Genomic DNA, 42,125 nt, shown 5'->3' on the forward strand with positions numbered 1-42,125 from the left:
GGTGAACTCCACGACCCCCAGCCACCACCCGTGATCATCAACCCACAGCCGCGACCGCCCACGCTGGGCCAGGCCGAGCGGCTTCAGGGACTCCCGCGCCGCCGAGGTGATGATCCGGGGAACCGGACTGCGATCTGCCATGACCGGCATTATCGACCGCCCTACCGACACCCCCGCCGGTACTGAGCGTCACCGGTCCACAGAAGTCGGACCAGAACCGAATCTCGTGAACAAAGCCAACCAGGCTTGACCGCCTGCACGATCAGCGGTCCGTCCACGCCTGCGCAGGCCCTTCCGCGCGGGCCGAACCTCCAGTGTGCCGCATCGGCGGGGGAGCCGAGGTCGCGTCCTGGCACCGCCGCACCCGCTGCGCGGGTGGGCTCCGGGCGGTGGATTCCTCGTGAGCCACCGGTTAGCAGACCTCAAGCCTCCGCGCACACCCGCGGCCGCCCGGCTGACGCGCAGCCTGCCGGGCGGCACGTCAACTCCCGGGGCGCGAGGGTGATGCCGCCGACTGCGGCCGTCGCCGGCCTGTCGGGCCCCGGTGCTGCGCCGCGAGCGGGCGGGCGGGAGGCGGAGGCCCGCCGAGACGATGGCGGGGCCCGGTCGCCGCGCCCGGCGCCGCGGACCAGGCCCGAACGCACTTCGCCCCGGCGGCTGGGACGGCCGTCGGGGCGGGGGAGGCTGATGTCGTACCGGTCAGTCGCGGGTACCTGCGGCGCGGCGGCGGGCGAATACCACGGCGCCGGCGCCGAGCAGCACCAGCGCGGTGCCGCCGACGAGCATCGGGGTGGTGGAGGAGCCGCCGCCGGTGGACGCCAGGTTCGCCGTGGTGGGCGTCGCGGACGGGCTCGTGGCGGCGGGGCTCACCGCAGTGGCCGGAACCGCGGTCTGAGCGGTCGGGGCGCTCGAAGTGGCCGGGGCCTTGGTGGTGGGCGCGGGTGCCGGGGTGGTCGGTGCCTTGGTGCTGGGCGCGGGTGCCGGGGTGGTGGGGGCGGCCGGGTGCACGATCGGCAGGACCAGGTGCGAATCGTAGTCGGGCTTGACGCCGCCGGAGATGCTCTTCATGCCGACGCGGATGTCGACCTGGGACTGCGAGGCGTCGGAGTGCTTGGTGACGGTCAGCCGGAACAGGAACCGGGTGGCGCGGCCGGCCTCGATGTCCTTGGCCAGGAAGGCGGGGTCGGCGCGCAGCACCGGGTCGCATCCGGGCTTCAGCGGGAGGGTCTTCCACTGGCCTCCGTCGGCCACCTCGAGGACCAGGTCCTGCGGCTTCAGGGCTCCGTGGATGCCGTCGCGGCTGGCCTCGTTGTAGAAGGTGGGGAAGGGGATGACTCCCTTGGCCGTCCCGGGGCCCGTGTTGAGGATCTCCACGCCGAACTCGACCGGGGCCCCGCCCGCGGTGATCTCCTTCTCCGGCACCGGGAGCATGCCGACCGTCACGTTCCGCAGCTCGTCGGCGGGCACCGTGGCGCGAGCGCTCACGGTCGGAGTGCTCGCCGCGGCCGCGGCGGCCGGTTCGTCGCCGCACGCCCAGGCACTGGAGGCGCCGGTCAGGACGGGGACGGTGGCGCCGAGGACGACGGCGGCGGCGATGGAGGCGAGGCGGGCGCGGCGGGTGCGGACGGACATCGGGATGATCCCTCGATAGCGGGTGGGCGAGCGGCTGGGTTCGCGTCCTTTCGGTCCGGGCCGGCGGGCCCGTCGGACGCTGTAGGAGGATCATGTCGAGCGGATATCCCCCGCCCGTGCTCGATCCGTCACCGCCGCGTAACAGCCGACAGCACACCAACCACCCGGTACTGGCAGGGCGTTTGACGTACCGTTCGAACACCCTCAAAGCCTCCAGGATCCGCCTCGACCGGACACGGCGACGTGCCGCGCGTGGAGGAGGGCGGAGCGGATCGGGGAACGGCGGCGGCGAAACAGGCCACTGCCGCCCGAGCAGGCGGTGGCCGCGCCGGCCGCATCCCCGACACCGGCTCCTGGCCGAGGGCGGCTACGCCAGGAAAACGCCAAGTGCGCGATCTGCTCCGTTGCGGACCTGCTCGCAGCAGCTGGCCGAGCCGAAGAGGCCCTCGCGTTCCTCGGACCGCCCCCTGGCTACCGACAGACGCGCCGAGTACCTCATCGAGCTCGGCCGCGTCGGGGAAGCCGTGGGCTTGGTCCTTCGCGTCATGGACGCCCTTTCGCGTCGGAGGATCGGAGAACGGCGGAGGGCCGCCGTGACGCGAGGAAGCGCGAGGAAGGCGGTGGCGGGCCGGGCCCACCGGTGGGCGCTACGCCCGGGCGGGCTCGTGCTGTCCGGGGGCGGGGTCGAAGCCGTGGGTGGAGTAGGCGGGGCCGCCGTCCAGGTACGCCCGCACCGCGGTCTTGGACGTCGGGAACATCGGCGAGGGCAGCGCGTCGGCGACGGGGTGCCAGCGCACGTCCAGGTGCTTGTCCGGCTCGACGTTGGCCAGCTCGCCCGTGAACTCGGTGGCGGCGAAGACGAACAGCACGAACCCTCCGCGTCCGTCCCAGCCCTCCTTCGCGTGGAGGGTGTGCACCAGGCGCAGGTCGGACGGCCGGGCGACGAGACCCGCCTCCTCGTACAGTTCGCGGGCGGCGGCGTGGGAGATCTCCTCGTCGGGGTCGACCTTCCCGCCCGGGACGGTCCAGGCGGGGCCCGGACTCCAGTTGCGCTTGGCGTAGTGAACGAGGGCGATCCGGTCGGTGGCCACGTCGTGGGCGATGACACCGGCCGACAGCCTGCTGGTGGCGTGCACTGGGGCTCCTTGGAAAGGGGGGCGGGACGGGGGAGGGGTCGGTTCTAGACGTCGAGGGCGGGAAGGCCGGCCAGCCCGGTGTCGCGCATGATCAGCTCGATGGTGTCCGGCAGCGGGCTGTCGGCGCCGACGACGCTCTCGACCCCGCCGGGCAGGAGGTCGCGCTCGCGGTACCAGCCGCGCAGGGTGTCGGCGGTGACGGCCGCCTGCAGTTCGGGGTCGGGCTTCGAAGCGTGCCGCCGCAGGGTCTCCTCGAAGGGGACGTCCAGGTAGTAGCAGCGGGTGGTGCCGCGGTGGTCGTCGGCCAGGCGCTGGAGCACGGGGCCGTAGCGCTCGGCGGACAGGATGCCTTCGACGACGACGTGGTAGCCGGCGTCCAGCGCGTAGCGGGCCACGGTGTCGATGAGACCGATGTTCGCGCCGCCGTGCCGGTCGTGCTCGCGCAGCACGACGCGGCGCAGGTTGTCCTGCCCGACGATCGCCAGGCCCCGCCCGAACGCCGCCCGCAGGGCCGTCGCGACGGAGGACTTGCCCGACGCGGAGTTGCCCCGGAGGATCACTAGCCGGGTGCCGGCGCTCCCTACGGCCGTCCGGCGGGCAACCGGTGCCGTGCGGCCGGTGGTGCCGCCTGGGCCCGGCCGGCCGGTGACGGACAGCGGGCGGTCGGCGGCGATGTGGGCGAGGGCGTCGGCCGTGTAGGCGACGATCGGCTCCGGCAGGGCGTCCAGCGGCCACCACTTCAACCGGGAGCACTTGTCCGGTTCCCGGTTGGTGATCCGCCCGGTGTACGCGCGGACGGTGAAGAACAACTGCAGCCTCCCGAGGCCGTCGTCGGCGTCCAAGTGGTGCAGGCTGTGGACGAGGACGAGGTCCTCCTCGCGGATGCGGATGCCGAGTTCCTCCTCGGCCTCCCGGGCCATGCCGCGCAGCACCGACTCGCCCGCCTCCAAGTGGCCCGCCGGGGCGTGCCAGTGGCCTTCGCCGAACGAGGTTCCGGCACGGCGGCCCAGCAGCACCCGGCCGTCCTCGATCAGCACCAGGTGAACCCCCACCACCAGTGTGTGCGGCAACGGACTTCTCCTTCCTCGGGGAGCGGAACGCGAACACCGGCAGCAGCCGGACCGGTTCAGGGCACGGCGCAGCAGCGGTCGGCTGAATGATCGATCGCCGTACGCGAGTGCGCTTGCAGGTCTCTCACCGTAGGCGGCGCTCTGGGGTCGTGTCGGCGTGTCCCGGTCGAAGCACCCGATCCGGTGGATCCGCTCAACTGGTCATATTCGCAACGGTGTTGTCGGTCGGCGCGGCCACTGTGGCACGGGGCGCCGACAGCTGGGCCGGAGCGGGTGCGGACCCCGTTCCTGGCGGCCGGCTGTGCGGCGGGCGTGCGACTCCCACGACGTGGGCGGGCTCCCGTTCCCAGGAGGGAAGGGCGGTGTTCCAGGAGGGTGTCCGGGTAGCGCCTGAGGATCTGGGAACCGGTCTGCGGCGGGGTGAGGCGGTGGGCACGGCCGCCAGGCCGTCCCGCATTGCGCCCCGTCCGCCCCGCGGGGACGCTGGACCCGGCGGGCGGGTGCCCGCCCGCGCGAGCGGAGGAGGCCAGCGGTGAGGTTCATCCAGATCATCGAGTACCGGACCGGGCGGATCGACGAGTTCAACGAGCTGCTGGACGAGTGGGTCGCCGAGAACGAGGGCCACCGCCTCGCCGTGCGCGCCCTGCAGACCCGGGACCGCGACGGCACCGACACCTACCTGAACATCGTGGAGTTCCCCTCGTACGAGGTGGCGATGGAGAACTCGCAGCGCCCCGAGACCGCCGAGTTCGCGGCCCGGGTCGCCGGGCTGTGCGACGGCCCGCCGACCTTCCGCAACCTGGACGTGATCGGCGACCGCACCCTGTCCGACTGAAGGACCCGGAAGAGGGCTGGTCAGGGCGGCCCGGACTGCGCAGCATGGGTACCCGCCGGTACCGCCGCTCCCAGGAGGCCCTCCTTGTCCCGTGACCAGCTCAGCTACTCCTCCGGCCCGTCCGGCACGCCCCTGCTTGGCGACACGATCGGGGACAACCTCGACCGGGCGGTGCGCGCCTTCCCGGACCGGGAGGCGCTGGTGGAGTGCGCCACCGGCCGCCGTTGGACGTACGCCGAGTTCGCCGCCGACGTGGACGCGGTGGCGCTCGGGCTGCGCGCGCGGGGCGTCGGCAGGGGCGACCGGGTCGGCATCTGGGCCCCCAACCGGGCCGAGTGGACGCTCACCCAGTACGCCACCGCCCGGCTCGGCGCGATCCTGGTGACGATCAACCCGGCTTACCGGGCGCACGAGTTGGAGTACGTGCTCGGTCAGGCGGGCGTGCGGCTGCTGGTGGCCGCCGAGCGCTTCAAGACCTCCGACTACGCGGCGATGATCGCCGAAGTGCGCCCGCGCTGCCCCGAACTGGCGGACACGGTACTGCTGGACGGCCCGGACTGGCCGGCGCTGCTGGCCGCCGGGCGGGCCGGTGACCCGGCGGAACTCGCGTCGATCGCACGGGAGTTGAGCGCCGACGACCCGATCAACATCCAGTACACCTCGGGCACCACCGGCTTCCCCAAGGGCGCCACCCTCTCGCACCACAACATCCTGAACAACGGCTACTTCGTGGGCGAGCTGTGCGGCTACACCGAGCGGGACCGGATCTGCCTGCCGGTGCCGTTCTACCACTGCTTCGGCATGGTGATGGGCAACCTCGCGGCCACCTCGCACGGCGCCTGCACGGTGATCCCCGCCCCGGCGTTCGACGCCGCCGCCACCCTGGCCGCGGTGGCCGCCGAGCGCTGCACCTCGCTGTACGGGGTGCCGACCATGTTCATCGCCGAACTGGCCGACCCGGGCTTCGACGGGTACGACCTGTCCAGCCTGCGCACCGGCATCATGGCGGGCGCCCCGTGCCCGACCGAGGTGATGAAGGGCGTGATGGAGCGGATGGGCATGGCGGAGGTGTCGATCTGCTACGGCATGACGGAGACCTCCCCGGTGTCCACCCAGACCCGGGTGGACGACTCGGCGGAGCGCCGGGTCTCCACCGTCGGCCGGGTCGGACCGCACCTGGAGGTCAAGGTGGTCGACCCGGACACCGGCCGCACCGTGCCGCGCGGCGAGCCCGGCGAACTGTGCACCCGCGGCTACTCGGTGATGCTCGGTTACTGGGCCGAGCCGGCCAAGACCGCCGAGGCGATCGACGCCGCCCGCTGGATGCACACCGGCGACCTGGCGGTGATGGACCGGGACGGCTACCTGTCGATCACCGGCCGGATCAAGGACATGGTGATCCGCGGCGGCGAGAACGTCTACCCGCGCGAGATCGAGGAGTTCCTGTACACCCACCCCGACGTGCTCGACGTCCAGGTGATCGGGGTGCCCGACGCCAGGTACGGCGAGGAGCTGATGGCCTGGGTGCGGATGCGCGAGGGCGCGCGGCCGCTGACGGCCGGGGCGGTGCGCGCGTTCTGTGCCGGACGGCTCGCCCACTTCAAGATCCCGCGCTACGTGCACGTGGTCGAGGAGTTCCCGATGACCGTCACCGGCAAGGTCTGCAAGGTCGAGATGCGCGAGCTGGCGGTCGCCCTCCTGGCCGGAGGGGCGGGAGAGGCGGGAGGGACGGGAGAGGCGTGGGAGGCGGGGGAGACCGACGAGGGGGGAGAGACCGACGAGGGGGGCGAGGCCGGGAGGGCCGGGGAGCCGAGCACCCCGCGCTGACGCGCGTCGACCTGTACTGACCAGGCAGTTCACGGAGGCCGGACCCCGCCCGGGGCCCGGCCTCCGTGCGGGCGGCCGTGCACCGAAGCTGTCACAGGTCTTGACGCCCACTTTTCTCATACGTTAAATCTCGGCGTGAAGTAAGCGGTCGGGGTCTGCGGCTGACGTGCGGTCAGCACGGCTCCCCGGGCCCGGCCGCCGTCCCCCGGATCCCACCAGACGGGTGTGCACCCCCATGAACCGAGCTCCCCGGTCCCGCCGCTACGGCCTCGCGGCGGCCGCCGCCACCGCCCTGGTCGCGGCCCTCGTCGCCCCCACCACCCAGGCCGCCGCGGCCCCCGTCCCGCCCGGCGGCGGCAGCCTCGGCGAGAACGTGATCGTCCTCGACCCGGGCATGCCCAAGGCCGAGGTCCAGGACCGCCTGAACGCGCTCGCCCGGGCCCAGGCCGGCAACGAGTTCGGCCCCCAGCGCTACGCGGTCCTGTTCAAGCCCGGCACCTACGGCACCGCCGCCGACCCCCTGGTCTTCCCGGTCGGCTTCTACGAGAGCGTCGCCGGCCTCGGCCGCAACCCCGGCGACGTGGTCGTCAACGGCTCCGTCAACGTGTACAACCAGTGCGTCGGCGGCGACCAGTCGCAGTGCTACGCCACCACCAACTTCTGGCGCTCGCTGAGCAACCTGACGGTCAACGTCGCGGGCCAGAGCGGCTGTTACGGCAACACCGACTTCTGGGCGGTCTCCCAGGCCGCGCCGCTGCGCCGGGTCCAGCTGAACGGCAACGTGACGCTGATGGACTACTGCACCGGTTCGCCCGCCTGGGCCAGCGGCGGCTTCATCGCCGACTCCAAGTTCACCGGCGCCACCGTCGTCAACGGCTCCCAGCAGCAGTTCTTCACCCGCAACAGCAACCTGGACGGCTGGAGCAACGGCGTCTGGAACCAGGTCTTCTGCGGCACCGAGGGCGCCCCCGCCCAGTCCTTCTCCACCGAGCAGGGCGCCGCCCCTTACACCACCCTCGACACCTGCCCGGTCACCCGCGAGGCCCCCTACCTGTACCTGGACGACAAGGGCGGCTACCGGGTCTTCGTGCCCGCCGCCCAGCGCGACTCCCGCGGCACCAGCTGGGAGCACGGCGCCACCCCGGGCCGCTCGATCGCCCTGGACGACTTCTACCTGGTCCGCCCCGGCAGCACCGTCCAGCAGATCAACGCCGCCCTCCGGGCCGGCCGCAACCTGCTGCTCACCCCCGGCGTGTACGAGCTGCCCGAGGCGATCAAGGTCACCCGCCCCGGCACCCAGGTCGTCGGCCTCGGCTTCGCCACCCTCGTCCCGACCGGGGGCAACGCCGCGATCAAGGTCGACGACGTGGACGGCGTCAACGTCTCCGGCCTGATCATCGACGCCGGGCAGGAGAAGTCGCAGGTGCTGATGCAGGTCGGCAACCGCGGCAGCAAGGACTCGCACCGGGCGGACCCGATCGCGCTGTCCGACGTGTTCTTCCGGGTCGGCGGCGCGCTGAACGGCTCCGCCACCACCGCGCTGGAGGTCAACAGCGACGACACCCTGATCGACGACGCCTGGATCTGGCGCGCCGACCACGGCACCGGCGGCGGCACCTGGACCAGCGCCCGCAGCGACACCGGACTGGTCGTCAACGGCGACCGGGTCACCGCCACCGGCCTCGCCGTCGAGCACTTCCAGAAGACCGAGGTGCAGTGGAACGGCGAGCAGGGCCGGGTGGTGTTCTTCCAGAACGAGAACCCCTACGACGTGCCGAACCAGGCCGCGTGGACGGCGAGCGAGCAGCAGAAGGGCTACCCGGCGTTCGCCGTCGGCCCGAAGGTGAAGACCTTCGAGGGCTGGGGCATGGGCAGCTACTCCTACTTCAACCAGGGCGTCGACATCCGCAACTCGATGGCCTTCCAGGCCCCCGTCGTCCCCGGCGTCAAGTTCCACGACCTGCTGACCGTCTTCCTCAACGGCTCCGGCGGCATCGACTCGGTGATCAACGGCACCGGCCGCGCCGTCGACCCCACCTTCGGAGGCCCCAGCAACGTCGTCTCCTACCCCGTGGCCACCCCCTGACGGGCCCCTGACCGTCCCTCCCGACCCGGCCCGCCGCGTACTCCGGCCCGAGAACGCGGCGGGCCGCACCACGTACGCCCCCCACCCACCCCCCATTGCAGCGGAGTCCCCCATGACCGAGCTCAGCCGTCGCAACGCCCTGCTGCTGGCCGCCCTCACGGCCGGCAGCACGGGCCTCACCCTGACCGGCCCCACCACCGCCCGGGCCGCCACCGCCCGGGCCGCCGCCCCCGGCGGTCTCGCCTGGGACGCCGACTGGGCGGCCGCCGCGTACGCCGCCGACCCGGCCGCCGCCACCGCCTCCGGCAGCGAGGGCGGGCCGTTCGGGCCCGGCGCGGCCTTCGACAACAACACCGGCTCCCGGTTCTCCAGCAACTTCGCCGACGACGCCTGGATCCGCGTCGACCTCGGCAGCGTCATCCGGATCACCCGGGTCGTGCTGGTCTGGGAGGCCGCCTACGGCCTCAAGTACGTCGTGGAGGTCTCCCGCGACGGCGCCGCCTGGCAGTCGGTCTACACCGAGAACGCCGGCACCGGCGGCACCACCACCATCCACACCCACCCGCAGCCCGCCCTCGGCCGGTACGTCCGGATGCGCGGCCTGCAGCGCGCCACCCCGTACGGCTACTCGCTGTACGCCTTCCAGGTCTACGGCGGCGCCCCCGCCCCCGCCGCCACCGGCACCGCGAACCTGGCGCTCAACCACCCCGGCTACGGCAACTACTACCAGGACGCCGGGCACACCCCGCTGCACGCCTTCGACGGCGGCGTCCCCGCGGGGCTGAGCGGCGACGCCACCCGCTGGGCCAGCGACTGGAACGACCACCGGTGGATCGCCGTCGACCTCGGCGCGAGCGCCCGGATCACCGCCGTCGACCTGCACTGGGAGTCCGCCTACGCGGTCGACTACCGGATCCAGGTCTCCGACGACAACCAGAACTGGCGCACCGTCTACCAGCCCACCGCCGCCCAGGTCGCCGCCCGCGACGCGGACATCGGCACCCCCGGCAGCTCGGCCGGCCTGCACGACGCCGTCACCCTGCCCACCCCCGCCACCGGCCGCTACGTCCGGATGCTCGGCGTGCGCCGCCGCCGCTTCTACAACCCCGCCCCCGCCACCGCCCAGTTCGGCTACTCGCTCTACGAGTTCCAGGTCTGGGGCACCGGCGGCAGCGCCGCCGCCGAGTACCCGGCGCCGCCGGCGGAGAGCACCGGCGCCTACCGCACCGTCTTCTTCGACGACTTCGCGGGCACCAGCCTCGACCGCGGCAAGTGGCGGGTCGTCGTCACCGGCTCCACCATGGGCTCCGTCAACGGCGAGTCCCAGGCGTACGTCGACGACCCCAGCACCCTGAAGGTCTCCGACAGCCAACTGCTCATCACCCCCCGCTACCTGCCCGGCGGCTACAACGCCCCCGGCGGCGGGAACTACAAGTTCACCTCCGCCCGGATCGACACCAGCACCGCCGTCAACTTCACCTACGGCCGGGTCAGCGCCCGGATCAAGATGCCCGCCGGGCTCGGCCTGTGGCCCGCGTTCTGGCTGCTCGGATCGAACGTCGACGACCCGGACGTGTCCTGGCCCAACTGCGGCGAGACCGACATCATGGAGAACATCGGCTACGCCGACTGGACCAGCAGCGCCCTGCACGGCCCCGGCTACTCCGCCGACGGCAACATCGGCGCCCTCCAGCACTTCCCCGCCGGGCAGGACGTCACCGGCTGGCACGTGTACGCCGTCGAGTGGACGCCCACCGCCATGCGCTTCAGCGTCGACGGCGCCCAGACCCTGGAAGTGCCCCGGCAGAAGACGCTCGCCACCCGCGGTGCCTGGGTGTTCGACCACGACCAGTACGTGATCCTCAACTTCGCCCTCGGCGGCGCCTACCCCGCCGGCTGGAACAAGGTCACCACCCCCTTCTGGGGCCTGCCGCAGTCCACCGTCGACCAGATCGCCGCCGGCGCGGCCACCCTCGCCGTGGACTGGGTCCGAATCGAACAGCGGGCCTGACGCCCCACCGGGCCGGACGGCGGAGATTCCCGGGAAATACTCAGGAATGCCGTCGTTCGGCCCAATACGCGTATCTAAGACCCGGCTGACGGTCAGATGGGAGGGCCCACCGATGAGGGCACTTGACCACCCGTCAGAGGAGTCCACGCCTTGTCCCGTCCCAGCCCCACCCGTCGCACCCTGGCCGTCACCGCGGCGTTCGTCGCCGCCGCCAGCGCACTGGCCGTGCCCGCCGCGTACTCCACCGACAGCGCGCCCGCCCACACCCGGGTCACGGCCGCGACCACCATCACCGAGAACCGGCTGCCCTTCACCACCCGCTTCGAGGGCGACTTCCGCGGTGGCATCACCCACATCAGCAACACCCTGATGACCTGCGACGAGACCCAGCCGCCCGTCGACCCCGCCCAGGCCCCCTGCGCGCAGGCCCGCAACGGCGACGGGTCGCGCCCGATCAACAACAACTTCCAGATGAAGTACGTCAACATCGACGGCCCCGGCCACGTCGGTCCGCTCGGCGACACCATCTACTCCTCCAGCTCCGCCGACCTGCAGCTGCCCGAGGACGCCACCGTCAAGTTCGCCCGCCTCTACTGGGGCGGCACCCGCGGCATCGGCGACACCGTCCTGCCCGAGAGCCAGATCGACGAGATCTACTTCAAGTTCCCCGGCGACGCCCAGTACACCAACATCGCCAACCAGCAGCCCTCCATCGGCTACATCACCACCGACCAGGAGAGCAGCTACCAGGCCTCCGCCGACATCACCGAGCAGGTCCGCCACCACGGCTCCGGCACCTACGAGGCCGCCGACATGGACTCCGTCGTCAAGTCGCACAGCTGGGGCGGCTGGACGGTCGTCGTCGCCTACGAGCGCGACTGCGAGCCGCTGCGCCACCTGCACGTCTGGGACGGCTTCCAGCCCGAACTGCCCAACAGCCCCGCCCTCACCGGCACCCTGAGCGGCATCAAGACCCCCGCCACCGGCCCCGTCACCGGCCACCTCGGCTGGGTCGTCTACGACGGCGACCACAAGTGGACCGGCGACACCATGGACATGAAGTCCACCAACGGCCCGCTCACCCGGTTCAGCGACGCCCTGCACCCCGCGAACGACGCCTTCACCTCCAACCTCGACAACGCCGACCCGGCCCAGCGCTTCCCGCGCAACCCGGCCTACCCCAACACCTTCGGCTACGACGCCAACCGCTGGAACGTCTCCCCGTACCTGCGCAACGGCGACACCGACCTCAGCATCACCGTCAACACCGAGGGCGACGGCTACGACCTCGGCGTCTTCTACGCCGACGTCGACATCGACCCGGCCAGCCTGCGCACCGCCAAGGCCCGGCCCCGCTCCGCCTGGACCGGCCAGCGCTGACCCGGCCCGCCCCGAACGGCCCGCCGCAGGCAACCCGCCCGCGGCGGGCCGTCGCCGTGCGCGCGGGTCCTTCCGCCCCGCAGGGGGTTTCGGCCGTTCGGGGGCGGGGGAACCGATGGCGGGTGGACGTGCTCGCTGTGGTGTTCGCCGTGTTCGGGGCCGCCTCCAACGCCGCCGGGACGGCCTTCCAGCGGAAGGCCGCGGCCCGGGTCGACCGGGGCGGGGGCCTGCGGTTCCTGCTGGTGCTGGCCCGGGACCCGGCGTGGGTGGCGGGCATCGCCGGAGTGGCGGGGGCCGCGCTGTTCCAGGCGCTGGCGCTCGCCTTCGGGCCGCTCGCGCTGGTCCAGCCGGTGTTCGTGCTGGAGCTGCCGTTCGCGCTGCTGATCGCCGCGCCGCTGCTGCACCGCCGGATGCCCGCCGCCGGGTGGGCGGGCGTCGCGGCGGTGGTCGGCGGCCTGGCGCTGTTCCTCGGCTGCGCCGCCCCGTCCGGCGCGGAGGACCAGGCGCCGATGAGCCGCTGGGTGCCCGTCCTGGCCGGCTGCCTGGGCGTGATGGCGCTGTGCGTGGCGGCCACCCGGGACCGCCGCCGGAGCCCGGTATTCCGGGCCGGGGCGCTCGGGACGGCCGCCGCCGTCGGCAACGCGCTGACCGCCGCCCTGCTGAAGTCCGCCACCGGCACCTTCTCCGACCACGGCCTGCCCGCGTTCCTGACCGCCTGGCAGACGTACGGCTTCGCGCTCACCGGCATCGCCGCCGTCCTGCTGCTGGAGAACGCCCTGCAGGCGGGCCCGCTGGTCGCCTCCCAGCCCGCGCTGACCATCGGCGACGCCGCCGTCAGCCTGCTGCTCGGCGTGGTGCTGTTCGACGAGACGGTCCGCACCGGCTGGCTGCTGATCCCCGAGGTGCTCGCCGTCGCCCTGGTGGTCGGCGGCGTGATCACCCTGGTCCGGGCCGTCCCGAACATCCGCGAGACGGCGCACTGACGGCCCGTCGGGCCGTACCCGCCCGCCGACGCCGCCCCCGGGCGGAACCGCGCGGGGCGGGGCGGGCGTCCGTCCTTCACGACGGCGGCCCGGTGATCATGGCCGTCGGCCGACGCCCTGGGAGGAGCGCCGTGACGGACGGTACACCGGAGAGCAAGCCGCCCGCGGGCGGGAGACGCTGGTGGCGGACCGCGGTACTGGTCGGCTGCGGGGTGCTGCTGGCGGGGCCGGCCGCGCTCGCCGCGGTGCGGCTGTTCGGGTGGGACGACGGGACGGTGTGGGCCATGCCGATGGCCGGGCTGCCGTACGCGGCGCTGCTCACCGCCGTGCTGCTGCCCGTCGTCGCGGCGCTGCGCGGGAAGTGGCTGACCGGGACCGCGGCCGCGCTGGTGGTGCTGCAGCTGTGCTGGCTGGTGCCCCGCCTCCTGCCGGACGGGGGAGACGTCCCGGCCGGCGCGCCCCGGCTGCGGGTGGCGACCAGCAACAACTTCATGGGTCAGGTCTCGCCGAAGGCCCTGGTCGACCTGGTGCGCACCCAGCGGATCGACGTGCTGGCCGTCGAGGAGCAGAGCGACTCCGCCGCCGACGCGCTGGACGCGGCCGGCATCCGCACCCTGCTCCCGCACCGCGAGCGCCCGGCCGGCACCGACAGCGCGCTCTACACCCGGCTGTCCGTCAGCTCCGCCGCCGACCCGGCCTGGCAGACCGCCAACCTGACCGTCGACCTCGGCGGCCACCCGGTGCACCTGGTCGCCGTGCACACCTACTACCCGCTCGGCGACGCCCGCCGCTGGGCCGAGGGGCTGCACCGGCTGACCGCCGCCGCCCCCGGACGCACCCGGGACGCCGTCCTGCTGGGCGACTTCAACGCCACCCTCGACCACGAGCCGATGCGCGACCTGATCGACACCGGCCTGACCGACACCCACGAGGAGCTCGGCGCCGGCCTGTTCCCGACCTGGCCCCAGGACCACCCGGACTTCCGGGGCGTGCCGCCCGTGATCCAGATCGACCACGTCCTGCACGGCTCCGCGCTGACCGCCGTCGAGGTCTCCGAGCACGCCCTGGCGCGCAGCGACCACCGCGCCGTGGTCGCCGAACTCGCCGTCACCGGATAGCCGGACAGCCGGACAGCCGGGAAGCGGGCGGGCGGGGAGTCGAAGACGCCGTCACCACGGACGCCGTCACCTCAGTCGGCCCGGTGGGCGCCGCGGCCCTCCGGCTCCCCGGGCCCCTCGGCGGCGGCGTGCCCCTCCTCGCTGTCGCGCCGCTCGCCGGAGCCGTCCTCGCGGCGGCCGCGGAAGCGGTGGACCAGGACGGCGAGGAGCACGACACCCACCACGACCAGGGCGAGGGTGCGGCCGACGGTGCCCTCCACCTTCGAGTAGGCCGCGCCCGCGAAGTAGCCGAGCAGCACGCAGCCCACGCCCCAGAGCAGGCCGCCGACCGCGTTGAACAGCAGGAACTTGCGGTAGGGCATCTTCGAGACGCCCGCCAGCGCGGGCATCAGGGCGCGGAAGAACGCCACGAACCGGCCCAGCAGGACCGCCGCCGGGCCACGACGGCGGATCAACTCCTGGGCGCGGCCGATCCGCTGCGCGTGGCGGCGCATCGACTTGGTCTCCAGCACGCGCGGGCCCAACCGCAGCCCCACCTCGTAGCCGATCGTGTCGCCCAGCACCGCCGCGCCCACCACCGCCACCAGCATCCAGCCCAGCGAGACGCTGCCCTGGTGGGCCAGCACGCCGCCGAGCACCGCCGCCGTCTCGCCGGGCAGCACGAAACCGAAGAACAGCGCGTCCTCGGCGAACACCAGCGCCGCCACCACCGCGTACACCACCGGTCCGGACAGACCGCCCAGCCAGTCGGTCACCGACTTCACCCGGACCACCTCGTTCCGTTCCGTCCCACCGTAACCCGCGTTCCCGGACCGGACGGGGCCCGGCGCGACCGCAGCGGGCAGACTGAGGGGGTGACAGCGACTCCACTCGCCAAGGGCGCGAACCTGCCGATCGACGCCGCCGCCGTCCGGGCCGACCTCACCTGGCGGGCCGGGCCGGACGGGCCCGTTCCGAGCGCCGCCGTGCTGCTGCTCGGCGCGGACGGCGGCCCGCGACTGCTCCGGGGCGCGGAACGGGCCCCGGGCGTCGGGCTCCGGCCGGACGGGGCCGACGTCGACCTGGCCGCGCTGCCGCCCGGCGTCCAGCGGGTGCTGCTGCTGGCCGTCACCGACGGGGGCGGCCTCGGCGCCGTCCCCGGCCTGTCGCTGCTGCTCGGCGACGCCCGCACCGGGGCCGGGCTGGTCCGCTTCGACCCCGCGGCGGGCGCGGAGCGCGCGCTGGTCTGCGGCGAGCTGTACCTGCGCGAGGGGCGCTGGAAGTTCCGCGCCGTCGGCCAGGGTTGGACGGACGGCCTGGCCGGCCTCGCCGTCGCGCACGGGTTCACCCTCCGGGAGCCCGAGCCCGAGCCGGTGGTGCCCGCAGCCGTGGTGCCCGAGCCGGTGGTGCCCGCAGCCGTGGCGCCGGAGCCGGTGGTGCCCGAGCCGGTGGAGTCGGCGGAGGAGCGGGCCCTGCCCGTCGACATGCGCAAGCGGCTCGGCCTGCGCAAGCAGCAGGTCGCGGTCAGCCTGCGCAAGCACGGCGCCCAGCAGCTCACCGCCCGGGTGATCCTGGTGTTGGACGCCTCCGGCTCGATGGCCACCCTCTACCACCGGGGCGTGGTCGCCGACGTGGTGGAGCGGATGGCCGCCGTCGCCGCCCAGTTGGACGACGACCGCACCATGCAGGCGTGGACGTTCGCCTCCCAGCCCGCCCGGCTGCCCGACCTGCGGCCGGCCGAACTCCCCGACTGGCTGCGCCTGCACGTCAGGGTCGGTGAGATGTCGCTGTTCGGCCGCCGCAAGCTCCGCCCGCCGCTGCCGGACGGGCGGGTGGACATGAAGGCCGTCGGCATCCAGAACGAGGAGCAGAAGGTGATCGCCCAGGTCCGCGAGTACGTGCGCGGGAACCCGACGTCCGACCCGACGCTGGTGCTGTTCTTCTCCGACGGCGGCGTCTACCGCAACAGCGAGATCGAACGCGAGCTGCGCGCCGCCGTGGAGGAGCCGGTCTTCTGGCAGTTCGTCGGCCTCGGCCGCGGCGACTACGGCGTCCTCGAACGCTTCGACGCCCTCCCCGGCCGCCGGGTCGACAACGTCGGCTTCTTCGCGGTCGACGACATCAGCACCCTCCCGGACCCCGAGCTGTACGACCGCCTGCTGTCCCAGTTCCCGCAGTGGGTGGCGGCCGCGCGGCGGGCGGGGATCCTGCGGTAGCCGGGGGCGGCGGGGCGGGCGGGAATCCTGCGGCGGACGGGGGCGGCGGAGCGAACGGAACGCAACGAATGGATCACGTTCCGTTCAGTTAAATAGAAGTGTTTGTCTGTTCACGGACAGGCTCTCGGTCGGCTACCCCTCAGCTACCCGACTGGAGTCCCGCGTGAGCCCCTCCTCCGCGCGCCGTCGCGCCCTCGGCACGGCCGCCCTCGCCGCCACCGCCGCCCTCCTCCTCACCGGCGTCACCACCGGCGCGGCCACCGCCGCGACCGGCCGGGACGCCGCCGTCGCCCGGGCCCGGGCCAACGTCGCCCAGCACGCCGACCTGTTCGGCTTCGGCCCCGGCCAGCAGCTCCTCCTCAAGGACGTGGTGATCGACCCGGACGGCACCCAGCACGTCCGCTTCGACCGCAGCTACGACGGACTGCCCGTGGTCGGCGGCGACCTGGTGGTCCACCAGGACGCGCGCGGCCGGCTCACCGACTCCTCCCGGGCCAAGGGGCACGACCCCGCGGTGCCCTCGACCCGCCCGGCCGTCCCGGCCCAGCGCAGCGCCGCCGAGGCGCTGGGGCAGGCGCCGGGCATATCCGGGGCCGCCTCCGCGCCCGAACTGGTGGTCTGGGCCGCAGACGGCACCGCCCGCCTCGCCTGGCGCACCACCGTCACCGGCACCGGCAAGCAGGGCCAGCCCACCGGGCGGGTGGTGGTCACCGACGCCACCACCGGCGCGGCCATCGACAGCTACGACGCCGAGCACTCCGCGACCGGCACCGGCCACTCCGAGTACACCGGTGACGTCACGCTCTCCACCACCCAGCAGGCGGGCGGCGGTTACGCGCTGATCGACCCCGTCCGCGGCCACACCACCAAGGACGCGCACAACCTCTCCGCCGGCAGCGTCAAGGCCACCTCCGGGACGCTCTACACCGACGCCGACAACGTGTGGGGCGACGGCCGGAAGTTCTCCACCGACCGGGCCACCGCCGCCGTCGACGCGCACGCCAACACCGCCTGGACGTACGACTACTACAAGAACACCTTCGGCCGCAGCGGCATCAAGAACGACGGCAAGGGCGCCACCGTCTTCGTCCACGTCGGCACCAACTGGGACAACGCCCAGTGGTCTGACGCCTGCTTCTGCATGATGACCGGCGACGGCAACGGCACCGTCGACCCCGAGCAGGTCGACCTCGACACCATGGGCCACGAGATGACCCACGGCGTCACCAGCGCCACCGCCAACCTCCGCTACAGCGGCGAGTCCGGCGGCCTGAACGAGTCCACCAGCGACATCTTCGGCACCATGGTCGAGTGGTACGCCAACAACGCGGTCGACAAGGGCGACTACCTGTTCAGCGACCAGTCGACCCCGCCGTGGCTGCGCCGCTTCGACAAGCCCTCGCTGGACGGCGGCTCGGCGGACTGCTGGAGCAAGTCGGTCGGCCGGCTGGACGTCCACTACTCCTCCGGCGTCGGCAACCACTGGTTCTACCTGGCCAGCGAGGGCAGCGGCGCCAGGACCGTCAACGGCGTCGCCTACAACTCGCCGACCTGCAACGGCTCGACCGTTACCGGCATCGGCAACCAGAAGGTCGCCGCGATCTGGTACCGGGCGCTGACCGTCTACATAACCTCCACCACCGACTACAAGGGCGCCCGCACCGCCTCGCTCAACGCCGCCCGCGACCTGTACGGCGCGGGCTCCGCCGAGTACGCGGCGGTGGGCGCCGCCTGGAGCGCGGTGTCCGTCTCCTGACCCGCCGCTGCCGCCGCGTCAGGCCCGGTACGCCAGGGCCTGGCGCAGGTGGTGGTCGGCGACGTCGAGCATCCACCGCCGGTCGGGGAAGTCGCCGGCGGCGATCCGCAGCGGGCCGCCGACCAGGTCCAGGTGCATGACGTACCGGTAGAAGGCCAGGCGGCGCGGGTCGAGGGCGGGGTCGCGCAGCGCCTCGTAGTGCGGGCCGAAGCGCATCCGCAGCCAGCAGTGCTCGATCTCGGCGTCGGCGTACAGCAGGCCCTCGACGTCGATCAGGACGGGTTCGCCGGCCGGCCCGACCAGGACGTGGTCGGGGCCCAGTTCGCCGTGCACCACGCCGAGTCCGGCGCGCGGCTCGACCTCGGCGTGCAGGGCGTGCAGCTTCTCGGCCAGTTCCGGTTCGGCCGCGGCGGCGCGCGGGTCGTGGGCGACGGCGGTGGCGAGGTTCACCAGCGCGCGGTCCAGGTGCGCCCGTTCGCAGCTGTCGCCGGTCGGGGCGCCGCCGGCGTCGAGCCAGGCCACCCGGCCGAAGGCGGGCGCGCGGTGGGCGTGCATCCGGCGCAGCACCGCGTCCAGTTCGGCGAGGACGCGCCGTCCGGCGGCCGGGTCGCGCTCCAGCAGGGACTCCAGGGCGCCGCCGCGGACGTCCTCGACGACGGCGAGCTCGGCCGGGTGGAGGTTGCGGCCGCGGTCGGTGAACAGCAGGCGCGGGGCGCGGGCGCCGACGGCCTCCAGGCGGCGGGTGGCGCCTTCGAGCAGGTCGAGCCCGGAGGCGTGCGAGAACGGGTCGGCCGGGTCGTCGTGGCCGTCCGGGAGCAGGCCGCTCCAGTAGTCCTCGTCGGCGCTCCACAGGTAGACGACCGCGCTGCCGGCGTCGTCCAGGGTGACCCGGTAGACGCCCTTCTTCGTGCCGCCGCGCAGCCGGTCGACGGCGGTGATCCGGCGGTCGGTGCCGAAGACCTCCCGGACGACGGGGGCCAGCGAGCGGGCGTCGGCGAACGTCCGGCCGGGGGAGCGGCCGTGGGCGGCGGCGTCGGTGGGCATGCGGGCAGTTCAGCAGCGGCCCGGCTCCCGCGTCAACGCGGTCGCCGGGCCGGGCCGTCGCGGGGCGCGGGTCAGCCGGTGAACGCCTCGATCAGCGTCCAGGTGGCCAGCACGGCCATGCAGAGGCCGCCGACGCGCTGCACGGTGCGCAGCGGGACGCGCTTGGCGATGAAGCGGCCGACCAGCAGGGCCAGCGCGGAGACCGACATCAGGGCGGCGGCGGAGCCGATCGCGGTGGGCAGCCAGCCGTTGGTGGCGGCGAGGTTGGCGGTGGTGATCTGGGTCAGGTCGCCCCACTCGCCGATGAACACCGTCATGAACGCGGTGCCCCACACCGGCCAGAAGCCGGTGACCGTCCGGGCGCCGCCCTCCGCGTCGTCGTCGTCACCGCCCGAGCGCAGCAGCACGAACGCGCCGAAGCCGAACAGCGCGGCGGAGACCAGTTTGACGGCCAGGCCGGGCAGCAGGCCCAGCAGGCTGCCCGCGCCGACCGCGATGGCGACGTGCACCACGAACGCCGCCGAGGTGCCGAACCACACGTACAGCGGGCGCATGCGGGTGCCCATGGCCAGCGAGGCGAACATCGTCTTGTCGGGGAGTTCGGCGAGGAAGATCAGCCCGAAGGCGGTGAGCATCGCCAGGGGGTCGAAGGACATCGGAGCGCTTTCTGCAGGGGCCGGGCCGCGGACTCGAACGGCACCGGGCGGGCGACGGGCGAACCTCTCGGCCCGGCACGACGAGACCTCCCGCGCGGTGGGCGCGGCAGGGTCATGCACGGGGCCGAAGGTCTCGTCCGTCGCGGCAGATGGCCTGCGCGACCCACGGGCCGGGACGGGCGAGCCGTCCAGTGTGTCGACCGGTGGTGTTTCGGGACTACTCCCCTTCGCTACGGCGAGTCTAGGGGATCGGCAAAGCCGAGGTAAAGCCGCCCCCGCCCCGGTGTGGGCCGCCCCGCCCCGGGCACGCGCGGGGCCGGAACGGAAGGGAGCGAGCAGATGGACGAGACACCGCAGGGCGGCGCGGGCGGCGTGCCCGCCGGGCCCGACTACGCGGGCGACGACTACCGCGCGGAGGGCCGCCCGCCGACCGTCCGCCACGACCGGCGCGGCGAGGGCTGGAGCTTCGAGCGCGACGCCGAACGCGCGGCCGGGGACGACCGGGACGCGGGGGAGGAGCGCGAGGTGGAGGAGGACGGCCCCGGCGAGGACCGGCCCGACCGCGAGGAGGGGGACGCCACCACCGCCGAACCGGGCCGGGCCCGCCGGCTCCACCCGGACGAGGAGGGGCGGCCCGAGGACTGACACCCGGGCCGGTGGCCCGTTCTCGCCCGTGCGGGCGGACCGGAACGGCCGACGGCGGCACGGACGCGCCTGGTGGCGGGCGGTGCGGCGGCCCGCCCGGCGGGCCCGGATCCGGACAGAATGCCGCCCGACGGCTCGGCGTCCTTCTCCTGGACACGGAAAGCGAGTTAGCGTGACGGTGAGTTAGTTGCCCGAGGCACTCAATTGCCGGGCCCGCCCCGCCGCGCCCCGACCCCGGGCCCGCGCGCCGACCGGGCCCCGGGAAGGGAACCCAGCATGGCCACTGCCACCACCACCCACCCCGCCCCGCGCGGCACCTGCCCGTTCGCCCCGCCGCCCGCCTACCGGCAGGCCGGGCCGGACGAGCCCGTCAGCAAGGTCGCCCTCTGGGACGGCACCCCCTGCTGGCTGGTCACCCGCCACCAGGAAGCCCGCGAGGTCCTCGCCGACCCCCGCTTCAGCGCCGACGCCACCCGCCCCGGCTTCCCCTTCCTCAGCGCCGCCGCCCGCCACCTCGGCGGCGGCAAGACCTCCTTCATCCGGATGGACGACCCCGAGCACGGCCGGCTGCGCCGGATGCTCACCGGCGACTTCACCATCCGCAAGACCGCCGCCCTGCGCCCCGCCGTCCAGCAGGTCGCCGACGAGCTGTTCGAGAAGATGACCACCGGCCGCACCGGTGCCGACCTGGTCGCCGACTTCGCCCTCCCGCTGCCCTCCCTGGTGATCTGCCTGCTGCTCGGCGTCCCCTACCAGGACCACGAGTTCTTCCAGCGCTGCAGCCGCACCCTGCTGCGCCGCGACAGCCCGATCGAGGAGGTGGTCGCCGCGCAGGACGAACTCACCGCCTACCTCGACGCGCTCACCGACCACAAGCGCACCCACCCCGACGACGGCATCCTCAGCCGCCTGGTCGCCCGCGGCGAACTCGCCACCGAGGACATCGGCGCCATGGGCCGCCTGCTGCTCATCGCCGGCCACGAGACCACCGCCAACATGACCGCGCTCTCCGTCCTCGCCCTGCTCCGCCACCCCGACCAGCTCGCCCACCTGCGCGCCCACCCCGAGGCCACGCCCGCCGCCGTCGAGGAACTGCTGCGCTGGCTCAGCATCGTGCAGAGCGGCGTCACCCGGGTCGCGACCGAGGACGCCGAGATCGGCGGCGTGCTCATCCGGGCCGGCGAGGGCGTGATCTGCCAGATCAACGCCGCCAACCGCGACGAACAGCGCTACCCCGACGGCGACGCGCTCGACCTCACCCGCGACACCCGCCGCCACCTCGCCTTCGGCTTCGGCGTCCACCAGTGCCTCGGCCAGCCGCTGGCCCGGCTGGAACTGGAGATCGCCCTCGACACCCTGCTGCGCCGACTGCCCGGACTGCGCCTGGCCGTGCCGTTCGAGGAGATCCGCTTCCGCCACGAGATGACCGTCTACGGCATCGAGTCGCTGCCCGTCGCCTGGTGACCGCCCGCCCCACGAAAGGAACGACCGTGATCGTCCACGTCGACGCGGACCGGTGCTGCGGCGCCGGGCAGTGCGTCCTCGCCGCCCCCGAGGTGTTCGACCAGCGCGACGAGGACGGCACCGTCGTCCTGCTCGACGCCAGCCCGCCCGCCGCCCTCGTCCGGGAGGTCGCCGACGCCGTCGCCGCCTGCCCGGGAGGGGCCATCCGGTTGGAGGAAGGGACACCCCGGTAGGCTGCGGGCCGGTTGGAGGAAGGGGCACCCCGGTAGGCTGCGGGCGAACCACCGGGAGGAGCGGCACGTGCAGGTCACCGGGTTCGTCCCGCGCGAGACGGCCGACCTGCGCGGCCGGGCCGGCGGGCCGCTGACCCTTCGCTACGGGCCGCGCGCGGTCGTCGTCGTCGGCGGACTGCCCGGCAGCGGCAAGTCCACCCTGCTGCGCCGCTGGGACGCCCCCGCCACGCTGATCGACCCCCGCACCACCCGGCTCGCCTGCCAGGCCAGGATGCCCGCCGCCCTCCCGTACCCTGCCTACCGTCCCGCCGTGCGCCTGCTGCACCTGCTGCGCACCCGCGCCGCGTTCCGCCGGCCCGGGCCGCTGCTGGTGCACGACTGCGGCAGCCGCTGGTGGATGCGCCGGGCGCTCGCCCACTGGGCCCGGCGGAGCGGACGCGAACTGCACGTGGTGCTGCTCGCCGTCCGCCCCGCCGAAGCCCTCGCCGGGCAGCGCGCCCGGGCCCGCACCGCCGCACCGCGCACCTTCCGGCTGCACGTGCGGCGGACCGCCCGGCTGCTGGCCGGGATCGAGCGGCGCGGACGGGCGGCGTTCCCCGGCGCCCGGTCGGTGCTGCTCGCCGACGCCGTCTCGCGCGGACGGCTGGCCGGCGTCCGGTTCGACGCCCCGCGGTGACGGGGGTCAGTGGCCGCGGGTGATCCACTCCTCCAGGTGCGGGGCCTCCGCGCCGATGGTGGTCGAATCGCCGTGCCCGGTGCGCACCACCGTCTCCGGCGGCAGCGTCAGCAGGCGCTCGCGGATCGAGGCGACGATGGTCGGGAAGTCCGAGAACGACCGCCCGGTGGCGCCCGGACCGCCCGCGAACAGGGTGTCCCCGGTGAAGACGGTGCCCAGCTCCGGGGCGTACAGGCTGACCGCGCCCGGGCTGTGGCCCGGCGTGTGCAGCACCGTCAGCACCGTGCCCGCCACGGACAGCCGCTGGCCGTCGGAGAGCGGGGCGTCCGGCTCGCGGTCCGGATGGGTCTGCCGCCACAGCACCTGGTCCGAGGGGTGCAGCAGCACCGGCGCGCCGTCGTTCAGCGCCGCCAGCGCGGGCGCCGCGTCCACGTGGTCGTTGTGGGCGTGGGTGGAGACCACCGCCAGCAGCCGACGCCCGCCCAGCGCCGCGTGGATCGCCGCCGCGTCGTGCGCCGCGTCGATCACGACCGCCTCGGAGTCGTCGCCGACGATCCACACGTTGTTGTCGACCTGCCAGGTGCCGCCGTCCAGGCTGAACTCGCCCGAGGTGACCAGCTGTTCGATCCGGGCCGCCATCAGAACACCACCACCGAGCGCAGCACCTCGCCGCGCTGCATCCGGGCGAACGCCTCCTCCACGCCGTCCAGCGGGACCGTCTCGCTGACGAACGCGTCCAGGTCCAGCCGGCCCTGCAGGTACAGGTCGATCAGCATCGGGAAGTCCCGCTCCGGCAGGCAGTCCCCGTACCAGGACGACTTCAGCGCGCCGCCGCGCCCGAACACGTCCAGCAGCGGCAGCTCCAGCTTCATCTCCGGCGTCGGCACGCCGACCAGCACCACCGTGCCCGCCAGGTCGCGGGCGTAGAACGCCTGCCGGTACGTCTCCGGGCGGCCCACCGCCTCGATCACCACGTCCGCGCCGTTGCCGCCGGTCAGCCCGCGGATCGCCTCCACCGCGTCCACCTCGCGGGAGTTGACGGTGTGGGTGGCGCCCAGGCGCTGCGCGGTGGCGAGTTTGCGGTCGTCCACGTCCACCGCGATGATCGTGCCCGCGCCGGCCAGCCGGGAGCCCACCACCGCCGCGTTGCCCACACCGCCGCAGCCGATCACCGCGACGCTGTCGCCCCGGCCCACCTGGCCGGTGTTGATCGCCGCGCCCAGACCCGCCATCACCCCGCAGCCCAGCAGGCCGGCCGCCGCCGGGGACGCCGCCGGGTCGACCTTGGTGCACTGGCCGGCCGCGACCAGCGTCTTCTCCGCGAAGGCGCCGATGCCCAGCGCCGGGGACAGCTCGGTGCCGTCCTCCAGCGTCATCTTCTGCTTCGCGTTGTGGGTGGCGAAGCAGTACCACGGCCGACCGCGCTTGCAGGCCCGACAACGTCCGCACACCGCGCGCCAGTTGAGGATCACGTAGTCGCCGGGGGAGAGGTCCTCGACGCCCTCGCCGACCGACTCCACCACGCCCGCCGCCTCGTGCCCCAGCAGGAACGGGAACTCGTCGTTGATCCCGCCCTCCCGGTAGTGCAGGTCCGTGTGGCACACCCCGCACGCCTGCACCCGCACCACGGCCTCACCCGGCCCCGGATCCGGCACCACGACGGGCACCACCTCCACCGGCGCCCCCTTCGCACGCGCGATCACACCCCGGACAACCTGAGCCATCTTCGGTACCCGTCCTCACTCGATCAACGGCGACACCCGGCACTGGGCGCCGCCCAGCAGCGAACTTACGCGCTTTCAGGGAGGAAGTCGCCCGGTCGGGCCTGCGGGGCGGGTGGTGCCTTCGGGGGGTCAGCTACGGGGGTGGGTCAGGAGGGTGCGGGCCCGGGCGGGGGTGATCAGTTCGCTGAGTGCCGGTTCGGCCAGCAGGGAGACCGGGGCCAGGTGGTCGGGGCTCACCGGTCGCCACAGTGGTAGCGCCGCGAGCAGTTCGGACCAGGCGCGTTCGGTGTCCGGGTGCGTGGTGAGCCGGTCGACGATCCGGTGCACGGCCGCGTCGAACTCCGGTGGTCCGAAGGAGAACCGGAAGCCGGGCCCGGTCATCGCCTCGTACCCGGCGAGCGCCTCCCGCAGCGGGCGGGGGCCGTTCCGGCGGAGCCTGGGCAGCGTGTACGGCTCGTGCCCCCGTGCCTCCCGGGCCAGCCGGACCAGCAGCGGCAGGAACCCCCCCGGTCAGCAGCGGTTCGGTCAGGAACACCTCCGCGTCCCGGTTCCACGGCAGGTTCAGCGCGAGGGACGGCCAGCCGTCCAGCACAGGAACTCGCGCAGCGAGGGCGGCAGCGGGCGGCCGAGGCGGGCCTCGGCGGCGGCGACCTCCGCCTCGGTGGCGGGGGAGAAGCCGAGCCAGCCGCTCCGGGCCACCTCCGGGTCGAGCGGGACGGCCGAGGGGTCGGCCCGCCGGGCCGTGATCCACTCGGTGCTCCACAGCTCCAGGAACTCCCGCCACCGCACCCGGTCCATGCCCGCTCCAGTTCTCTCCGCCATGATGGAGGCCCCACTCCAGCACGTCCCGCCGTCGGAGGGTTCGGCCGTTCGTGTGGTGGGCGCAGGGCAACCGTGAAAGTTCTGCGTCGATGTGCGCATCCCCGGGCCGGGCGGGTAGTCGGGGTCCTGCCGTCAGCTTTCGGCACCGCCCGCCGCCGTCCTCTGGAAGGAAGCCGCCCCGCATGGCCGTCGCCACCTGCTGGTCCACCACCGTCACGCTCCCGCTCAGCCCGCACCCCGACCTGGCGGTGGAGGCCGGGCTGCACTTCGACTCCTCGCTGCCGTACGCCGTGCGGCTGCTGTTCCCGCCGGTCGGCCGGATCGAGGCCGTGGAGTGGGTGTTCGGCCGCGACCTGCTGAACGAGGGCCGCCACGCCCCCGTCGGACACGGCGACGTCACCGTCTGTCCGGGGGCCGCCGACGACGTTCTGGTCACCCTGCACGGCGGCACCGGGGCGGCGGTGGTCAGCATCCCGGCCGAGGTCGTCACCGGTTTCCTGGTCGAGTGCTACGACCTCGTCCCGGCCGGCCACGAGCACGAGCACCTGGACGTGGACGGCCTGATCGCCCGCGTCCTGGAGGGCTGACGCCCGTCCGATCGGGACACCGGGAGGCGGGCACCGGGGCGGCGGGACGGGCGGGCGGTGGCGTCGGCGGTCCGCACGCCCCCGTGCCGCGCCTCGGTGCGAACCGGTCCGGTGCCGGGGCAATCCGGGCGGGCGGCCGCGACGAACACGGGTGGAGTCGTGTCGTCGAGTCGTCGCGGCCGGGAGTTCCGGCCGCCGCAAGGGAGGCCCCGGTGCCCGTGGCGCAGCGCAGCAACGTCCTTGGTGGGGTGGCCGGATGAGCCGCGTGGTGCCGCTGGCCGCGCCGCGCCGGCCCGGGCCGGACCTGCGGGAACTGCTGTCCAGGGTGGTGCGGGGCGACCAGGAGGCGTTCGCCGCGCTCTACGACGCCGTCTCCGGGCCGGTGTTCGGCCTGGTGCGGCGGGTGGTGCGGGACCCCGCCCAGTCCGAGGAGGTCACCCAGGAGGTCCTGCTGGAGGTGTGGCGCACCGCCGCCCGCTACCGGGCCGAGCGCGGCGAAGTGCTGCCCTGGGTGCTGACCATCGCGCACCGGCGGGCCGTCGACCGGGTCCGCTCCGCACAGGCCGCCGCCGACCGCGACCGGCGGGTCGCGGCCGCCACCCACGGCGGCACGCCCTACGACGAGGTCGCCGAACAGGTCGAAGGCCGCCTGGAACGCGAACAGGTGCGGCGCTGCCTCAAGACGCTCACCGAACTCCAGCGCGAGTCACTGACGCTCGCCTACTACCGCGGCTACAGCTACCCCGAGGTCGCCCAGGTGCTCGGCGCACCGCTCGGCACCGTCAAGACCCGCATGCGCGACGGCCTGATCCGGATGCGCGACTGCCTGGGAGTGAGCGCGTGAACACCCTCGACCCGCACACCCTGACCGGCGCGTACGCCACCCACGCGCTCGGCCCCGAAGAACGCGACGCCTTCGAACGGCACCTCGACCACTGCCCGTCCTGCGCCCAGGAGAGCGCCGAGTTCGCCGCCACCCTGGCCCGGCTCGGCGCGGCCGAGGCGCTCACCCCGCCCGAGGCGCTCAGGGCCCGCGTCCTGGCCGCCCTGCCCGGCATCCGGCAGGAAGCCCCGCCGGTCGCCCGGACCGCGCCGACCCGGGGCCGACTCGCCCGCCACGCACCGAAGTTCGCCCTCGCCGCCTGCCTCGCGCTGGCCCTCGGCGCGGGCGCGGTCGCCGTCCAGCAGCACCACGAGGCCGAGTCGGCCCGCGACCGCGCCGCCGCGCTCGCCCGCCGGCAGGAGGACGTCACCGCCCTGCTCACCGCACCCGACGCCCGCACCGCGACCGCCGCCACCGCGGGCGGCACCGGCACCGTCGTCTGGTCCGCCGCCCGCGACCGGGCCGGCTTCCTCGCCGCCGGTCTCCCCGCCCCGGGCCCGGGCCGCACCTACCAGCTCTGGTACGACGACGCCGGCACCATGCGCCCGGCGGGCCTGCTCCCCACCGGCACCGGCACCCTGCTGCTCACCGGCGCCCTCGACGGAGCGGCCGGCGTGGGCGTCACGCTCGAACCGGCCGGCGGCTCCGCGCACCCGAGCGGGGCGCCGGTGCTGCTGGTGCCGTTCGGCTGAGCAGGGGGAGGGCGGTGCCGGCACCGACCTGCGGGCCCCGGCCGGTGGCCGGTGCCCGCAGGTCGGTCAGCGGTGCCGGTGGCGGCGGGGCGGGAGGGGGAGGAACGGGCTGGTGCGGGCGGCGTACTCCGTCCAGCCCGGGCGGTCGGTGGTGGTGAGGTGGCGTTCCAGCATCGGTCGGCCGCTGCCGAAGGCGAGGAGCCAGGTCATCAGGAGGGGGCTGGGGAGGAGGGCCCAGCCGATCGGGTGGTCGGCGGCCAGGAGGAACAGGCCCCACCAGACGCAGGCGTCGCCGAAGTAGTTGGGGTGGCGGGTCCAGCGCCACAGGCCGCGGTCCATGACCTGGCCGCGGTGGGCCGGGTCGGCCTTGAAGCGGGCCAGTTGGGCGTCGCCGACGGCCTCGAAGAACAGGCCGGCCGCCCAGAGCGCGGTGCCCGCCCAGGCGGTGGGGCCGGGCGGGTCGGGGAGGTACTGGGCGGCCAGGACGGGGAGGGCGACGAACCAGACCAGGGCGGCCTGGAGGAGGTAGACGGTCCGCAGCGCGTACCGGGTGCGGGCCGGGCCGGCGGGGGCCTTGGCGAGCATCCGGGCGTAGCGGGCGTCCTCGGGGAGGCCGCGGGCCCGCCACCACAGGTGGGCGGCGAGCCGCAGCCCCCAGACCGTCACCAGGGTGGTGGCCAGCGCCCGGCGACCCCCGTCGCCGTACCCGGCGGAGAGCGCGCAGCCGGTCAGCGCGACGGCGGTGAACGCCAGGCCCCAGGCGACGTCCACGCCGCGGTGGCGGCCGGTGCGCACCCCGACCGCGAACGCGAGCAGCATGACGAGCAGGGCCGCGCCGGCGCCGCCGGCCGCGCCGAGGCCGAACGCGGCGGCGTTCACCGCGCACCGTCCCGGCCCAGCAGCACCTGGTGGACGTCCAGGTAGCCGGAGCGGAACCCGGCCTCCGAGTAGGCGAGGTACAGCTCCCACATCCGCCGGAACACCTCGTCGAAGCCCAGCGCCGCGACCTGCTCGGCGCGCTCGGTGAACCGCTCCCGCCACAGCCGCAGCGTCTCCGCGTAGTGCGGCCCGTACGCGTCCGCGCTCCGCACCCGCAGCCCGGTGTGCGCGGCGGCGGTGTCGGCGAGCGCCCGCAGCGAGGGGATCTGCCCGCCGGGGAAGACGTACTTCAGGATCCAGGTGTACGTGCCGCTGCTGGCGAGCATCCGCCGGTGCGGCATGGTGATGGCCTGCAGGGCGACCCGGCCGCCGGGAGCGAGCAGCCGGTCCAGGGCGGTGAAGTAGGCGGGCCAGAACGGGCGTCCGACGGCCTCGATCATCTCCACGCTGACGATCGCGTCGAACTCGCCGCGCACCTGCCGGTAGTCGCACAGCCGGACGTCGACCCGGGCGGACTGCCCGGCCTCGGCGATCCGGTGGCGGGCCAGGGCGAGCTGTTCGGCGGAGAGCGTCACGCTGACCACCTCGGCGCCGCGGGCGGCGGCGCGCAGGGCGAGTTCGCCCCAGCCGGTGCCGATCTCCAGCAGCCGGGTGCCGGGGCCGACCCGGGCCAGGTCGAGCAGCCGGTCGATCTTGCGGTGCTGGGCGGGCACCAGGTCGGCCCGGCGGACGGCGGGGGAGGGGTCGGAGAACACCGCCGAGGAGTACGACATGGTCGGGTCGAGGAAGAGCGCGAACAGCTCGTTCGACAGGTCGTAGTGCCGGTGCACGTTGCGCGGCGCGTTGGCGGTCGTGGACAGCTCGTCCGCCGGGGTCCGCCGCACGTACAGCCGCCGCAGCCAGGCCGTGCCGGGCGGCACCAGGGTCTCCGGGCGGGCGGCCAGCGCGGTCAGCAGGCGAGCCGGGTCCGGGCTGTCCCAGTCGCCCGCCTGGTACGACTCGCCGAAGCCGATCAGGCCGCCCGCGCCGACCCGGTGCGCGAACGCCTCCGGCCGGTGCAGCCGCAGCACCGGCGCCCCGGGCGGCGCGGGCAGCAGCACCCGCCCGCCGGGCAGTTCGACCCGCAGCCCGTGGCGGGCCGCCGCCCGGCGCAGCAGCCACCCGGCCGCCGCGGCCCGCAGCGGGGCGCGCGGCACCCGGGCGACGTCCGGCCAGCGCACCGGGTCGACGACGGCGGGCGGGAGCGGGGCGGTGGTGGTCATGACGGGCGGCCTCTCCGACGGGGTGCGGGTACGGGGGTGGGAGCGGGGCGGGGGTGGACCGGCAGGCCGCGCAGCCACAGGCGGACGCCCTGGGCGCGGATCCGCAGGCTGACGGCGAAGGTCGCGAACGGGTGCCGGACGGTGGTCCGCAGCAGGGCGGCCGGGGTGGCGGGGCGGCCGGTGCCGGTCACGGTGGCGGTGAACGCCCGTCCGGCGGGCAGTTCCAGCCGGACGGCCAGGTGCAGGCGGGCCGTGCCGTCCGGGCCCGGGTGCGGGTCCGGTTCCGGGAGCAGCAGGCGGTAGTGGCCGTCGAGCGGCAGGAACGGCGAGACGTAGAAGTCCTTGGCGGCCCCGGCGCACCCGGCGGCGTCCGGCCGCAGCAGGTAGCGGTGCCGCCCGCCGTAGGTGTTGTGCACCTCGGCGACGGTGCACAGCGCCGCACCCGCCGCGTCCCGGCACCAGTACACCGTCAGCGGGTTGAACACGTGCCCGAGCGAGCGGGCCTGGGCGAGCATCAGCACCCGGCCGCCGCCCAACTCCATGCCGTGCGCGGCGAGGTGGCGCTCCAGGTCGCGGCGGATGGTCGGGGCCGGGGCGCCGGAAGCGCCGAGGGCGTGGTCGCCCGGCAGGAAGCGGGCCAGCGGGCGCAGCGGCCACGGCAGTTCGGGCAGCGCGTCGAGGTCGACCAGCCAGAGCGGGAAGCGGTGGCGGAAGACCCGGCGCGGCTCGGCCCGGACGTGGGTGGTGCGGGCCTCGTACAGCACCGCGCCCCACGGGCCGGGCAGCGCGGGGCGCGGCCCGGGCGCGGGGCCGCCGCCGGGCCGGGCGGCGCTCGGCGCGCAGGAGGGGCCGGCCGGTGCGGACGAGGGGCCGTCCGGGCTCACGGGGCTACCGCCGCGAGCAGCCGGTGGGCGGCGGCCAGGCCGGAGCGGCAGCCGTCCTCGTGGAACCCCCAGCCGTGGTACGCCCCGGCGAACGCGGTGCGGCCGGTGGCCAGTTCGGGCAGCCGCCGCTGGGCGGCGACCGTGCCGGCGGTGTACACGGGGTGCTCGTAGACGGTGCGGGAGACCACCAGCGGTTCGGGGACGGGGGAGTGCCCGTCCTCGTTCAGGGTGACCAGGTAGTCCTCCGCGCCGCCCAGGCGCAGCAGCCGGTTCAGGTGGTAGCTGACCCGGACCCGGTCGGACGGCGCGTCGCAGTCCGGCATCCGGTAGTTCCAGGAGGCGCGCGCCCAGACCGCCCGGGGCAGCAGCGAGGCGTCCCGGTGCAGCACCGTCGGGTTGCGGGAGTAGGCGAAGGCGCCCAGCACCTCCCGCTCGGCCCGGGTCGGGTCGGCCAGCAGGCGCAGCGCCTGGTCGGCGTGGACGGCGACCACCACCGCGTCCGCCCTGGTCCACCGCCCGTCCGCGGTGGTCACGGTGACGCCGTCCGGGTGCCGGCGCACCGCGCGCACCGGCGCGTCGCGGTGCACGGTGCCGGAGCGCGCGGCCAGGTGCGCGGCGATCCGCTCCACGTACTCGGCGGAGCCGCCGACCACGGTGCGCCAGGTCGGCGAGCCGGTGACGCTCAGCAGGCCGTGGTTGGCCAGGAAGGAGAACAGGTAGCGGGCCGGGTAGTCGCCGGCCAGGTCGGGGGCGCAGGACCACACCGCGGACACCACCGGGGTCGCGAAGTGCTGCACGAAGTACGCGGAGAAGCCGTGCCCGGCCAGGAACTCGCGCAGGCTCGGATCGCCCCGCTCCGGGTCGGCCAGCAGGGCGCGGGCCAGCCGGTGGAAGCGCGGCACCTCGCCGAGCATCCGCAGGTACCGGCCGCGCGTCAGGTTGCCGGGCGCGGCCAGCAGCCCGGAGGGGCCGCGGGCGCCCGCGTACTCCAGGCCGCAGCCCGCGCAGGACACCGACATGCTCATGTCGCTGTCCTGCGTGCGCACCCCCAACTCGCCGAACAGGGCGACCAGTTCCGGGTAGGTGCGGGTGTTGTGCACCAGGAACCCGGTGTCCAGCGCCAGCTCCCGGCCGTCCGCCGCCGTGGTCCGCTGGGTGTGCGCGTGCCCGCCGAGCCGGCCGTCCGCCTCGAACAGCTCGACCACCACCCCGGCCCGCGCCAGCGCGTACGCCGCGCTCAGCCCGGCCACACCCGCCCCCACCACGGCCACCCGCCGCACCCCCGGCCGACGGCGCGGCGACGGCGGGACGGGGCCCCCGCCGGAAACGGTGCCGAGTGTCGTCACGTCCATCCTCCCGCTGCTCCCGGACCGCCCGCGGCGGCCTTCGTGCCCGCCATTCGGCACCGCCCGCGCACCGGATTGGTCCGAACGGGGGCCGAATCGGTCCGAACGGGGGAAGCGGGCCGACGCGCCGTCAGCCCCCGTCCAGCACCTCGGGCATCCGCCGCGCCGCCGCGTCCGCCAGCCGCTCGAACTCCCCCCGCACGAACGGCCCCGCCAGCCGCGCCAGTCCGTGGAAGCGCAGCCGCGCCCGGTAGCGGACCACCGTCCCGCCCGGGGCCGGACCGACGGTGATCTCGTCCCGGGCGGTGACCGTGCGGTTGCGCCCGACGAACACCAACCGGTCCGACTCCCGGGCCGCCAGCTCGTACACCAGCTCGGTGCGCCGCCCCCGGAACACCGAGACGTTGCGCCACCGCGCCCCCGGGACCACCCCGCCCGCACCGACCCGGACGCACTCCACCGTGCCCGGGTCCCACTCGACGGCGTGCGCGAAGTCCGCCAGGTACTCCAGCACCTCACCGGCCGGACGGCGGACCGGGATCTCCCGCACCACCTCGATCATCAGGTCCTCCTCGGGCGTAGGGAACGTCGCCGGGGATTCGAAGCCGGGCGGGCGACGGATGGGTGCGGAAGCGGACGCGGTCGGCGCCGGTACCGAGGCAGGGGTCGGCGGGTGGCGGCGCGCGCGGCCGAGTCCGGCGCGGACGCCGGCGAACGCGGGACGGCCGAGGCCGCACGACAGGCCCGCCCGGCCGCCGTTGCACCCTGTGGTGGAACCGGGCGGGCGGGCCGTGACCCGGCCGGGGGCGGGCAGTTGGACCGGGCGTGACAGAGTCCGCGCATACCAGCCCGCTGCCCGTGGTCCGCCTCCAGTGGACGATGCTGCAACCCCTGCTGGCCGCCCTCTCGGAGGCCGGAGTGCCGCTCCGGCCCGGCGACCTGGACCAGTTGCAGCACGCCGCCGCGATCGGCCCGGAGTTCGCCCACGCCCTGGCCCGGTGGATCCGGGCCGCACACGCCGCCGCCGGGTCCGACCGGCTGCCGGTCGGGGTCCGCACGCTGGCCCCGCGCCCCGAACGCCCCGCCCTGCCGGCCACCGGCGCGCCCGCCGCCGGGCCCGCCGCCGTCCCGGACCGGCACGCCTCCTGAGCACCCGAACGTCCCGCCCGCGTAACCGTCGCGGGCCGTGACCCGTTGGACTGAACATGCCCGTGATCAACGAACCGCGCCGCCCGCAGGGCGGGCACCCGGTGTCGGCGCCCCCGCGCGTCCCCGACCCGGCCGACGCCCACGGCCGGCCCGCCGACCTCCACGGCCGGCCCGCCGACGCCCACGGCCGGCCCGCCGGCCCTCCGTCGTTCGGGCACCAGGCCGCGGCCCAACTGCTCGGCCTGCGCGAGGTCGTGCTCCCCGCCGCCGTGATCGCCGCCGCCGACCTGCTGCTCGGCGACGCCCTCGACAGCGACGACCCCGTCACCCGGGAGGCCGCCGCCGCCACCCGCGGGCGGCTGCGCGCGGCCCTCGGGCAGGCGTGACCGCTCCGGCCCCCGGCCCGGTCCGCTGTCGCGGGGCGTCCGGGGCTACGGGGTGCCCGGGGCGCGCAGGCCGTCGAGGACGACGGTCTTCGGGCCGTCCCCGGTGGCCAACGTGCTCGCCGGCTGGGCGGGGCCGGCGCTCGCCGGGCTCTGCCTCCTGGGCGCGCACCCGGTGCGGCACCCCGGCTGGGCGCTGCTCGGCCTGACCGTCGGCGCGCTGCCGATGGCCCTGTTCCACGCCACCGGCCGGACGCTCGGCGCGCGTGACTGAGGATTCGCGGTCGGACGGCGCCGTGGACGCGGCCCCCTTCGCCGCCCCCGGTGATTCGAGGCGCCGCCCGGTTCGCCGAGGTCTCTTCGAGCACGGACGGTGTCTCCACCGTCGGCACTTCCGGTGGCCCGGCCGGGCCCGGTCCGCGACATTGGCGGAATTTCGCTCCATTGTCGAGGTTTCGGAGGGGAATTCAATTGACCGGTCAATCCCTTCTTTTGATTCCGGGTCATATCCGGGGTAATGCGCACTAACCTCGTGCCATGGCGAACGGCGTGTTCCACACCGTGTACGGCATCGAGATCAACCTGACCCGGCCCGATCTGGGCCACCCCGACCGCCCCGGACTCCTGGCGGAGATCACCGCGCCGATCGACCGGCGCGAGCGCGAACTCCTGCAGTGCCTCCAGCACCACCGCGAGGGGTGGTGCGAGGCGGAGGAGCGGGGTGCGGAGCGCTCCCCGTGGATGCACGTCCGGCGGCGCACCGTCGGCGGCCGGACCGGCTGGGTCGCCGCGCACCTGCCGGCCCGCCGCACCCCGACGGCGGAGGAGGAGGACCGGCGCAAGGCGCTGCGGGAGCGCATCGCCCGGGCCGCCGACCGGCACGGCTGCCGGTACGAGGTGGGAGCCCGGGTCGGCGGCCGGGCGCGCGCCGACGTGCTGGTGACCGGGCCGGGCGGGCTGCGGATCGGCTGGGCGGCCCCGTACGCGCCGGTCACCGCGGAGACGGTCCGCCGGCGCTCGCGGGCCGCGGCCGAGCACGGCGTCGTGCCGCTCTGGGTGACCTGCGACGAGCGCGCCGCGCTGATCGACCGGGCGCCCTGGGCCCGGGTCGACGACCTGCCGTGGCAGCGGATCGCCTCCCGCTCGCCGATGGTGGTGCGCGCGGGGGTGCGGTACCTCCAGCAGTGGAAGTGCCTGCGCGGCAGCGCCCGGCCCTGCCCGCTGAACGGCTCCTGGTGCGGCCGGCTGCACACCGGCTGGTACCTGCCCGCGCTGTGCCTGCCGCGCAGGCCCCCGATCGAGGTGGACGAGCTGGTCGGGGCGAGCGCGGCCGGGGAGCTCGTCCCGATGCGGGTGCCGCTGCAGTCCGACGCCTCCGCCGTCGCCCGGATGTGGGTCCCGGCCGCCGACCGGGACCGCTGGCGGGAGACCTTCGCCGAGGACGACCGGCGCGAACCCGCCGAGCCCGCCCCCGACGCCGGGATCGGCTACGCCTGCGAGGAGTTGGACCCGGTCTGCCGCTACGGCGAGGAGGACTTCGCCTACGACGACCCCCACCCCCGGTCCCGCCCCCGTCGCGGCCACGCCGACGCGGTCGCCCTGCACACCCACGACACCGTCCCCGAACGGCTGCTCACCCTCCCCCGGCAGGTCCGCCGGGGCCTGGTGGCCACTCCCGAGCAGCGCCGCCGGGCCGCCGCCGCGCTCGACTGCCACATCGCCCACGTCGGCCCCTGCGCGGGCTGCGGCGCCCCGATCGACCGCTACGGCCCGCGCGGCACCCACGCCTGCGCCCCCTGCCGGGCCCGGGTCGCGGCCCGGATCACGGCCCGGGCCGCGATCCGGGGCTGAGGCGCCGGCACCCCTAGCCGGTCGGTGACCGGCGCGGCGTCGCCCGGTCGTGCCGCACCGGTCAGGAATCGAGAAGCCCCGGGCGGGTGGGGGCGCCTAGCGTCGTAGGCATGGCAGACATCGACAGCATCACCCTGGACGTGGCCGACCCCGAGGCCGCCGCCCGTTTCTACGCCGACGCGTTCGGCCTCGACGAAGGGCTGGTGCGGCTGCGGGCCGCGGCCGACCCGTCGGAGGGGTTCCGCGGGTTCACGCTCGCCCTGACCGTGCCCGAGCCGGCGGACGTGGACAGCTTCACGGCCTCGGCGGTGGCCGCCGGGGCGAGCGTGCTCAAGCCCGCCGCGAAGTCGCTGTGGGGGTACGGCGCGGTGATGCAGGCCCCGGACGGGGCGATCTGGAAGCTGGCCACCTCGACGAAGAGGAGCACCGGCCCGGCCACCCGCCGGGTCGACGACGTCGTGCTGCTGATCGGGGTGGCGGACTTCGCGGCGACCAAGCGGTACTACGTCGAGCGGGGCTTCACCGTGGCCAAGGGCTTCGGGCGGGTGTACGCCGAGTTCGCGGCGGGGGAGGGCCGGGTGAAGCTCGCGCTCTACCGCCGCAAGGCGCTGGCCAAGGACCTGGGGGTGGCCCCGGAGGGCAGCGGCTCGCACCGGCTGACGGCCAACGCCGCGGGCACCGAGGCGTTCACCGACCCGGACGGCTTCCGCTGGGCGACGGCGGAGGCCCGGCCACCGCCTGAGCTCCCGGCCGCGGTGCGCGCGGGGCCGGTCCATCGCCGGCCGGTCGGGGTGACGGTTAATCAGTTGCCGCGCCGTGGAGGTTCGTTAGGATGGTCCGTCATGCCCGAGACCCCCCTGGACGACCTCCTCCACCCGCCGACCGTCCCCTACGACCACGGGTTCCTCGACACCGGCGACGGCAACCGCGTCTACTACGAGCAGCTCGGCGCCCCCGAGGGCAAGCCCGTCCTGTACGTGCACGGCGGCCCCGGCGCGGGCGCGCCGCGCCGGGCCACCCGGGCCTGGGACCCGGCACGCTACCGGGTGATCCGCTACGACCAGCGCAACTGCGGGCGCAGCACCCCGCACGCGAGCGACCCGTCGGCGGACATGGCGCTGAACACCACGCAGCACCTGATCGACGACATGGAGCTGCTGCGCGCGCACCTGGGCATCGAGCGCTGGCTGCTGGACGGCGCGTCCTGGGGCTCCACGCTGATCCTGGCGTACGCGCAGCAGCACCCGGAGCGGGTCAGCGAGATCGTCCTCCAGGCGGTCACCACCACCCGCCGTGCCGAGACCGACTGGCTCTACCACCGGGTGTCGGCCTTCAAGCCCGAGGCCTGGGACCGCTTCCGGGCCGCCGTCCCCGAACACACCTGGGACGGCGACGTGTACGCCCTGCTGGCCGCCTACGCGCGCCGGATGGAGCACCCCGACCGGGCGGTGCGGGCTGCGGCCGCCGACGCCTGGCTGGCCTGGGAGGACGCGGTGATCTCGGACGAGCCGAACGGCCTCCCCGGCATGTACAGCGCCCGGGAGGCGGACGACCGGATCGCCTTCGTCCGGATCTGCGCGCACTTCTTCAGCAACGGCGCCTGGCTGGCGGAGGACCAACTGCTGCGCGGAGCCCACCGGCTGGCGGGCATCCCGGGCGTGCTGGTGCACGGCAGGTACGACATGGGCTCCCCGGTGCAGACGGCGTGGGAGCTGGCGAAGGCGTGGCCGGACGCCCGGCTGCACGTCTTCGACGACTCCGGGCACGTCGGCGGCGAGGCGATGCGGCGGACGGTGTTCGAGGCCCTGGAGGAGTTCAAGCACCACTGAGCCGGTGCCGCCCGGGGCGGACGGCACCGGCCCGGGCGGTCACTTCTGCCAGCCCACCGAGGTGATCACGGTGCTGGCCAGGCTGCCGGCGCCGTAGTTGGCCAGGCCCTTGCGGACGGCGACGACACTGGGGCGCTGGTACAGCTCCAGGGTGTGGCCGAGCTCCCAGATCTTCGCGTCGGCCTGGTTGTACAGCTCGGCGGCCTGCGCCGGGTCGAGGGTGGCGGCGGCCTTGCGCAGCAGGCCGTCGATCTCGGGGGTGCTGAGCTTCGAGTAGTTGCCGAACACGTTGTCGCCCTGCGGGGCGCGGTAGATCGCCACCGTCTGGGAGAGCGGGAAGGAGTCGGTGTTGCGCCAGCTGGCCAGGTCGAACTTCCCCTGGTTGATGTACTTGGTGAAGTACTCCTTGCTGGGCACCTTGTCGACGGTCAGCTTCACGCCGACCTGCTGGAGCATGTTCTGCGCGGCGGAGGCCAGGTCGATCTGCGCCTGGTTGGAGCCGTCGTTCAGCACGTAGTGCAGCTCCAGCGGCTGCCCGTCCTTGCTGCGGGTGCCGCCCGCGTCCTTCCACCCGGCCTCGTCCAGCCACTTCTTCGCGGTGGCCGGGTCGTAGGAGGCCCAGTCGGCGGAGTTGGCGCGGTAGCCGTTCTGGTTGGTCATGAACAGGTGGTTGTCCAGCGGCTTGAACTCCACCGGGACGCCCTTGTTGGCGATCTTGATCAGTGAGGCGCGGTCCAGCGCCCGGCCGAGCGCCTGGCGGACCTTCTGGTCGGCGAGCGGGCCGTTGCCGCCGAAGGAGATGTGCACCTCGTCCCAGGGGGTGCCGGTGCGGATCGCCGCGTCGGGGGCGTCCTTGAGCTGGCCGTAGGAGGCGGCGCTGCCCGCCGAGGCCAGGTCGATCTCGTTGTTCAGGAACGCCTGGGTGATCGCGGCGGCGTCCAGCACCCGGTAGGTGATCCGGTCCAGCTTGGGCTTCGGGCCCCACCAGCGGGGGTTGGGCGTCAGGGTGATGGTCTGCGCGGTCTTGTCGGCGTTCGAGACCACGAACGGACCGCCGAAGACCGGGGTCTTCTCCACCCAGCCGTCGTTGAAGTCCTGCGGGGCGGAGATCCCGGCGGCGGGCAGCAGCGGGTTGAACAGGTTCTGCCAGTCGGCGTACGGCTCGGCGAAGGTCACCTTGACCTCGCTCGGGTCCGCGCCCTGCTCGACGGCGGAGATCTGCTCGTAGCCGGAGGGGTCGGCGATGTTGTACGCCGGGTCCTTGCCGTTGGACGCCTTCCAGACCGCCGCGAAGTCGCGGTAGCCGATCGGGGTGCCGTCCGACCAGACCGCCTTCGGGTTGAGCTTGTACGTCACCACCTGCGGCGAGGTGGAGGTGACCTCGGCGGAGGCCAGGTACGCGGGATCGGGGTGGTAGACGCCCTTGGCGTCGACCCGGAAGAGCTTGGCCTCCACGTAGCCCATGATCTCCACCGCGTCGCCGTACCTGCCGTCGACCTGGTACGGGTTCCACTGGGTGATCCACTGCTGGAGCGGGAGGCGCAGTTCGCCGCCGTCCTTGAGGTTCTCCGGCGGCTGCGGGTTGTTGTCCTCGGCGTCCACGGTGGGGGCCACGGTCTTGGCCACGTCGCCGCCGGATCCCCCCGCCGAGCTGCAGGCGGTCGCGGCGAGCAGGACGGCGAGGGCCGCCGCGGCGGTGCGGCCGGTACGGCGGATCGCGGACGGTGTGCGCATCGGTGGAGTCCTCGGATTTCGAAGAGTCGGGGGCCACCAGGTGTGGCGGCGGTTGATGGTGGGCAGCCAAGTCGGTGCCGGCGGGCCGAACGTAACAGCCCGTCAGCCGTCTCACCAGAGGTGTGTGCGCAGAACTGATCGAAACGAAACGCGGCGCAACACTGCCGCAACACGCTGTCCGTACCCGTCTGATCAGCTGTGACCAGCGGGTTCGCCGGACCGGTCGGACCCGCCGGCGCGGCGGGCTCTGGACGGATGATCCGGAGTGGCGTACAACTGCTGCGCGAAAGTGCGTCAAACCCTGTACTAGCGAAGGCAAATGACCATGTTCCCCAGGTGTGCGAACCACACCGGAGGCAGGCCGTGACGCGATACCTCGCGGGACGGCTCGGCTACTACGCCGCCCTGCTGACCGCAGCGGTGTTCCTGTCGTACGCCCTCACCGCCACCGCCCTCGGCCCCCGCGCCTACTTCGAGGCCAAGCAGCCGCGCCCCTCCGCCGCCGCCGTCGACCGCCAGCTCACCGCGCTCAACCTCAACGACCGCACCCCCGTGGCCGAACGCTTCGGCACCTGGGCCAACGGCCTGCTCCACGCCGACCTCGGCCGCACCATTCACGGCACCGCCGTCAACGAGGAGTTCGGCCGCCGGATCTGGGTCTCGCTGCGGCTGCTGCTGGTCGGCAGCCTGCTCGGCATGCTGCTCGGCGTCGCCGCCGGAGCCTGGAGCGCGGTGCGCCAGTACCGGCTCTCCGACCGGCTGCTGACCGTGCTCTCCTTCGTGCTGCTCTCCACCCCCGTCTTCCTGCTCGCCCTGCTGCTCAAGAACGGCGCGATCGCCGCCAAGGACGCCGCCGGGCACGAGGTGATCCCGTTCACCGGCTACGAGACGCCCAACCTGGCCGGCGGGGTCGGCACCCACCTCGCCGACTGGGCGCTGCACCTGCTGCTGCCCACCCTCTCGCTGGCCCTCGGCGGCCTGGCCACCTACAGCCGCTACCAGCGCGCCACCATGCTCGACGTGCTCGGCGCGGACTACCTGCGCACCGCCGAGGCCAAGGGGCTCACCCGCGGCCGCGCCCTGCTCAAGCACGGCCTGCGCACCGCGATCATCCCGATGACCACGATGTTCGCCTACGCCTTCCTCGGCCTGTTCACCGGCGCCGCCTTCACCGAGACCATCTTCGGCTGGCACGGCATGGGGGAGTGGTTCATCCAGGCCGTCAACGAACAGGACGTCAACTCGGTCGTCGCGGTCAACCTGTTCGCCGCCGTGGTGGTCCTCGCCGCCGGCTTCCTCGCCGACGCCCTGCACGCCGCGCTCGACCCCCGGGTGAGGACCGCGTGAGCGCCGAACTCGTCGCCGTCGCCCAGCAGTCGACCGGCGAACCGCCCGCGCCGCGCGGCCGGTGGCGGCTGGTGGCCGCCCGACTGGCCGGCTCGCGCGGGGCCGTGGCCGGACTGGCCGTGCTGGGGCTGCTGTTCCTGCTGGCCTTCGCCGGGCCGTACCTGACGCCCTGGGACTACACCGCGCCCGACTACGCCAACCTGCGCCAACCCCCGTCCGCCGCGCACTGGTTCGGCACCAACGGGCTCGGCCAGGACGTGTTCGCGCAGACCGTCCGGGGCCTGCAGAAGTCCCTGGCGATCGGCCTGCTGGTGGCGGTCCTCTCCACCGGCCTGGCCTCGCTGGTCGGGGCCTGCGCCGGGTACTTCGGCGGCTGGACCGACCGGGTGCTGACCTTCCTGGTCGACCTGCTGCTGATCTTCCCCGCCTTCCTGGTGCTCGCCGTGCTCTCGCCCCGGCTGCGCGGCAGCGGCTGGATCGCCTTCGTGCTGCTGCTCGCCGTCTTCAACTGGATGATCACCGCCCGGGTGGTCCGTTCGATGACCCGCTCGCTGCGCGAGCGCGAATTCGTCGCCGCCGCCCGGTACATGGGCGTCGGTCCGTTCCGGATCATCTGGCGGCACGTGCTGCCGAACGTCTCCTCGTTCCTGATCATCGACGCCACCGTGACCGTCGGCGGCGCCGTGATGAGCGAGGCCGCGCTCTCCTACTTCGGCTTCGGCGTCCGCCCGCCCGACGTCTCGCTCGGCACCCTGCTGGCCGCCGGCGCGGGCGACGCCCCGGTCTTCCCCTGGCTGTTCTACTTCGCCGCCGGGCTGCTGGTGCTGTTCGTGCTCGCCGTCAACCTGGTCGGCGACGGCCTGCGCGACGCCCTCGACCCGACGGCCGCGGCCGGACGCCGCCCCCGCCGCACCCGCCCCCGCCGCACCCGATCCACCGACACCCCCTCGCGCCGGAGCACCCCGTGACCACCCCGCCGACCTTCCAGCCGACCTCCCCCCTGCTCGCCGTCCGCGGCCTCACCGTCGACTTCGACGGCCGCCCGGCGGTCCGCGGCGTCGACCTCGACCTGCACCGGGGCGAGACGCTCGGCCTGGTCGGCGAGTCCGGCTCCGGCAAGTCCGTCACCGCGCTTGCCGTCCTCGGCCTGCTGCCCGGCACCGCCCGCACCGGCGGATCCGTCCGCCTGGACGGCCGCGAACTGCTCGGCCTGCCCGCCCGGCGCCTCGCCGAAGTCCGCGGCCGCCGGATCGCCATGGTCTTCCAGGACCCGCTGTCCGCCTTCACCCCCGTCCACCGGATCGGCGACCAGATCGCCGAAGCCGTCCGTGTCCACCAGGACGTGGGCCGCGCCGCCGCCCGCAAGCGCGCCGCCGACCTGCTCGACCTGGTCGGCATCCCGGACCCGGCCCGGGCCCTGGACGCCTTCCCGCACGAGTTCTCCGGCGGCATGCGCCAACGCGCCATGATCGCCATGGCGGTGGCCAACGACCCCGACGTGCTGCTCGCCGACGAACCCACCACCGCCCTCGACGTCACCATCCAGGCCCAGGTCCTCGACGTGCTGCGCACCGCCCAGCGCGAGAGCGGCGCCGCGCTCGTCCTGGTCAGCCACGACCTCGGGGTGATCGCCGGCAGCGCCGACCGGGTCGCCGTCATGTACGCCGGACGGATCGTCGAGACCGCCCCCGTCGACGAACTGTTCACCGCCCCCCGCCACCCCTACACGCTCGGCCTGCTCGGCGCCGTCCCCCGGCTCGACGGCCGCGGCGGGCCGCTCGTCCCCATCCCCGGCTCCCCGCCCGCCACCGGCGAAGCCCCCGGCCCCGGCTGCGCGTTCGCCGACCGCTGCCCGCTCGCCGAGGACCGCTGCCGCACCGCCGAACCGCCGCTGACCGGCCCCGCAGGCCCCGGCGGCCCCGGCGCGCACCTCGCCGCCTGCGTCCGCGCCGACCACCTCGCCGCCACCCGCCCCGCCCCCGCCGAGGTCTACCCCGTCCCGGAAC

General features: G+C 74.6%; 40 protein-coding genes and 2 pseudogenes. 25 read left to right on the plus strand and 17 right to left on the minus strand.

Going from position 1 to position 42,125, the window contains the following annotated elements; all coding sequences use genetic code 11:
- Positions 1-699: 699 nt before the first annotated feature.
- From OO48_RS35425 to OO48_RS40205, 4 genes and pseudogenes are all read right to left on the minus strand, one after another.
- Positions 700-1,632, minus strand: a complete 933-nt coding sequence (locus OO48_RS35425; protein WP_051732824.1) for an LAETG motif-containing sortase-dependent surface protein — start codon at positions 1,630-1,632, stop codon at positions 700-702.
- Positions 1,633-2,279: 647 nt separating this feature from the next.
- Complete coding sequence (locus tag OO48_RS26105) at positions 2,280-2,768, minus strand: NUDIX domain-containing protein (RefSeq protein WP_033220519.1); 489 nt, start codon at positions 2,766-2,768, stop codon at positions 2,280-2,282.
- Positions 2,769-2,812: 44 nt separating this feature from the next.
- Complete coding sequence (locus tag OO48_RS40200; protein ID WP_033220571.1) at positions 2,813-3,328, minus strand: AAA family ATPase; 516 nt, start codon at positions 3,326-3,328, stop codon at positions 2,813-2,815.
- Positions 3,329-3,478: 150 nt separating this feature from the next.
- Positions 3,479-3,823: pseudogene (locus OO48_RS40205) on the minus strand (NUDIX hydrolase); the annotation flags it as partial.
- A 547-nt stretch (positions 3,824-4,370) separates the two neighbouring features.
- On the opposite strand from OO48_RS40205, the gene OO48_RS26115 reads away from it, so the two are divergent.
- From OO48_RS26115 to OO48_RS26145, 7 genes are all read left to right on the plus strand, one after another.
- Positions 4,371-4,673, plus strand: coding sequence for a hypothetical protein (locus OO48_RS26115; protein ID WP_033220521.1), 303 nt, complete (start codon positions 4,371-4,373; stop codon positions 4,671-4,673).
- 84 nt (positions 4,674-4,757) lie between these two features.
- Positions 4,758-6,500 carry an AMP-binding protein gene (locus OO48_RS26120; protein ID WP_081952389.1) on the plus strand — a complete coding sequence of 581 codons (1,743 nt, stop codon included), beginning with the start codon at positions 4,758-4,760 and terminating at the stop codon, positions 6,498-6,500.
- 235 nt (positions 6,501-6,735) lie between these two features.
- Entirely contained in the window at positions 6,736-8,586 is a 1,851-nt protein-coding gene (locus OO48_RS26125; RefSeq protein WP_033220523.1) for a hypothetical protein, read from the plus strand.
- Between the two features lie 112 nt (positions 8,587-8,698).
- On the plus strand, positions 8,699-10,597 hold the full coding sequence (locus OO48_RS26130) for a discoidin domain-containing protein (protein ID WP_033220525.1): 1,899 nt from the start codon (positions 8,699-8,701) through the stop codon (positions 10,595-10,597).
- Positions 10,598-10,747: 150 nt separating this feature from the next.
- Complete coding sequence (locus OO48_RS26135; RefSeq protein WP_033220529.1) at positions 10,748-11,977, plus strand: DUF3344 domain-containing protein; 1,230 nt, start codon at positions 10,748-10,750, stop codon at positions 11,975-11,977.
- A 122-nt stretch (positions 11,978-12,099) separates the two neighbouring features.
- Positions 12,100-12,960, plus strand: coding sequence for a DMT family transporter (locus tag OO48_RS26140; RefSeq protein WP_033220530.1), 861 nt, complete (start codon positions 12,100-12,102; stop codon positions 12,958-12,960).
- A 131-nt stretch (positions 12,961-13,091) separates the two neighbouring features.
- Complete coding sequence (locus tag OO48_RS26145; RefSeq protein ID WP_245194809.1) at positions 13,092-14,078, plus strand: endonuclease/exonuclease/phosphatase family protein; 987 nt, start codon at positions 13,092-13,094, stop codon at positions 14,076-14,078.
- A 71-nt stretch (positions 14,079-14,149) separates the two neighbouring features.
- Here the strand turns inward: OO48_RS26145 and OO48_RS26150 are convergent, their stop codons facing one another.
- Positions 14,150-14,842: a DedA family protein gene (locus tag OO48_RS26150; protein WP_081952393.1), complete on the minus strand. Its 693-nt coding sequence runs from the start codon at positions 14,840-14,842 to the stop codon at positions 14,150-14,152.
- 90 nt (positions 14,843-14,932) lie between these two features.
- On the opposite strand from OO48_RS26150, the gene OO48_RS26155 reads away from it, so the two are divergent.
- Together OO48_RS26155 and OO48_RS26160 are read left to right on the plus strand one after the other, a co-directional pair.
- Positions 14,933-16,273: a vWA domain-containing protein gene (locus OO48_RS26155; protein ID WP_033220532.1), complete on the plus strand. Its 1,341-nt coding sequence runs from the start codon at positions 14,933-14,935 to the stop codon at positions 16,271-16,273.
- A 163-nt stretch (positions 16,274-16,436) separates the two neighbouring features.
- Entirely contained in the window at positions 16,437-18,029 is a 1,593-nt protein-coding gene (locus tag OO48_RS26160) for a M4 family metallopeptidase (RefSeq protein WP_033220534.1), read from the plus strand.
- 18 nt (positions 18,030-18,047) lie between these two features.
- Here OO48_RS26160 and OO48_RS26165 read toward each other — a convergent pair whose 3' ends face one another.
- A complete protein-coding gene (locus OO48_RS26165; protein ID WP_245194810.1) occupies positions 18,048-19,073 on the minus strand; it encodes an aminoglycoside phosphotransferase family protein in 1,026 nt (341 codons plus the stop codon).
- Between the two features lie 71 nt (positions 19,074-19,144).
- Positions 19,145-19,729 carry a TMEM165/GDT1 family protein gene (locus OO48_RS26170; protein WP_033220536.1) on the minus strand — a complete coding sequence of 195 codons (585 nt, stop codon included), beginning with the start codon at positions 19,727-19,729 and terminating at the stop codon, positions 19,145-19,147.
- A gap of 339 nt (positions 19,730-20,068) precedes the next feature.
- Here OO48_RS26170 and OO48_RS26175 point away from each other — a divergent pair, with 339 nt between their 5' ends.
- The 4 genes from OO48_RS26175 (at position 20,069) to OO48_RS26190 (ending at position 22,747) form a co-directional block, all read left to right on the plus strand.
- The gene (locus OO48_RS26175) at positions 20,069-20,374 is read left to right on the plus strand and encodes a hypothetical protein (RefSeq protein WP_033220538.1); all 306 of its coding nucleotides are present in this window, start codon (positions 20,069-20,071) and stop codon (positions 20,372-20,374) included.
- Positions 20,375-20,650: 276 nt separating this feature from the next.
- Positions 20,651-21,838: a cytochrome P450 gene (locus OO48_RS26180; RefSeq protein ID WP_033220539.1), complete on the plus strand. Its 1,188-nt coding sequence runs from the start codon at positions 20,651-20,653 to the stop codon at positions 21,836-21,838.
- A gap of 26 nt (positions 21,839-21,864) precedes the next feature.
- On the plus strand, positions 21,865-22,071 hold the full coding sequence (locus tag OO48_RS26185) for a ferredoxin (RefSeq protein WP_033220540.1): 207 nt from the start codon (positions 21,865-21,867) through the stop codon (positions 22,069-22,071).
- Between the two features lie 67 nt (positions 22,072-22,138).
- On the plus strand, positions 22,139-22,747 hold the full coding sequence (locus OO48_RS26190) for an AAA family ATPase (RefSeq protein ID WP_051732827.1): 609 nt from the start codon (positions 22,139-22,141) through the stop codon (positions 22,745-22,747).
- A gap of 6 nt (positions 22,748-22,753) precedes the next feature.
- On the opposite strand, the gene OO48_RS26195 is transcribed toward OO48_RS26190, so the two are convergent.
- The 4 genes from OO48_RS26195 to OO48_RS40210 all read right to left on the minus strand — a co-directional run bounded on the left by OO48_RS26195 (position 22,754) and on the right by OO48_RS40210 (position 25,269).
- Entirely contained in the window at positions 22,754-23,386 is a 633-nt protein-coding gene (locus OO48_RS26195; protein WP_033220541.1) for an MBL fold metallo-hydrolase, read from the minus strand.
- Entirely contained in the window at positions 23,386-24,471 is a 1,086-nt protein-coding gene (locus OO48_RS26200) for an S-(hydroxymethyl)mycothiol dehydrogenase (RefSeq protein WP_033220542.1), read from the minus strand. The genes OO48_RS26195 and OO48_RS26200 overlap by 1 nt, the downstream gene beginning before the upstream one ends.
- Before the next feature lie 129 nt (positions 24,472-24,600).
- Positions 24,601-24,852: a hypothetical protein gene (locus tag OO48_RS37640; RefSeq protein ID WP_033220544.1), complete on the minus strand. Its 252-nt coding sequence runs from the start codon at positions 24,850-24,852 to the stop codon at positions 24,601-24,603.
- A 180-nt stretch (positions 24,853-25,032) separates the two neighbouring features.
- Positions 25,033-25,269, minus strand: a complete 237-nt coding sequence (locus OO48_RS40210) for an SMI1/KNR4 family protein (protein WP_033220546.1) — start codon at positions 25,267-25,269, stop codon at positions 25,033-25,035.
- Positions 25,270-25,475: 206 nt separating this feature from the next.
- Between OO48_RS40210 and OO48_RS26215 the strand changes: the two genes are divergently transcribed.
- The 3 genes from OO48_RS26215 (at position 25,476) to OO48_RS26225 (ending at position 27,455) form a co-directional block, all read left to right on the plus strand.
- A complete protein-coding gene (locus OO48_RS26215; protein WP_033220548.1) occupies positions 25,476-25,880 on the plus strand; it encodes an SsgA family sporulation/cell division regulator in 405 nt (134 codons plus the stop codon).
- A gap of 256 nt (positions 25,881-26,136) precedes the next feature.
- On the plus strand, positions 26,137-26,724 hold the full coding sequence (locus OO48_RS26220) for a sigma-70 family RNA polymerase sigma factor (protein WP_033220550.1): 588 nt from the start codon (positions 26,137-26,139) through the stop codon (positions 26,722-26,724).
- Positions 26,721-27,455 (plus strand): anti-sigma factor, encoded by a 735-nt coding sequence (locus OO48_RS26225; protein WP_033220551.1) that lies wholly within the window; start codon positions 26,721-26,723, stop codon positions 27,453-27,455. The genes OO48_RS26220 and OO48_RS26225 overlap by 4 nt, the downstream gene beginning before the upstream one ends.
- Positions 27,456-27,521: 66 nt before the next feature.
- Here the strand turns inward: OO48_RS26225 and OO48_RS26230 are convergent, their stop codons facing one another.
- The 5 genes from OO48_RS26230 to OO48_RS26250 all read right to left on the minus strand — a co-directional run bounded on the left by OO48_RS26230 (position 27,522) and on the right by OO48_RS26250 (position 32,388).
- On the minus strand, positions 27,522-28,274 hold the full coding sequence (locus OO48_RS26230; protein ID WP_081952395.1) for a DUF1295 domain-containing protein: 753 nt from the start codon (positions 28,272-28,274) through the stop codon (positions 27,522-27,524).
- 56 nt (positions 28,275-28,330) lie between these two features.
- A complete protein-coding gene (locus OO48_RS26235; protein ID WP_033220555.1) occupies positions 28,331-29,596 on the minus strand; it encodes a class I SAM-dependent methyltransferase in 1,266 nt (421 codons plus the stop codon).
- Positions 29,593-30,381 carry a DUF1365 domain-containing protein gene (locus OO48_RS26240; protein WP_209439542.1) on the minus strand — a complete coding sequence of 263 codons (789 nt, stop codon included), beginning with the start codon at positions 30,379-30,381 and terminating at the stop codon, positions 29,593-29,595. Before OO48_RS26240 ends, OO48_RS26235 begins: the two co-directional genes overlap by 4 nt.
- 95 nt (positions 30,382-30,476) lie before the next feature.
- Complete coding sequence (locus tag OO48_RS26245; protein ID WP_167346480.1) at positions 30,477-31,832, minus strand: NAD(P)/FAD-dependent oxidoreductase; 1,356 nt, start codon at positions 31,830-31,832, stop codon at positions 30,477-30,479.
- Positions 31,833-31,956: 124 nt separating this feature from the next.
- Positions 31,957-32,388 (minus strand): SRPBCC family protein, encoded by a 432-nt coding sequence (locus OO48_RS26250; protein ID WP_033220559.1) that lies wholly within the window; start codon positions 32,386-32,388, stop codon positions 31,957-31,959.
- Between the two features lie 263 nt (positions 32,389-32,651).
- Between OO48_RS26250 and OO48_RS26255 the strand changes: the two genes are divergently transcribed.
- The 6 genes and pseudogenes from OO48_RS26255 to pip all read left to right on the plus strand — a co-directional run bounded on the left by OO48_RS26255 (position 32,652) and on the right by pip (position 37,038).
- Positions 32,652-32,975: a hypothetical protein gene (locus tag OO48_RS26255; RefSeq protein ID WP_157845539.1), complete on the plus strand. Its 324-nt coding sequence runs from the start codon at positions 32,652-32,654 to the stop codon at positions 32,973-32,975.
- A 56-nt stretch (positions 32,976-33,031) separates the two neighbouring features.
- Entirely contained in the window at positions 33,032-33,361 is a 330-nt protein-coding gene (locus OO48_RS26260; protein ID WP_033220562.1) for a hypothetical protein, read from the plus strand.
- Between the two features lie 103 nt (positions 33,362-33,464).
- A complete protein-coding gene (locus tag OO48_RS38555) occupies positions 33,465-33,632 on the plus strand; it encodes a hypothetical protein (protein WP_157845540.1) in 168 nt (55 codons plus the stop codon).
- A 263-nt stretch (positions 33,633-33,895) separates the two neighbouring features.
- The gene (locus tag OO48_RS26265) at positions 33,896-35,209 is read left to right on the plus strand and encodes a hypothetical protein (RefSeq protein ID WP_051732828.1); all 1,314 of its coding nucleotides are present in this window, start codon (positions 33,896-33,898) and stop codon (positions 35,207-35,209) included.
- A gap of 110 nt (positions 35,210-35,319) precedes the next feature.
- Positions 35,320-35,589, plus strand: a pseudogene (locus tag OO48_RS40215) (VOC family protein); the annotation flags it as partial.
- Positions 35,590-36,051: 462 nt separating this feature from the next.
- Entirely contained in the window at positions 36,052-37,038 is a 987-nt protein-coding gene (gene pip / locus OO48_RS40220) for a prolyl aminopeptidase (protein ID WP_033220585.1), read from the plus strand.
- Positions 37,039-37,077: 39 nt separating this feature from the next.
- Here pip and OO48_RS26275 read toward each other — a convergent pair whose 3' ends face one another.
- Positions 37,078-38,772, minus strand: a complete 1,695-nt coding sequence (locus OO48_RS26275) for an ABC transporter family substrate-binding protein (RefSeq protein WP_033220564.1) — start codon at positions 38,770-38,772, stop codon at positions 37,078-37,080.
- A 363-nt stretch (positions 38,773-39,135) separates the two neighbouring features.
- On the opposite strand from OO48_RS26275, the gene OO48_RS26280 reads away from it, so the two are divergent.
- From OO48_RS26280 to OO48_RS26290, 3 genes are all read left to right on the plus strand, one after another.
- On the plus strand, positions 39,136-40,119 hold the full coding sequence (locus OO48_RS26280; RefSeq protein WP_033220566.1) for an ABC transporter permease: 984 nt from the start codon (positions 39,136-39,138) through the stop codon (positions 40,117-40,119).
- Between the two features lie 71 nt (positions 40,120-40,190).
- Positions 40,191-41,087: an ABC transporter permease gene (locus tag OO48_RS26285; RefSeq protein WP_245194811.1), complete on the plus strand. Its 897-nt coding sequence runs from the start codon at positions 40,191-40,193 to the stop codon at positions 41,085-41,087.
- Positions 41,084-42,125 (plus strand): ABC transporter ATP-binding protein (locus tag OO48_RS26290; protein WP_033220568.1); only part of this gene is annotated, 1,042 nt, incomplete at its 3' end. The genes OO48_RS26285 and OO48_RS26290, both read left to right, overlap by 4 nt.

This window comes from Kitasatospora phosalacinea, from assembly GCF_000716545.1.
GTDB lineage: Bacteria > Actinomycetota > Actinomycetes > Streptomycetales > Streptomycetaceae > Kitasatospora > Kitasatospora phosalacinea.

Excerpts from the sequence above, each read along its gene's own strand:
- OO48_RS35425 (WP_051732824.1), bottom strand. The coding sequence starts at position 1,632 with ATGTCCGTCCGCACCCGCCGCGCCCGCCTCGCCTCCATCGCCGCCGCC.
- OO48_RS26125 (WP_033220523.1), top strand. The coding sequence starts at position 6,736 with ATGAACCGAGCTCCCCGGTCCCGCCGCTACGGCCTCGCGGCGGCCGCC.
- OO48_RS26130 (WP_033220525.1), top strand. The coding sequence starts at position 8,699 with ATGACCGAGCTCAGCCGTCGCAACGCCCTGCTGCTGGCCGCCCTCACG.
- OO48_RS26165 (WP_245194810.1), bottom strand. The coding sequence starts at position 19,073 with ATGCCCACCGACGCCGCCGCCCACGGCCGCTCCCCCGGCCGGACGTTC.
- OO48_RS26170 (WP_033220536.1), bottom strand. The coding sequence starts at position 19,729 with ATGTCCTTCGACCCCCTGGCGATGCTCACCGCCTTCGGGCTGATCTTC.
- OO48_RS26175 (WP_033220538.1), top strand. The coding sequence starts at position 20,069 with ATGGACGAGACACCGCAGGGCGGCGCGGGCGGCGTGCCCGCCGGGCCC.
- OO48_RS26180 (WP_033220539.1), top strand. The coding sequence starts at position 20,651 with ATGGCCACTGCCACCACCACCCACCCCGCCCCGCGCGGCACCTGCCCG.
- OO48_RS26195 (WP_033220541.1), bottom strand. The coding sequence starts at position 23,386 with ATGGCGGCCCGGATCGAACAGCTGGTCACCTCGGGCGAGTTCAGCCTG.
- OO48_RS26200 (WP_033220542.1), bottom strand. The coding sequence starts at position 24,471 with ATGGCTCAGGTTGTCCGGGGTGTGATCGCGCGTGCGAAGGGGGCGCCG.
- OO48_RS37640 (WP_033220544.1), bottom strand. The coding sequence starts at position 24,852 with ATGACCGGGCCCGGCTTCCGGTTCTCCTTCGGACCACCGGAGTTCGAC.
- OO48_RS40210 (WP_033220546.1), bottom strand. The coding sequence starts at position 25,269 with ATGGACCGGGTGCGGTGGCGGGAGTTCCTGGAGCTGTGGAGCACCGAG.
- OO48_RS26215 (WP_033220548.1), top strand. The coding sequence starts at position 25,476 with ATGGCCGTCGCCACCTGCTGGTCCACCACCGTCACGCTCCCGCTCAGC.
- OO48_RS26220 (WP_033220550.1), top strand. The coding sequence starts at position 26,137 with ATGAGCCGCGTGGTGCCGCTGGCCGCGCCGCGCCGGCCCGGGCCGGAC.
- OO48_RS26230 (WP_081952395.1), bottom strand. The coding sequence starts at position 28,274 with ATGCTGCTCGCGTTCGCGGTCGGGGTGCGCACCGGCCGCCACCGCGGC.
- OO48_RS26235 (WP_033220555.1), bottom strand. The coding sequence starts at position 29,596 with ATGACCACCACCGCCCCGCTCCCGCCCGCCGTCGTCGACCCGGTGCGC.
- OO48_RS26245 (WP_167346480.1), bottom strand. The coding sequence starts at position 31,832 with ATGGACGTGACGACACTCGGCACCGTTTCCGGCGGGGGCCCCGTCCCG.
- OO48_RS26250 (WP_033220559.1), bottom strand. The coding sequence starts at position 32,388 with ATGATCGAGGTGGTGCGGGAGATCCCGGTCCGCCGTCCGGCCGGTGAG.
- OO48_RS26260 (WP_033220562.1), top strand. The coding sequence starts at position 33,032 with ATGCCCGTGATCAACGAACCGCGCCGCCCGCAGGGCGGGCACCCGGTG.
- OO48_RS26265 (WP_051732828.1), top strand. The coding sequence starts at position 33,896 with ATGGCGAACGGCGTGTTCCACACCGTGTACGGCATCGAGATCAACCTG.
- pip (WP_033220585.1), top strand. The coding sequence starts at position 36,052 with ATGCCCGAGACCCCCCTGGACGACCTCCTCCACCCGCCGACCGTCCCC.
- OO48_RS26275 (WP_033220564.1), bottom strand. The coding sequence starts at position 38,772 with ATGCGCACACCGTCCGCGATCCGCCGTACCGGCCGCACCGCCGCGGCG.